51 protein-coding genes are annotated in these 48,398 nt (G+C 71.4%); 20 read left to right on the top strand and 31 right to left on the bottom strand.

The genetic code is table 11. From position 1 onward, the window contains the following. Positions 1–120: 120 nt before the first annotated feature. The 4 genes from IO20_RS0126250 to IO20_RS0126235 are packed head-to-tail and all read right to left on the bottom strand — an operon-like array spanning position 121 to position 3,743. Complete coding sequence (locus tag IO20_RS0126250; protein ID WP_030554384.1) at positions 121–789, bottom strand: response regulator; 669 nt, start codon at positions 787–789, stop codon at positions 121–123. Continuing rightward, positions 786–2,060 (bottom strand): sensor histidine kinase, encoded by a 1,275-nt coding sequence (locus IO20_RS0126245; RefSeq protein ID WP_030554383.1) that lies wholly within the window; start codon positions 2,058–2,060, stop codon positions 786–788. The genes IO20_RS0126250 and IO20_RS0126245 overlap by 4 nt, the downstream gene beginning before the upstream one ends. Positions 2,061–2,073: 13 nt before the next feature. After that, positions 2,074–2,844: an ABC transporter permease subunit gene (locus IO20_RS0126240; protein WP_030554382.1), complete on the bottom strand. Its 771-nt coding sequence runs from the start codon at positions 2,842–2,844 to the stop codon at positions 2,074–2,076. Beyond that, entirely contained in the window at positions 2,841–3,743 is a 903-nt protein-coding gene (locus IO20_RS0126235) for an ATP-binding cassette domain-containing protein (RefSeq protein WP_030554380.1), read from the bottom strand. The genes IO20_RS0126240 and IO20_RS0126235 overlap by 4 nt, the downstream gene beginning before the upstream one ends. 136 nt (positions 3,744–3,879) lie before the next feature. Here IO20_RS0126235 and IO20_RS0126230 point away from each other — a divergent pair, with 136 nt between their 5' ends. Beyond that, positions 3,880–4,440, top strand: coding sequence for a GNAT family N-acetyltransferase (locus IO20_RS0126230; protein ID WP_030554379.1), 561 nt, complete (start codon positions 3,880–3,882; stop codon positions 4,438–4,440). Positions 4,441–4,451: 11 nt separating this feature from the next. Here the strand turns inward: IO20_RS0126230 and IO20_RS0126225 are convergent, their stop codons facing one another. From IO20_RS0126225 to IO20_RS0126200, 6 genes are all read right to left on the bottom strand, one after another. Then, positions 4,452–6,017: a type IV secretory system conjugative DNA transfer family protein gene (locus IO20_RS0126225; RefSeq protein WP_030554377.1), complete on the bottom strand. Its 1,566-nt coding sequence runs from the start codon at positions 6,015–6,017 to the stop codon at positions 4,452–4,454. Positions 6,018–6,021: 4 nt separating this feature from the next. Continuing rightward, positions 6,022–7,419, bottom strand: a complete 1,398-nt coding sequence (locus IO20_RS0126220; RefSeq protein WP_030219055.1) for an ATP-binding protein — start codon at positions 7,417–7,419, stop codon at positions 6,022–6,024. A 20-nt stretch (positions 7,420–7,439) separates the two neighbouring features. Beyond that, positions 7,440–8,993 (bottom strand): SCO6880 family protein, encoded by a 1,554-nt coding sequence (locus IO20_RS0126215; protein WP_030554375.1) that lies wholly within the window; start codon positions 8,991–8,993, stop codon positions 7,440–7,442. Then, on the bottom strand, positions 8,990–10,324 hold the full coding sequence (locus IO20_RS0126210) for a membrane protein (protein WP_030554373.1): 1,335 nt from the start codon (positions 10,322–10,324) through the stop codon (positions 8,990–8,992). The genes IO20_RS0126215 and IO20_RS0126210 overlap by 4 nt, the downstream gene beginning before the upstream one ends. Beyond that, the gene (locus tag IO20_RS0126205; protein WP_030554371.1) at positions 10,314–11,150 is read right to left on the bottom strand and encodes a hypothetical protein; all 837 of its coding nucleotides are present in this window, start codon (positions 11,148–11,150) and stop codon (positions 10,314–10,316) included. The genes IO20_RS0126210 and IO20_RS0126205 overlap by 11 nt, the downstream gene beginning before the upstream one ends. Positions 11,151–11,249: 99 nt before the next feature. Beyond that, entirely contained in the window at positions 11,250–11,558 is a 309-nt protein-coding gene (locus IO20_RS0126200) for a hypothetical protein (RefSeq protein ID WP_017242359.1), read from the bottom strand. Positions 11,559–11,874: 316 nt separating this feature from the next. On the opposite strand from IO20_RS0126200, the gene IO20_RS0126195 reads away from it, so the two are divergent. Both IO20_RS0126195 and IO20_RS0126190 read left to right on the top strand, forming a co-directional pair. Next, positions 11,875–12,903: a C40 family peptidase gene (locus IO20_RS0126195; RefSeq protein WP_078946172.1), complete on the top strand. Its 1,029-nt coding sequence runs from the start codon at positions 11,875–11,877 to the stop codon at positions 12,901–12,903. 234 nt (positions 12,904–13,137) lie between these two features. Further along, complete coding sequence (locus IO20_RS0126190; RefSeq protein WP_030554367.1) at positions 13,138–13,866, top strand: phosphatase PAP2 family protein; 729 nt, start codon at positions 13,138–13,140, stop codon at positions 13,864–13,866. Positions 13,867–13,896: 30 nt separating this feature from the next. Here the strand turns inward: IO20_RS0126190 and IO20_RS42050 are convergent, their stop codons facing one another. Then, positions 13,897–14,028: a hypothetical protein gene (locus IO20_RS42050; protein WP_281181677.1), complete on the bottom strand. Its 132-nt coding sequence runs from the start codon at positions 14,026–14,028 to the stop codon at positions 13,897–13,899. 165 nt (positions 14,029–14,193) lie between these two features. On the opposite strand from IO20_RS42050, the gene IO20_RS0126185 reads away from it, so the two are divergent. Both IO20_RS0126185 and IO20_RS40840 read left to right on the top strand, forming a co-directional pair. Beyond that, positions 14,194–15,036, top strand: coding sequence for an SCO4651 family lipoprotein (locus IO20_RS0126185; RefSeq protein WP_030554366.1), 843 nt, complete (start codon positions 14,194–14,196; stop codon positions 15,034–15,036). Positions 15,037–15,195: 159 nt separating this feature from the next. Continuing rightward, positions 15,196–15,342: a hypothetical protein gene (locus IO20_RS40840; protein WP_169749646.1), complete on the top strand. Its 147-nt coding sequence runs from the start codon at positions 15,196–15,198 to the stop codon at positions 15,340–15,342. A 125-nt stretch (positions 15,343–15,467) separates the two neighbouring features. On the opposite strand, the gene IO20_RS0126175 is transcribed toward IO20_RS40840, so the two are convergent. Continuing rightward, positions 15,468–15,818: a metal-sensitive transcriptional regulator gene (locus IO20_RS0126175; RefSeq protein WP_030219033.1), complete on the bottom strand. Its 351-nt coding sequence runs from the start codon at positions 15,816–15,818 to the stop codon at positions 15,468–15,470. A 193-nt stretch (positions 15,819–16,011) separates the two neighbouring features. Here IO20_RS0126175 and IO20_RS0126170 point away from each other — a divergent pair, with 193 nt between their 5' ends. Together IO20_RS0126170 and IO20_RS0126165 are read left to right on the top strand one after the other, a co-directional pair. Next, on the top strand, positions 16,012–16,632 hold the full coding sequence (locus tag IO20_RS0126170; RefSeq protein ID WP_030219030.1) for a DUF47 domain-containing protein: 621 nt from the start codon (positions 16,012–16,014) through the stop codon (positions 16,630–16,632). Between the two features lie 5 nt (positions 16,633–16,637). Then, complete coding sequence (locus IO20_RS0126165; RefSeq protein ID WP_030554364.1) at positions 16,638–17,636, top strand: inorganic phosphate transporter; 999 nt, start codon at positions 16,638–16,640, stop codon at positions 17,634–17,636. Positions 17,637–17,986: 350 nt separating this feature from the next. Here IO20_RS0126165 and pstB read toward each other — a convergent pair whose 3' ends face one another. From pstB to mshD, 11 genes are all read right to left on the bottom strand, one after another. Next, positions 17,987–18,763 carry a phosphate ABC transporter ATP-binding protein PstB gene (gene pstB / locus IO20_RS0126160; RefSeq protein ID WP_030554362.1) on the bottom strand — a complete coding sequence of 259 codons (777 nt, stop codon included), beginning with the start codon at positions 18,761–18,763 and terminating at the stop codon, positions 17,987–17,989. Between the two features lie 25 nt (positions 18,764–18,788). Continuing rightward, a complete protein-coding gene (gene pstA, locus IO20_RS0126155; RefSeq protein WP_030554360.1) occupies positions 18,789–19,862 on the bottom strand; it encodes a phosphate ABC transporter permease PstA in 1,074 nt (357 codons plus the stop codon). After that, positions 19,859–20,833 carry a phosphate ABC transporter permease subunit PstC gene (gene pstC, locus IO20_RS0126150; RefSeq protein WP_030554358.1) on the bottom strand — a complete coding sequence of 325 codons (975 nt, stop codon included), beginning with the start codon at positions 20,831–20,833 and terminating at the stop codon, positions 19,859–19,861. The genes pstA and pstC overlap by 4 nt, the downstream gene beginning before the upstream one ends. 104 nt (positions 20,834–20,937) lie before the next feature. Then, positions 20,938–22,080 carry a phosphate ABC transporter substrate-binding protein PstS gene (gene pstS / locus IO20_RS0126145; RefSeq protein ID WP_030554356.1) on the bottom strand — a complete coding sequence of 381 codons (1,143 nt, stop codon included), beginning with the start codon at positions 22,078–22,080 and terminating at the stop codon, positions 20,938–20,940. Positions 22,081–22,276: 196 nt separating this feature from the next. After that, the gene (locus tag IO20_RS0126140) at positions 22,277–22,693 is read right to left on the bottom strand and encodes an NUDIX hydrolase (protein WP_030554355.1); all 417 of its coding nucleotides are present in this window, start codon (positions 22,691–22,693) and stop codon (positions 22,277–22,279) included. Beyond that, entirely contained in the window at positions 22,690–23,697 is a 1,008-nt protein-coding gene (locus IO20_RS0126135; protein ID WP_030554353.1) for a CHAD domain-containing protein, read from the bottom strand. Before IO20_RS0126135 ends, IO20_RS0126140 begins: the two co-directional genes overlap by 4 nt. Continuing rightward, a complete protein-coding gene (locus IO20_RS0126130) occupies positions 23,684–25,939 on the bottom strand; it encodes an RNA degradosome polyphosphate kinase (RefSeq protein ID WP_030554352.1) in 2,256 nt (751 codons plus the stop codon). Before IO20_RS0126130 ends, IO20_RS0126135 begins: the two co-directional genes overlap by 14 nt. A gap of 273 nt (positions 25,940–26,212) precedes the next feature. Next, positions 26,213–27,193, bottom strand: a complete 981-nt coding sequence (locus tag IO20_RS0126120) for an ABC transporter permease (protein ID WP_030554350.1) — start codon at positions 27,191–27,193, stop codon at positions 26,213–26,215. Then, positions 27,190–28,032, bottom strand: a complete 843-nt coding sequence (locus tag IO20_RS0126115; RefSeq protein ID WP_030554349.1) for an ATP-binding cassette domain-containing protein — start codon at positions 28,030–28,032, stop codon at positions 27,190–27,192. The genes IO20_RS0126120 and IO20_RS0126115 overlap by 4 nt, the downstream gene beginning before the upstream one ends. Further along, a complete protein-coding gene (locus IO20_RS0126110) occupies positions 28,029–28,415 on the bottom strand; it encodes a GntR family transcriptional regulator (protein ID WP_030554347.1) in 387 nt (128 codons plus the stop codon). Before IO20_RS0126110 ends, IO20_RS0126115 begins: the two co-directional genes overlap by 4 nt. Positions 28,416–28,532: 117 nt before the next feature. Then, entirely contained in the window at positions 28,533–29,459 is a 927-nt protein-coding gene (gene mshD / locus IO20_RS0126105; RefSeq protein WP_030554346.1) for a mycothiol synthase, read from the bottom strand. A gap of 153 nt (positions 29,460–29,612) precedes the next feature. On the opposite strand from mshD, the gene IO20_RS0126100 reads away from it, so the two are divergent. Together IO20_RS0126100 and IO20_RS0126095 are read left to right on the top strand one after the other, a co-directional pair. After that, positions 29,613–31,442 carry a bifunctional metallophosphatase/5'-nucleotidase gene (locus tag IO20_RS0126100; RefSeq protein WP_030554344.1) on the top strand — a complete coding sequence of 610 codons (1,830 nt, stop codon included), beginning with the start codon at positions 29,613–29,615 and terminating at the stop codon, positions 31,440–31,442. Between the two features lie 136 nt (positions 31,443–31,578). After that, positions 31,579–32,433 carry a phosphatidylinositol-specific phospholipase C gene (locus IO20_RS0126095; RefSeq protein ID WP_030554342.1) on the top strand — a complete coding sequence of 285 codons (855 nt, stop codon included), beginning with the start codon at positions 31,579–31,581 and terminating at the stop codon, positions 32,431–32,433. A 59-nt stretch (positions 32,434–32,492) separates the two neighbouring features. Here the strand turns inward: IO20_RS0126095 and IO20_RS0126090 are convergent, their stop codons facing one another. From IO20_RS0126090 to IO20_RS0126065, 6 genes are all read right to left on the bottom strand, one after another. Beyond that, entirely contained in the window at positions 32,493–33,296 is an 804-nt protein-coding gene (locus IO20_RS0126090) for a nucleotidyltransferase domain-containing protein (protein ID WP_030554341.1), read from the bottom strand. 67 nt (positions 33,297–33,363) lie between these two features. After that, positions 33,364–34,755, bottom strand: a complete 1,392-nt coding sequence (locus tag IO20_RS0126085) for a sensor histidine kinase (RefSeq protein ID WP_030554340.1) — start codon at positions 34,753–34,755, stop codon at positions 33,364–33,366. Continuing rightward, positions 34,752–35,480, bottom strand: a complete 729-nt coding sequence (locus IO20_RS0126080; protein ID WP_030554339.1) for a response regulator transcription factor — start codon at positions 35,478–35,480, stop codon at positions 34,752–34,754. Before IO20_RS0126080 ends, IO20_RS0126085 begins: the two co-directional genes overlap by 4 nt. Positions 35,481–35,512: 32 nt before the next feature. Then, entirely contained in the window at positions 35,513–36,613 is a 1,101-nt protein-coding gene (locus IO20_RS0126075; RefSeq protein WP_030554338.1) for a S1C family serine protease, read from the bottom strand. A 122-nt stretch (positions 36,614–36,735) separates the two neighbouring features. Next, positions 36,736–37,761, bottom strand: coding sequence for a LacI family DNA-binding transcriptional regulator (locus IO20_RS0126070; protein ID WP_030554336.1), 1,026 nt, complete (start codon positions 37,759–37,761; stop codon positions 36,736–36,738). 24 nt (positions 37,762–37,785) lie between these two features. Then, positions 37,786–38,595, bottom strand: a complete 810-nt coding sequence (locus IO20_RS0126065) for a response regulator transcription factor (RefSeq protein ID WP_030554335.1) — start codon at positions 38,593–38,595, stop codon at positions 37,786–37,788. A gap of 223 nt (positions 38,596–38,818) precedes the next feature. Between IO20_RS0126065 and IO20_RS0126060 the strand changes: the two genes are divergently transcribed. The 8 genes from IO20_RS0126060 (at position 38,819) to IO20_RS0126030 (ending at position 44,114) form a co-directional block, all read left to right on the top strand. Further along, positions 38,819–39,625 (top strand): alpha/beta hydrolase family protein, encoded by an 807-nt coding sequence (locus IO20_RS0126060; protein ID WP_030554333.1) that lies wholly within the window; start codon positions 38,819–38,821, stop codon positions 39,623–39,625. A gap of 45 nt (positions 39,626–39,670) precedes the next feature. Continuing rightward, entirely contained in the window at positions 39,671–39,925 is a 255-nt protein-coding gene (locus IO20_RS0126055) for a MoaD/ThiS family protein (protein WP_030554331.1), read from the top strand. Positions 39,926–39,936: 11 nt separating this feature from the next. Beyond that, positions 39,937–41,157, top strand: a complete 1,221-nt coding sequence (locus IO20_RS0126050; protein ID WP_030554330.1) for a polyadenylate binding domain-containing protein — start codon at positions 39,937–39,939, stop codon at positions 41,155–41,157. Positions 41,158–41,312: 155 nt separating this feature from the next. Further along, the gene (locus IO20_RS0126045; protein WP_030554329.1) at positions 41,313–41,999 is read left to right on the top strand and encodes an LmeA family phospholipid-binding protein; all 687 of its coding nucleotides are present in this window, start codon (positions 41,313–41,315) and stop codon (positions 41,997–41,999) included. Between the two features lie 270 nt (positions 42,000–42,269). Further along, positions 42,270–42,350: a putative leader peptide gene (locus tag IO20_RS42400; RefSeq protein ID WP_350497993.1), complete on the top strand. Its 81-nt coding sequence runs from the start codon at positions 42,270–42,272 to the stop codon at positions 42,348–42,350. A 159-nt stretch (positions 42,351–42,509) separates the two neighbouring features. Then, a complete protein-coding gene (locus IO20_RS0126040) occupies positions 42,510–43,355 on the top strand; it encodes a sulfurtransferase (RefSeq protein ID WP_030554327.1) in 846 nt (281 codons plus the stop codon). A gap of 52 nt (positions 43,356–43,407) precedes the next feature. Continuing rightward, positions 43,408–43,695, top strand: coding sequence for a DUF1416 domain-containing protein (locus IO20_RS0126035; protein WP_015035121.1), 288 nt, complete (start codon positions 43,408–43,410; stop codon positions 43,693–43,695). A gap of 53 nt (positions 43,696–43,748) precedes the next feature. After that, entirely contained in the window at positions 43,749–44,114 is a 366-nt protein-coding gene (locus IO20_RS0126030) for a DUF3099 domain-containing protein (RefSeq protein WP_078946174.1), read from the top strand. On the opposite strand, the gene IO20_RS37740 is transcribed toward IO20_RS0126030, so the two are convergent. Together IO20_RS37740 and IO20_RS0126020 are read right to left on the bottom strand one after the other, a co-directional pair. Beyond that, the gene (locus IO20_RS37740; RefSeq protein WP_157850804.1) at positions 44,111–45,235 is read right to left on the bottom strand and encodes a serine/threonine-protein kinase; all 1,125 of its coding nucleotides are present in this window, start codon (positions 45,233–45,235) and stop codon (positions 44,111–44,113) included. The genes IO20_RS0126030 and IO20_RS37740 overlap by 4 nt on opposite strands. A 5-nt stretch (positions 45,236–45,240) precedes the next feature. Beyond that, positions 45,241–45,606: a DsrE family protein gene (locus tag IO20_RS0126020; protein ID WP_030554322.1), complete on the bottom strand. Its 366-nt coding sequence runs from the start codon at positions 45,604–45,606 to the stop codon at positions 45,241–45,243. A 211-nt stretch (positions 45,607–45,817) separates the two neighbouring features. Here IO20_RS0126020 and IO20_RS0126015 point away from each other — a divergent pair, with 211 nt between their 5' ends. Genes IO20_RS0126015 through IO20_RS0126005 form a run of 3 tightly spaced genes read left to right on the top strand, consistent with a single transcriptional unit; the run spans position 45,818 to position 48,218 of the window. Further along, positions 45,818–46,594, top strand: a complete 777-nt coding sequence (locus tag IO20_RS0126015; protein WP_030554321.1) for a hypothetical protein — start codon at positions 45,818–45,820, stop codon at positions 46,592–46,594. Further along, complete coding sequence (locus IO20_RS0126010; RefSeq protein ID WP_030554319.1) at positions 46,591–47,385, top strand: hypothetical protein; 795 nt, start codon at positions 46,591–46,593, stop codon at positions 47,383–47,385. Before IO20_RS0126015 ends, IO20_RS0126010 begins: the two co-directional genes overlap by 4 nt. Beyond that, positions 47,382–48,218: a hypothetical protein gene (locus IO20_RS0126005; RefSeq protein ID WP_030554317.1), complete on the top strand. Its 837-nt coding sequence runs from the start codon at positions 47,382–47,384 to the stop codon at positions 48,216–48,218. Before IO20_RS0126010 ends, IO20_RS0126005 begins: the two co-directional genes overlap by 4 nt. Positions 48,219–48,398 lie beyond the last annotated feature (180 nt).

Raw genomic sequence — 48,398 nt, 5'->3', positions numbered from 1 at the left:
GTACTGCAGGGGGGACCCTGTGGGAGAGTAGGACGCCGCCGAACAATCATTGTGGGAAAGCCCCGCACCTCATGGTGCGGGGCTTTTCTGCGTTCACCATCAGATAGTCGGCACGGTCTTTCAGGCCGGCATCACCAGCTGGGTGTCGTACGCCAGGATGACCGCCTGTACGCGGTCGCGGGTGCCCGTCTTCGACAGGATGCGTCCGACGTGGGTCTTCACCGTCGACTCCGCGAGATGCAGACGTTCGGCGATCTCCGTGTTCGTCCAGCCCTGACCGATGACCGTGAGGATCTCTCGTTCTCGCTCCGTGAGAGTGGCGAGGCGGGGATCTTCGGGGCGCGGTGCCGCCGTGGGGGACGCGGGCAGGTGATGGATGTAGGCGTCGAGGAGCCGGCGGGTGAGGCTCGGGGCGACGACGGCGTCCCCGCTCGCGACCGCACGGATGCCCGCGAGGAGTTCCTCCGGCTGGGCGTCCTTCACCAGGAAGCCGCTGGCGCCCGCGCGCAGGCCGTCGTACGCGTACTCGTCCAGGTCGAAGGTCGTGACGATCAGGATCCGGGTGCGGGCGCCGGTGGCGATGATGCGGCGGGTCGCCTCGATGCCGTCCAGGCCGGGCATCCGGATGTCCATCAGGACCACGTCGGGGCGGTGGCGGTCGACCAGGCGGGTCGCCTCGGTGCCGTTCGTCGCCTCTCCGACGACCGTCATGTCGTCCTGGCTTTCGAGCAGCATGCGGAAGCCGAAGCGCTGCATCGGCTGATCGTCCGCGATGAGAACGGTCGTCACGAGGGGGAGTCCTCCCGGGGGAGTCGGAGCATGACGCGCCAGCCGCCGGTCGGCAGCGGGCCGGTTTCGAGTGTGCCGTCGTAGAGGGCGGCGCGTTCGCGCATTCCCGAGAGTCCCTGGCCATGGCCAGGGACAGGGCCCTGTCCCCCGCCGGTGGCGGCCTTGCCCGTGTCGGTGATCTCCACCCGTGTGTCCTTCGGCGTGTACGTGAGGAGTATGCGCGCCTGCGCGCCCGCGCCCGCGTGCTTCAGGGTGTTCGTCAGGGCTTCCTGGACGACCCGGTAGACCGTCAGCTGGGCTCCCGGCGGCAGGGGTTGGGCGGTCGGGTCATCGTGGACGTCGATCCGGACCGGCAGGCCTGCCTTCCGTACGCCGGTGATGAGGGTGTTCAGGTCGGCCAGCGTCGGCTGGGGCGTGCGGGCCGCCTCCGGTCCGTCGTCGCGGAGGACGCCGAGGAGGCGGCGGAGCTCGCCCAGGGCCTCGCGGCTCGTCGTGCCGATGGCGTCGAGGGCCTGGGCGGCGCGTTCGGGGTTCTTGGCCGCCGCGTAACGGCCGCCGTCCGCGAGGCCGGTGATGACCGACAGGTTGTGGCCGATGATGTCGTGCATCTCGCGGGCGATACGCGTGCGTTCCGCCGCCGCGGCGAGCCGGACCTCCTGGTCGCGCTCGATCTCCAGGCGGCGGGCCCGGTCGACGAGGCCCGCCGTGTAGTCCTTCCGGGAGCGGACCGCGATGCCGAGGAGGGCGACGAGCGCGTACGCCCACAGGGTGGGGACGACGCGCTGGTCCCAGCTGTCCTGGGGGTACCGGACCGCGCCCGTCACGAGCGGCGGAAGGATCAGGGCGAGGGCCCACAGGAGCGCGCGGGGCGGGCGGGTGAGTGCGAGGTGGAAGACCGGGATCATCTGGAGGTAGCCGGCCTGGAGGAAGGCTCCGGAGACGTCGCTGACGAGCGCCGCGCAGGCCATCACGGCCAGGACGGCCAGGGGATGGCGGCGGCGCCAGTAGAGGGGCAGGGCGAAGGCCACGCTGAGGACGACCACGAGCCAGACCGGCACGGTCGGGACGCGGGCGATGGTGCGCCAGCCTCCGGACGCGTCCACGAGCGCCGCCGTCGTCCACAGGAGGGTCACCGTGGTGTCCCACGCCCAGGGGCGCCGGGTGTCGAAGGCCCGGAGCCGGGCGAGGAGGCGCTGGACGTGCCTGCTGAGGCCGGTCGGAGCCGTCGGCCCCGCCGGCTCGGTCGTGTGCGGTGTCTCCTCCGTGGTCACCCCGTCATCATCCTCATACGTCCCGGCGCCTGAGCAGCCAGGCCGGGACGACCAGTGCCGCGGCCGCCCAGAGGAACAGGGCGAGCAGGGCGGCGCCTGGGGCGGCCGCGCCCGCCAGGGGCGTCGCGGAGCCGAGGGCGCCGGCCGCCTGGGTGGGGAAGTACCGGAGGGCCGTGTCCATCGCCTCGTACGGGAGCATCCCGAGGATCTCGGGCACGATCAGGACTCCGCCGACGAAGGCGCCGATCGCGCCCGGCACCGAGCGGAGGGTGGCGCCGAGGCCGAGGGCGAGCACGCCGAGGAGGGTGACGCCGGCGGCGTTGCCCGCGATGGCGGCGAGGACCCCGTCGTCGGTGAGGGAGGCGGCCTGGTCGGTGTCGGAGAGGAAGACCTGGGCGGTGAGGAAGGTCAGCAGGGCGGTGAGGAACGAGACCGCGAAGACGGTGGCCGTGTAGACGGCCGCCTTGGCCCACAGGACGGGGGCGCGGCGCGGGACGGCGGTCAGGGAGGCGCGGATCATGCCCGTCGCGTACTCGCCCGCAGTGACGAGGATGCCGAGGACGGCGAGGGCGATCCCGCCGAGCTGGGAACCGTAGAGGCTGAGGACGACGGTGTCGACGTCGGAGTCGCCGCCGTCCGACGTGTATGTGGCGCCCATGAGGATGCCGACGCCGAGGAGGAGGGCCGCCGCGGTGAGGACGGTGGTCCAGGTGGAGCGGACGGTCCACAGTTTGTGCCACTCGGAGCGGAGTACGCGCGCGTGGGTGAGGGCCGGAGTGGTCATGCTGGGGCTCCCTGGTATTCGACGGAGTCGTGGGTGAGGGCCATGAACGCCTGCTCCAGGGAGGGTGCCTGGGGGGTGAGTTCGTGGAGGGGGACGCCGTGGGCGGCGGCCGTGCGGCCGATCTCCGGTGCGTCCGGGCCGGTGACGACGAGGGTGTCGGGGGCCTCCACGGTGAACCCGGCGCCCGGCAGCAGGGAACGCAGCCGGCTCGCCTCCGGGCTGACGACCTTGACGGAGGCGCCGCCGGAGGTGCGTACGAGCTCGTCGACCGTGGTGTCGGCGAGGAGCCGTCCCTTCCCGATGACGATCAGGTGGTCGGCGGTGAGGGCCATCTCGCTCATGAGGTGGGAGGAGACGAGGACGGTACGGCCTTCGGCGGCCAGGGACTTGAGGAGGGTGCGGATCCAGAGCACGCCCTCCGGGTCGAGTCCGTTGACCGGCTCGTCGAGGATGACGGTGGCCGGGTCGCCGAGGAGGGCGGCGGCGATGCCGAGGCGCTGGCCCATGCCGAGGGAGAACCCTTTGACGCGCTTGCGGGCGACGCCGGTGAGGCCGGCGAGGGCCAGAACCCGCTCCACGCGCGCGTGGGGGATGCCGTGGGTGTGGGCGAGGGCCATCAGGTGGTGGTAGGCCGAGCGGCCCGGGTGCACGGAGCGGGCTTCGAGGAGGGCGCCGACGCGGGTCAGCGGGGCGGTGTGGGCGGCGTAGGGGATCCCGTCGATCGTGGCGTGGCCGCGGGTGGGGGCGTCGAGGCCGAGGATCATTCGGAGGGTGGTGGACTTTCCGGCTCCGTTGGGGCCGAGGAAGCCGGTGACGGCGCCGGGGCGGACGGTGAAACCGAGGTCCTGGACGACGGTGGTGTCGCCGTACCGCTTGGTGAGGTTCTCTGCTCGGATCATGCTTCCGACGGTACGGAGCGGGCGGCGGCCGGACGTCCGACCGGGGGAGGGAGCGTCGCCGGCCGTGTAGTACCGGGGTACGACGAGGCATAAAAGGCCTTGTCAGCGGGGCGGGGCCGTCGGGAGGATCTGCCTCATGGACTATTCAGTACGTGCCGCCCGCGCCGACGAGTGGCAGCGGATCCGTGAGCTCCGGCTCGCAGCCCTCCAGGACCCGGTCGCGCACCTCGCCTTCCTCGAGACGTACGAGGTCGCGGCCGAGCGCCCGGACTCCTTCTGGCAGGAGCGGGCGGCGCGGGGCGCCGAGGACGGGCCGGGCGGCGTGCGTCAGTTCGTCGCGGAGGCGCCGGACGGGCGATGGGTGGGCACGGTGTCGGTGCTGGTGGAGCGGGCCGGGACCGAGACGTTCTTCGACGATGTTCCCGAGGTCGAGCAGACGCATGTCGTCGGGGTGTTCGTACGGGACGAGGCGCGCGGCACCGGGGTGATCGACGCGCTGTTCGAGGCGGCGGCGGAGTGGTCCTGGTCGCTGACCGAGCCGCGGATCGAGCGGGCGCGGCTGTACGTGCACGCCGAGAACGTCCGGGCCCAGGCGGTGTACCGGCGACTCGGGTACGTGCCGACCGGGGTGCGGGTCGCCCTGCACGGGAGCGAGGTGGCGAACGAGCTGGAGCACGAGCTGCTGCGGCCGGTCTGACCGGCGGGTCCTCAGCGGCTGAGGGAGTCCTCCGGCCAGCGTGATCGGGCCTGTTCGGCGGAGCGCATCAGGGCCAGGGTCGGGAGGCCCTGGCCGTGGCCGGTGGCGAGGAGCTGCGGGAGCTGCGGGAGCGGGGCCACGGCGGCGACGTCGTCGAGGACGAGCGTCAGTGGTGGGTCGAGCCGACCGTCGGATGACCGTGCGGCCATGCGGCGGCCGTGCTCGACCACGCTTGCGGCGAGGGCCGTCAGGAGCGGCATCGCGCCGGGGTCGGTGCGGGGATCCTCGATCGGTTCCCCCACCACGTACAGCGTGCCCCCTTCGGGGACGAAAGATGCCAGCGCGAGCGAATCCGTTCGGTTCGGGGTGCAGGCCTCCCGGATGTGGATCGAGGAGAGTGCCGCCAGCGCACGTGCCGTCAGTTCCTGTGCCAGGCGGCGGCTTTCGGGGTGTGCCGTCAGGGCCGATTCCAGGAGGCCTGCGTAACCCGACGCCGCCTTGGGGTGGCTGCGGAGGATCCGTACCGGCTCGTGGGCACCGGCGCCCTGTGCCCAGCGGTGGACTTGGCGGAAGGGGCGGCCGTCGACGGCGGCGGCGTGCAGCCAGCAGCGCAGGAGCGTTTCCGCGGTGTCGGCGGTGGCCGCGTCCAGGCGGGAGTGCGGGCGGACGGGGGCGAGCAGGGCCACGGCTCGCTGCGCGGCCACGTCCGGGTCCTCGCAGTGCTCGGACGGGGACCAGTGGAGCCGGGCGGGGGTGTCGCACAGGTGGCCGGGGTCGTGGACCAGGACCGGGCCGAGCTTGCCGCGCGCGTCCTTCGTCGTCGACCAGACGGTGGGGTCGGAGGTGACGACGAGGACGGGGCCCTCGGCGTCCCGGATCGCCTGCACGGCGGCGGGGTGACGGGTTTCCCGGGGGCCGTAGACGGTACGGGGTGACGCTGCCGGGGCGGGTGTGACGACTGGGGCGGGTGCGGCGGGCGGTGCGGGAATGACGGGTGTCGGTGTCGGATCTGCCGGTGCCGGTGCCGGTGCCGGTGCCGGTGCGGGTGCGGGTGTGGGTGCCGGTGCGGGTGTGGGTGTCGGGGTGGGGGTCAGGGGCGGTGCGGGTGCAGGGGGTGTCTCCGTGCGGGGTGGGGTGACCCGTACGGGCTCGGTCGGGGCGGGCGCGGTCAGGCCGTCCCGTACGGGAGCCGGGTGGGCGTGACCGTACGCTCCCGCCTTCCTGTTCGTCCTGACCGCTCGCCAGCGGGCCAGCGTGCCCAGCGCGAAGACGGCGAGGACCAGCAGGATCATCGCCTCGCCGATCAGCAGGCCCCAGAAGAGCCCGTACCCGGAGAGCTGTCCCGGCGGGGTGGCCGGCCAGGCGGCCGGGAGGTCCGTCGGGGCGGTCACGAGGGAGCGGAGGGCCGACGGCGTGCCCGTGAGGGTGATGCCCTCCGGCCAGGCGCCGTGGGAGAGGAGACCGGCCAGGCCGGTCGCCGTCCACACCAGGACCGTGAGGCAGAGGAGGAGCCCGAAGAGGCTGAGCAGCAGCCCGTCGGAGATGCCTCCGCCGCCTCCCTTCCGTGCCGTGTCCATGCGTCTATGCCACCGTCGACTGCGAAGTGCCGTTCAGTTGCTGCTGCTCGATGAGGATCGCCCGCTGTTCCGTCTCCCACTCCAGTTCGGGATCGGTGACCGAGGACTCGGTCATGGCGCGGTCCGTGTAGACGAGCGGGCGTTCCTTCTCGGTGATGAGGTGCTTGACCACCTGGACGTTGCCGTTGACGTCCCAGACCGCGATGCCGGGGGTGAGGGTCGGGATGATCTCCACCGCCCAGCGGGGCAGGCCGAGGACCCGGCCCGTGTTGCGTGCCTCGTCGGCCTTCTGGGCGTAGATGGTCCGGGTGGAGGCCATCTTGAGGATCGCCGCCGCTTCCTTGGCGGCCGCTCCGTCGACCACGTCGGAGAGGTGGTGGACGACGGCGACGAACGACAGGCCGAGGCGGCGGCCGAACTTGAGCAGCCGCTGGAAGAGCTGCGCCACGAACGGGCTGTTGATGATGTGCCAGGCCTCCTCGACGAGGAAGATGCGCTTCTTCCGGTCGGGGCGGATCCAGGTGTGTTCCAGCCAGACGCCGACGATGGCCATGAGGATGGGCATGGCGATGGAGTTGCGGTCGATGTGGGAGAGGTCGAAGACGATCAGGGGCGCGTCGAGGTCGATGCCGACGGTCGTCGGGCCGTCGAACATGCCGCGCAGGTCGCCGTCGACGAGCCGGTCGAGGACGAGGGCGACGTCCAGGCCCCAGGCGCGGACGTCGTCTATGTCGACGTTCATCGCCTCGGCCGATTCGGCCTTGGGGTGGCGGAGCTGCTCGACGATGTCGGTGAGGATCGGCTGGCGGTCCGTCTTGTGCTCGGTGACGTAGGCGTGGGCGACCTTGAGCGCGAAGCCGGCGCGCTCGTCGAGGCCGTGGCCCATCGCCACCTCGATGATCGTGCGGAGCAGGGCGAGCTGCCCGGTCGTGGTGATCGACGGGTCGAGCGGGTTGAGGCGGATCCCGGAGTCGTTGGCGACCATCGGGTCCAGGCGGATGGGGGTTATCCCCAGCTCCTGGGCGATGAGGTTCCACTCGCCGACGCCGTCCTCGCCCTGGGCGTCGAGGACGACGACCTGCCGGTCGCGGAAGCGGAGCTGGCGGAGCACGTACGTCTTCTCCAGGGCCGACTTGCCGTTGCCGGACTCGCCGAGGACCAGCCAGTGCGGGGCGGGGAGCTGCTGCCCGTACAGCTGGAAGGGGTCGTAGATGTACCCCTTTCCGCTGTAGACCTCGCGGCCGATGATGACGCCGGAGTCGCCGAGGCCGGGGGCGGCGGTCGGCAGGTAGACGGCCTGGGCCTGTCCGGTGGAGGTGCGGACGGGCAGGCGGGTCGTCTCCACCTTTCCGAAGACGAAGGAGGTGAAGGCGTCGGTGAGGACGGACAGCGGATCTCGCATCGGTCGGTGCCCCTTCGGCCTTAGCGGCGGATGCCGGTCGCGAACGGCAAGGTGTTCACAAAGGCCCGGTGGTGCTCGCGGTCGCACCACTCCAGCTTCAGATACGACTTGCCGGCGGAGGCCCTGATCGTGCGCTTGTCCCGGGCCAGGGCCTCGGGGGAACGCGACGACACCGTGATGTACCCGACCAGGTTCACTCCGGCAGCCCCGCTGGCGAGATCTTCACCCCGCTGGTCGAGCCGGCCGTGGGCGGCGATGTCGCGGGGGTCGACCGTGCGGTTCATCTTGGCGGCGCGGCTGGCGTCGGCCTCGTCGTTGGTCTTCTCCGTGAGCATGCGCTCGATGGCGACCTCGGTCGGTTCCAGGTCCATGGTGACGGCGACCGTGCGGATGACGTCGGGGGTGTGGACGAGGAGGGGGGCGAGGAAGTTGACGCCGACCGGGGTCATCGGCCACTCCTTCACCCAGGCCGTGGCGTGGCACCAGGGGGCCCGGGTCGAGGACTCGCGGGTCTTGGCCTGGAGGTACGTCGGTTCCATGGCGTCGAGTTCGGCTGGCCAAGCGTTTCGTTTCGTCATGGCCTGGATGTGGTCGATGGGGTGGTCCGGGTCGTACATGGAGTGCACGAGGGAGGCGAGCCGGGACTGCCCGAGGGGCTGGCGGACACGGATGTCGGCCTCGGCGAGGCGGGCGCAGATGTCGGTGAGCTCGCGGGCCATGACGACGGCGAGGCCGGCGTCGCGGTCGAGGCGGCGGGCGCCGGAGGCGTGCCGGGCGGCGCGGGCCATGGCGTTGGCCTCGGCGGCGAGTTCGCGCGTGTAGTGCATGCAGGCGACGAGGTAGGCGCGGTGCTGCTCGCTGGAGGTGGAGACCATCGACTGGAGCTGGTCGTACGACTCCATGAGCCACGCGGGCGCGTGCGGGTCGCCTCGCTGGCCGACGTCCTTGGCGTGGGCGTCGGGGTCGGCGGGGAGGGTGCGGGCGAGCATCTGGAGGCGGGTGACGAAGCCGTCGCCGTTGGCGACGTGCTTGAGGAGGGTGCCGAAGCGGTCGACCAGGGCCTCCTGGTCCTCGCTGTCGCGCAGGCCGACGCCGGGGCCCTCGATCTCGATGGCGGCGGTGACGGTGCGGCGGTCGGCGTGCAGGAGGACGGCGATCTCGTCGGGGCCGAAGGGGGCGGCGAGCCAGCCGACGCGGCCGATGCCGGGCGGCGGGCCGACCTCGACCTCGCGGCCGTCGAGACGGGTGCCGGCCTCGGAGACGACGGAGCGGTAGGCCGTGCCGCGCTTGAGCATCCGCTTGTAGCTGCGGTTGATCTCGAACCACTTGTAGAAGGTGCGGTGCTTGTACGGGAGGTACACGGCGGCGATCGCGAGCATGGGCAGGCCGGCGAGGAGCGCGATCCGCAGGGGGAGGAGGGGGACGAGGAGTCCGCTCATCATGCCGAGGAAGGCGCCGACGATGATCAGGGCGATCTCGCCGGTCTCGCGGTTCTTGCCGACGATCGCGTTGGGCCGGGCGCGGCCCACGAGATACGTGCGGCGGGGCGCGACCGGCTGGGACTGGGTCGTCAACGCCCTCCACCTCCAGAGTTCTTGCGGTTGCTGTGCGGGGTGCCCGCGGTGGGGCTGCTGCTACGGGGTGCGGGTGGGGGAGTGGCGCCGCCGCCGCTCCCGCCGCCGCTTCCGCCGCGGCTGCTGTGGGCGGCCATGCCGCCGGACATGGGGTTGGCGGGGCGGGGGCCGGAGCCCTGGGAGGACTGGCCGCCGTCGCCGCGGGAGCTGTGGGTCTTGATTCCCTGGGAGACGAGGGAGGCGGGGGAGGTCATGACGGCGGCGGCGGTGTTCTCGCCCGCGCGGTGGAGGCGGTTGTTCCGGGAGGCGGCGATCTCGTCGCCGAAGCCGGGGACGAAGCGGTAGATCATCGCGGAGGCGAAGATCGCGAGCAGGATGATCGCGAGGCCGGAGACGACGGCGGAGAACGAGTCGGGGCCGGTGCCGGAGGAGAGCGCGCCCGCCAGGCCGAGGACGATGACGATGACCGGCTTGACGAGGATGATCGCGATCATGATGCCGGCCCAGCGGCGGACGTGGCCCCACATGTTCTTGTCGACGAGGCCGGAGTAGACGACGACGCCGAGGAGCGCGCCGACGTAGAGCATCACGGCGCGGAGGAACAGCTCCAGGTAGAGCACGCCCGCGGCGACGACGGTCACCAGGGACACGATGATCAGCATGATGGGGCCGCCACCGATGCTGTCGCCCTTCTGGAGGGCCTGCTTGAAGCTGCCGAAGAAGACGTCGGTCTGCTGGCCGGTGCCGGAGGCGATGACCTCGGTGACGGCGTCGGTGGCGTTGACGACGGTGTAGAGGATCAGGGGCGTGAAGGCGGAGGCCAGGACGGTCAGCCAGAGGAAGCCGATGGCTTCGGAGAGCGCGGTGGTGAGGGGGACGCCGCGGACGGCCCGCTTGGCGACGGCGAGGAGCCAGAGGAGGAGGGTGAGGAAGGTGGAGGCGGCGAAGACGATCGCGTACCGGCCGAGGAACTCCGTGTTGGTGAAGTCGACGTCGGCGGTCTCTTTGACGGCCTTGGAGAGGTAGTCGATGGTGGCGATGGCGGCGTCGGCGCAGCCGCGGGCGAGGGACGACAGCGGGTCGAGCGCGGCCGTGGGTTCGGTGACGGAGGCGCCACCGCCTCCACCGGGCTGGCCTTTCTCGCACAGGTCCCGGGCCTGCCCCACGATGAGGCCGCAGTCGTTGTTGGAGGCGCTCGGGGACGGGGTGGGCGCCGTCGGGGTCGGCGTGGGCGCGGCCTGGGCGGCCGAGAGCGACAGGAACGGTACGGAGAGGAGGGCGACGGCTGCGGTGGCCGCCGCGCGCCCCGCGATGCTGCGGTCAGCGGGCATAGGTGAAGCCTCCGTATCCCTCGACCGCCGCGGCGATCTCGTCGGCCATGGAGGCGCGGTTGTCGCCGTTGACCGGTGTGGGGCCTTCGGTCTGGGTCGACGACGTGACGCGCCAGTCGTCCCCGACCCAGGTGAGCTTCTCGGTGAGGGTGAACCACGCGGAGGTGACGGGCTTGGTCGAGCCCGCTCCGGCCAGGCCGAGGAGGCCGGTGCACCAGACCTCCACGGTCGCGGAGGTCTCCGTGTACTCCACGACCTTGGCGCCGACCGGGACCGTGCGGGACACGAAGGTCAGGCCGGTGGGGGCGGCGCCGTTCGCGTCGAGTCCGATGCTGGTCAGGAAGCCTTCCGAGTAGGAGGTGTCCAGCCGCTTCAGCAGGTCGTCCGCGACGGCGGGGTCGTGGGTCGCGCGCACGATGTCCTCGCGGGGGCCGTCCTGGAACATGCCCGTCGAGCCCAGCGCCACCGCGTAGTTCGTCGCCGCGCTCTGGGCGCCCTGTTCGTCGTGGGCGTGGCCCGTGGGGATCGCGCCGTTCTTGCCCGTGACGGGGCGGACGCCCGTCGCCGCCGTGGGGGCCGTCTTGCCCGGGGTGCCGGAGGTGGGGTCCGACGCGTCCGCCGGGTCGGCGCCGCCGCGGTTGGCGAAGGCGATGGCCGCGATGAGGAGGACCACCACGCCCACGACCGTGATGAGGGAGCGGGGGCTGCGGACGGGGCGGCGGGCGCCGCCGTAGACGTCGCCGCTGTTGCCCTCGGGCAGGCGGGTCCGGGTCTGGCCCGAGCCGCCCACGCCGCCGAAGCTGTCGTGCTCGTCACCGGGACTCATGCCGGGTACGCCCCCTCACTGGTTCGCGGTACGGGCAGTGCTGCAACATGACTGGACATCAGGGAACGCAATCTCAGGAGGGCCGGTTCCGACGGGGAATCAGACGGCCATCCCGTACACGATGGTGAAGAGCGTCCCCAGGGAGCCGATGATGAAGACGCCGGTCAGGCCGGCCACGATCAGGCCCTTGCCCTGTTCCGCGCTGAACGTGTCGCGGAGGGCGGTCGCGCCGATGCGCTGTTTGGCCGCTCCCCAGATGGCGATGCCGAGGCAGAGCAGGATGGCCACGGCCATCACGACCTCGATCATGATCTTCGCTTCGGCGCCCAGACTCCCGAAAGGGCCCCAGTTCGGGGCGATTCCACCGATGATGGTGGTGATGTCGCCTTTTTCAGCCGCCAGGTACATGTAACTCACCGCCCGTATGGGGTAGTTGTCGCCCCTGCCGGATGGCATGGGTCATCGCCCTATCTTCGCTGATGAAACCGCCCGCGTGTGACGGCTTGGCGGCACTCTTTACCCGATCCCCGCACACTTGACCGATGTGACCGTCTTGACCTGCGGTGGTGTGGCCGGTTTCTATGCGAAGAAGCGTATGGTCACTCTGTGTATCACGGAGAGTGACTCCGGGCAATGATTGTCGTTGTTGCACTCTTGGGGCGGCGTCGGCGTCCGCCTAGACTGGGCCCGGGGCGTACTGCCATGAGCCAAGGGGTGGTTGACGGTGCGTAGGGCCGGCAAGGCATGGCTGGTGGCCGGCGGGGCCTTCGGGGTCTGTATCGGCTTCGTCGCACTGCTCGTCATCGGTACGTACTCGGCGGCGGCCGGTCTCGTCGGCGGTGCGGGCAGCTCCAAGAACGGCACCGTGGCCTTGGCCAAGGGTTCTGTGCCCGCTCTCTACCAGGGGCTCGTGCAGAAGTGGGGAAACCTCTGTCCCGCCATCAACCCGGCGCTGCTCGCCGCCCAGCTCTACCAGGAGAGCGGCTGGAACCCGCGGGCCGTCTCCCATGCCGACGCCCGCGGCATCGCCCAGTTCATCCCCGGCACCTGGGCCGGTCACGGAGTGGACGGCGACGGGGACGGAGACCGGGACATCTGGGACCCCAAGGACGCGATCCCGTCCGCCGCCTCGTACGACTGCGAGCTCGCCGGCTACGTGAAGAACGTGCCAGGCGACCTGACGAACAACATGCTGGCGGCGTACAACGCGGGCGCGTACCGGGTGATCAAGCACGCCGGCGTGCCCCCCATCAGCGAGACCCGGAACTACGTGCGCATCATCCGGTCACTCGAGAAGAGCTTCGCCCGGCCCGCGGGCCGCGTCGACCCCTCCCGGCAGGCGGCCGGCGCGATCCACTACGCGCAGCAGAAGCTCGGCACCCCGTATCTGTGGGGCGGTACGGGAACGGCCGCGCAGAACGGCCGGTTCGACTGCTCCGGGCTCACCCAGGCCGCGTACCTGAGCGTCGGGATCGAGCTGCCGCGCGTCGCCAACGACCAGTACAACGCCGGGCCGCACCCGAGCAGGAACGAGCTGCTCCCGGGCGACCTCGTGTTCTTCTCGGACGACCTGACCAACTCGCGGGCGATCCGGCACGTCGGCATCTACGTGGGCGGCGGGTACATGATCGACGCGCCGCGCACCGGGGCGGTGATCCGCTTCAGCCGGATCGACACCCCGGACTACTTCGGTGCGACCCGGGTCACCGAGGCGGGCGCGGCGGCGCTGCCGACCCATCTCCCGCAGACCTGAGCGGAGCAGACGGACCGTCGGCCCCGGCGGGTCGGTCCTCAGGTCGTATCGGACATGGCCGGAACTCTCCGTCATGCACAGGCCCTGAGCTGCGCCGAACCGTCACTCTTCGATAACGTCATCATGATCCACGGGAGAGAGCGGAACGTGCGCCTCAGGCGGTTCGTTCCCTGATCCGACCACTCTGACCACGGGGGTTGGAAAACCAGACACGAGAGCAAGGGGCCGCAGCAGATGCCTGGACTCGCATCGGACGGCTCGAACCCCGATGTCAGCCTGCTCTACGACATCAACGGGCTGGCCAAGGCCGCCCCGCCGTGGTTCGACCGCGTCATGGAGTTCGTCGGCGAGTACGGGATCATGCTCGCGATGGCTCTCGTCGTGCTGTGGTGCTGGTGGAGCGTCCGCCGCCGCGGCACCCTCGCCGACTCCGTCTCGGGCGTCGCCGGCCTCGTCTGGGCCCCCCTGGCCGCCGGTGTCGCCCTCCTGGTGAACATCCCCATCCGCGGCTTCGTCGAGAGACCCCGGCCGTTCAAGGACCACCAGGGCCTCGAAGTCCTCATCGCGGGGAAGACCGACTTCTCCTTCGTCAGTGACCACGCCACCCTGGCGATGGCCCTCGGCGTCGGACTCTTCGTCGCCCACCGCGGATTCGGCCTCGCCGCCATCGGCCTCGCCCTCGCCGAGGGCTTCGCCCGCGTCTACATGGGCGTCCACTACCCGACCGACGTGATCGGCGGCTTCGCCCTCGGCACCGCGATCGCCCTGCTCCTCGCCCCGCCGGCCCTCGCGCTGCTCACCCCGCTGATCTCCGCCGTCGCCCGTTCGGGGCTCGGTGTCCGGCTCGTCCGCTCCCGCCGGGCGGCGGGGCCGCGACGCCCCGAGGCGGTCGACATCCCCGAGCCCCGCATCGGCGGCCCGGCCACCGGCTCGGACTCCGGCCGGAACGACCTCGCGGCCTGACCCGTCGGGGACTGATCCGGAAGACGGGCCTCAGGGGGCGGAGACGCCCGCCGAGCGCAGGTGGTCCGCCGCGTCCGTACGGGCGCGGTCGCGGGACCTGCGGGCAGGACCCGTCCAGCCGCAGCTGCAGCGTGCCAGCGCGAACGAGCCGCGCTCCGTCATCGTGGTGGCGTGTGAAGAGGACTGCGCGTGCACCCCACCACCGTACTGCGCGTGACGGCACGCCCCGGCCGTCGTTATGCGGATCGGGCGTCCCCGGGCCCGCGGGCCCCGGGAAAGGCCGGGGTCCCGGGCAAACAGCGGTGAGGCGTTGGGGGTTGGCAGGCGATGGTGGTGCAGCGGCGCGGGCGTCCGCACGGTCGCGGGAGCGGGACGTTCGCCGTCACCGCCGTCCTGGTCGGCTCCCTCGTCGGGACCGCGGCGGTCACGGGGTGCGGCGCCCCCGAGGACCCGAAGCCCACGTCCGACCCCACGCTCACCGTACGGAACGCCGCCGACGTCCTGACCAGGGCCGGCACGGCCAAGGCGAGCACCTCCATGGAGATGGCCGCGGGCGGCACCCGGGTCACCATCCGGGGCGAGGGCGGCTACGACTTCCGGCGGCGCACCGGCCGGCTCCAGGTGCTGCTGCCGAAGGACCCGGCCGGGTCCAGCGCGCACCGGCCCATCACCGAGCTCCTCACTCCCGGCGCCCTCTACATGAAGAACCGGGGGGCCGGGGTGCCCGCCGACAAGTGGGTCCGTGTCGACACCACCACCCTCGACGACGGCAACCTCGTCACGGGCGGCGCCACGGATCCTGCCGCCGCGGCGGAGCTGCTGCGGGGCGCCCGGAAGGTCACGTACCTCGGTGAGGTCGAGCTGGCAGGGGTGAAAGTCAGCCACTACCGGGGGGTCACCGACATCGCCGTGGCCGCGCGGGCCGCCTCCCCGCAGCTGCGGGGGGCGCTCGCCGCGGCGGCGAAAGGGTTCGCCGACGACGCGGTGCCCTTCGACGCGTACCTCGACGGCGAGGGGCGGCTACGGAAGGTGCGCCACCAGTTCAGCTTCAGCAACCAGGGCCGTACGGTCGCGGTCGCGTCCACGACGCTGCTGTACGGCTTCGGGGTCCCCGTCGAGGTCACGCTCCCGGACCGCCGGGATCTGTACGCCGGGAAGATCGAGGCCTGAGCCGGGCCGGTGCGGGCAGGGGCCATCGGCAAATGGTCCGGACGTGTCATGCGCGGTGCGTGTCGCCGTCCCTACGCTGGGAGACCGCTGGCAGACCGCTGGGAGACCCCCGCCGGCAGGAAGAGGTGGATGCGCGTGGCCCCGCCCGGTACAGCAACCGTGCCCGCAGATCCCGACTGCGTCGCCCTCGCCGAGATCGAACTCTGCGGCGAACTGATCATCGCGGCCTCGGCCGCGGACGGGGAGCGGCTCAGCGCCGACCGGATCGACGAGGTGCTGAGGGTGGCGGGGGCGAAGGATCGCTGACGATGCCGGTCTAAGGGCCGCTGTGACGCCGGTCGAAGGGCCGCTGGCGACGCCGGCGGTGGGGCGGGGCCTCGTACGGGCGGGAACGCCTCGGGTGGGCGTCCCGCACCGGGTGAGGTCGGGACTCAGGTGCGCAGCATGCGGGCGATGGCCTTCGTGGCCTCCTCGACCTTGGCGTCGATGCCCTCGCCGGTCGCCGCCGCGTCCGCGACGCAGTGGCGCAGGTGCTCCTCCAGGAGCTGCAGCGCGAAGGACTGGAGTGCCTTCGTCGAGGCGGAGACCTGGGTGAGTATGTCGATGCAGTAGACGTCCTCGTCGACCATCCGCTGCAGACCGCGGATCTGGCCCTCGATGCGGCGGAGCCGCTTGAGGTGCTCGTCCTTCTGCTTGTGGTAGCCGTGCACGCCGTGGTCGTGGTCGGCCGGCACGACGGCCCCGACGGCCTCGGGAACCTGGTCCGCCTCGGTGGTCGTCATCGCGTCCTCCCGTTGTCCATTAAGGGGGTGTATACCCCTCGTGGGTATATGGTACCGATCCCCGCCGATCCGGGCGGGGGTCCGTGCTGTTCACTGTGCCTGATGGGCGACACTGAGAGGACGCCGGTTAGCCGTGGCCGGATGATGCGCCTAGCATCAGCCTGACCGAAACCCAGCACCCCGAGGACCCCACGTGCGATTTCGTCTGACCCCCAGGGAGACGAGCTTCTACGACATGTTCGCCGCTTCCGCGGACAACATCGTCACGGGCTCCAAGCTCCTGATGGAACTGCTCGGAGCGGAGCCTTCCGCCCGGGCCGAGATCGCGGAGCGGATGCGGGCAGCGGAGCACGCCGGCGACGACGCGACCCACGCGATCTTCCACCAGCTGAACTCCTCCTTCATCACCCCCTTCGACCGCGAGGACATCTACAACCTCGCGTCGTCCCTCGACGACATCATGGACTTCATGGAAGAGGCCGTCGACCTCGTCGTCCTCTACAACATCGAAGAGCTCCCCAAGGGCGTCGAGCAGCAGATCGAGGTCCTGGCGCGGGCGGCCGAGCTGACCGCCGAGGCCATGCCGAACCTGCGGACGATGAAGGACCTCACCGAGTACTGGATCGAGGTCAACCGGCTGGAGAACCAGGCGGACCAGATCCACCGCAAGCTGCTCGCCCAGCTCTTCAACGGCAAGTACGACGCCATCGAGGTGCTGAAGCTCAAGCAGGTCGTCGATGTGCTGGAAGAGGCGGCCGACGCCTTCGAGCACGTGGCCAACACGGTGGAGACCATCGCGGTCAAGGAGTCCTGAGCTTCGTGGACACCTTCGCTCTGATCGTGACCATCGGTGTCGCGCTCGGCTTCACGTATACGAACGGCTTCCACGACTCCGCCAACGCCATCGCGACCTCGGTGTCGACCCGGGCGCTGACGCCCCGGGCGGCGCTCGCGATGGCGGCCGTCATGAACCTCGCCGGTGCCTTCATGGGCAGCGGGGTCGCCAAGACGGTCAGTGAGGGGCTCATCGAGACCCCGACCGGCGACAAGGGGATGGGCATCCTCTTCGCGGCGCTCGTCGGCGCGATCATCTGGAACCTGATCACCTGGTACTTCGGCCTGCCGTCCTCCTCCTCGCACGCCCTGTTCGGCGGCATGGTGGGTGCGGCGCTCGCCGGGGGCACCGAGGTGCTCTGGGGCGGCGTCCTCGACAAGGTCGTCATCCCGATGTTCATCTCGCCGGTGGTCGGTCTCCTCGCCGGGTACCTGGTCATGTGCGCGATCATGTGGATGTTCCGCAAGGCCAACCCGCACAAGGCCAAGCGCGGCTTCCGTATCGCGCAGACGGTGTCCGCGGCCGGCATGGCGCTCGGTCACGGTCTGCAGGACGCGCAGAAGACCATGGGCATCGTGGTGATGGCCCTGGTCATCGCCGACGTGCAGCAGGCCGGCGACGACATCCCGGTGTGGGTGAAGATCGCCTGTGCCGTGATGCTCTCGCTCGGTACGTACGCGGGCGGCTGGCGCATCATGCGGACCCTCGGCCGGAAGATCATCGAGCTGGACCCGCCGCAGGGCTTCGCGGCGGAGACCACGGGCGCGTCGATCATGTTCGGCTCCGCGTTCCTCTTCCACGCGCCGATCTCGACGACCCATGTCATCACCTCCGCGATCATGGGCGTGGGTGCGACGAAGCGGGTCAACGCGGTGCGGTGGGGTGTCGCCAAGAACATCATCCTCGGCTGGTTCATCACGATGCCGGCGGCGGCCCTTGTCGCTGCGACGAGCTTCTATGTGGTGCAGCTGTTCTTCGGCTGACAGCCGGTGCCGCCGGGTGTTGCTGGGGGTCCGGGGTTATCCCCCGGGGGATGCAGTGTGGTGCAGCTGTTCTTCGGCTGACCGTTCAGGCTCGGGTCCCTGTGGTGGACGGGCTTGAGGGGGCGCCGTCCTGGTGGCGTCGTGCCCACCCGTTCCGCCCCGGCGGAACGCATGCCCACCACGTGTCCTACAAATGGTCGGGCCCGGCTCCCCTGTGGGGGAGCCGGGCCCTTCGTCATGCGGTGGCACCGCCATGCAGCACCGCAGACGTGCGTGCCCCGCACGTGGTGGCCCTGGGCCGGGGGCGTGGTCACTGACCCCGGTGGTGGGCACACACGTGCTGGACGTCTCTATCCGAAGCGGCCGGAGATGTAGTCCTCGGTCGCCTGGACGCTCGGGTTGGAGAAGATGCGCTCGGTGTCGTCCAGCTCGATCAGCTTGCCGGGCTGGCCGACGGCCGCCAGGTTGAAGAACGCCGTACGGTCCGAGACGCGGGCGGCCTGCTGCATGTTGTGCGTCACGATGACGATCGTGAAGCGCTCCTTCAGCTCGCCGATGAGGTCCTCGATCGCCAGGGTCGAGATCGGGTCCAGGGCCGAGCAGGGCTCGTCCATGAGCAGGACGTCGGGCTCGACGGCGATGGCGCGGGCGATGCACAGGCGCTGCTGCTGGCCGCCGGAGAGGCCGGAGCCGGGCTTGTTGAGGCGGTCCTTGACCTCGTTCCAGAGGTTGGCGCCCTTGAGGGACCGCTCGACGATGTCGTTGAGCTCGGCCTTCTTGTACTTGCCGTTGAGGCGCAGGCCCGCCGCCACGTTGTCGAAGATCGACATGGTGGGGAAGGGGTTGGGGCGCTGGAAGACCATGCCGACCGTGCGGCGCACGGCGACGGGGTCGACGTTCGACCCGTACAGGTTCTCGTCGTCCAGCATCACCTTGCCCTCGACGCGGCCACCGGGGGTGACCTCGTGCATGCGGTTCAGGGTGCGCAGGAAGGTGGACTTGCCGCAGCCGGACGGGCCGATGAAGGCCGTCACGGAGCGGGGCTCGACGGTCATGGAGATGTCGTCGATCGCCTTGTGGGCGCCGTAGTAGGCGGAGAGGCCGCTGACGTCGATGCGCTTGGCCATGTGAATCACTTCCAATTGCCGCTGGTCAGCGGGCGGTCTTCGGGGCCTTCCAGCGGGCGATGCCGCGGGCCACCAGGTTGAGGATCATGACGAAGGCGATCAGGACGAGCGCGGCGCCCCAGGCACGGGCCATCGCGGCGTCGGTGCCGACCGCGAACTGCTCGTACACGTAGAGCGGCAGGGAGGACTGCGCGCCTTCGAAGGGGTTCGGGTTGATGAGCTTCGTACCGAACACGAGGAGCAGGACCGGGGCCGTCTCACCGGTGATACGGGCGACCGCGAGCATGACGCCCGTGGTGATGCCGCCGATCGCGGTGGGCAGGACCACCTTCAGGATGGTGCGCCACTTGGGGATGCCGAGGGCGAGGGAGGCCTCGCGGAGCTCGTTCGGGACGAGCTTGAGCATCTCCTCGGTGGAGCGGACCACGACCGGCATCATCAGGATGGACAGGGCCATCGCGCCGGCGAAACCGGAGGGCCCGAAGCCCAGCATCAGGTTCCAGGTGGCGAGGACGAAGAGGCCGGCGACGATCGACGGGATGCCCGTCATGACGTCGACGAAGAAGGTGACGGCCTGGGCGAGCTTCCCGCCGCCGTACTCGACGAGGTAGACGGCGGTGAGGAGGCCGATCGGGGCCGCGATCAGGGTCGCGATGGCGACCTGCTCGATGGTGCCGAGGAGGGCGTGGTAGACGCCGCCGCCGGCTTCGGCGTCGAGGACGCCGTTCATCGAGTGGGTCAGGAAGTAGCCGTCGAGGACGCTCATGCCCTTGCTGACGGTGACCCAGGCGAGGGAGAGCAGCGGGACGACGGCGAGGACGAAGCAGACCCAGACGAGGCTGGTGGCGACGCGGTCCTTGGCCTGGCGGCTGCCCTCGACCTTGGTCGTCACGGCGTACGTGACGAGGACGAAGAGCAGCGCGGCGATCATGCCCCACTGGATCTTGCTGTGCCATCCGGCGGCGAGGCCGATGCCGATGCCCGCGGCGATCGAGCCGGCGGCGATGGCGGCCGGCGTCCAGCGCGGGAGGCGGGCGTGGGAGAGCGAGCCGGGGCGGGAGGCCACGGTGACCGGACGATCCTGAATGGCGTGGCTCATGCCGCTGCCCCCGAGTACTCCTTGCGGCGGCCGATGATCCAGCGGGCGGCGCCGTTGACCAGCAGGGTGATGGCGAAGAGGACGAGACCGGAGGCGATGAGCGCGTCCCGGCCGTACTCGTTGGCCTCGTTGAACTTGGCGGCGATGTTCTGCGCGAAGGTGCCGCCGCCCGGGTCGAGCAGGTGGCCCGAGATCAGGAAGCTGGGGGAGAGGACCACGGCGACGGCCATGGTCTCGCCGAGTGCGCGGCCGAGGCCCAGCATGGAGGCGGAGATGATGCCGGAGCGGCCGAAGGGCAGCACCGACATGCGGATGACCTCCCAGCGCGTGGCGCCGAGGGCGAGGGCGGCTTCCTCGTGCATCTTCGGGGCCTGGAGGAAGACCTCGCGGGTGACGTTGGTGATGATCGGCAGGATCATGATCGCCAGCAGGATGCCCACGGTGAAGAGCGAGCGGGCGGGGCCCTCGTTGGCCTTGTCGAAGATGTACGTCCAGCCCATGTACTCGTCGAGCCAGAGGTTCAGGCCGTCCAGGTACGGCACGAGGAAGATCGCGCCCCAGAGGCCGTAGATGATGCTGGGCACGGCGGCGAGCAGGTCGACCACGTACGCGAGCGGCTTGGCCAGCTTGCGCGGCGCGTAGTGCGAGATGAAGAGCGCGATGCCGATCGCGACGGGCACGGCGATGGCCATCGCGATGATCGACGAGACGACCGTGCCGAAGGCGAGGACGGCGATGCCGAAGACCGGCGGGTTGCCCGCCGGGTTCCACTCGAAGGTGGTGAAGAAGTTCGTGCTGTCCTTCGAGATCGCGAGAACGGCGCGGTAGGTGAGGAAGCCGGCGATCGCGGCCATGATCACGAGGAGGGTGATGCCGGAGCCGCGGGAGAGGCCGCTGAAGATGCGGTCCCCGGGGCGGGCCGCGCTCTTGGCGCGCCGGCTCCTCTGTATGTCTGGTGTGGTGGTAGCCATCTGCTTCTCCGGTCTGCGGGGCCCCTACGGGTGTACGGGCTCCTGGCGGCGGTGCACCGGATGCCGGGCCGGCCCCCTGGGTGGGGGCCGGACCCGGCCGGGGGTCAGGACAGGGTGGGGACGATCGCGCGGACCTTGGCCGCGATCTCGGCCGGGAGCGGGGCGTAGCCGGCGTCGGCGAGGACCTTCTGGCCCTCCTCGCTCACGGTGTAGTTGAGGAACGCCTTCAGGGTCGGCAGGGTCTCCGCCTTGTTGCCCTTGTCGCAGGCGATCTCGTAGGTGACGAGGACGATCGGGTAGGCGCCCTCGGCCTTCGTCGCGTAGTCCAGGGAGAGGGCGACGTCGTTGCCGGTGCCCTTGACCTTGGCGGCGGCGATGGCCTTGGAGGCGTTCTCCGAGGTGGCGGCGACCGGGGCGGCCGCGCCGGTCGCGATGCTGACGGTGGAGATCTTGTTCGAGGTGGCGTACGAGAGCTCGAAGTAGCCGATGGAGCCCTCGGCGTCCTTGACGGCGGTGGCGACACCGGAGGAGCCGTTCGCGGCCTGGCCGCCCTGGGCGGGCCACGACTTCGACTTCGGGTCGTGCTTCCAGTCTGCCGCGGCGGCGGTGGAGAGGTACTTGCCGAGGTTCTGGGTGGTGCCCGACTCGTCCGAGCGGTGGAAGGCCTGGATCGTGCTGTCGGGGAGCTTGGCGCCCGGGTTCAGCTTGGCGATCGCCGGGTCGTTCCACTTGGTGATCTTGTTGTCGAAGATCTTGGCGATGGTGGAGGCGTCCAGGACCAGGTTGTCCACGCCCTCCAGCTTGTAGCCGATGGCGATGGGGCCGCCGACCATGGGCAGGTTGACGCCCTTGCCGCCCTTGCAGATCTTCTGGGACTCGGCGACCTCTTCGTCCTTCAGGGCGGAGTCGGAGCCCGCGAAGGCGACCTGGCCCTGGTTGAACTTGGTGATGCCGCCACCGGAGCCGATGCCCTGGTAGTTGATCTCGACGCCTTCACACGCGGCCTGGAAGTTCTTGACCCACAGGTCCATCGCGTTCTTCTGCGCGCTGGAGCCGGCGGCGAGGAGCTGGCCCTTCGCTCCGGCACAGTCGATGTCCGACGCGGCGGCGGAGGTCTTGGTGCCGCCGTCCTTGGTCGGCGTCTCCGTGTTGTTGTCCGAGCCACACGCCGAGAGGACGAGCGCACCGGAGACGACGAGGGCACCGATCGCGGAGGCGCGAAGCCCGTTCTTGCGCGAAAGCTTCACTTTCGGGTGTTCCTTCCAGAAGCCGCCAGTCGTGGACCGAGTGTCCTGAACGTTCTACGGCGGCGTGTGTCGGTTGGAGGTGCATCGCTGTGCTCTCTGCACCGTGTACGTCCGAAATTAGGCAGAACAGGTGAAGCGGTCGGCCGAAGAGAGTGAACGGGAAGTGAACCGTGCCGTAAGCCCGGGTGTGGCCGGCTCAGAGGCGGGTGGCCACGGCGGCGTCCAGGAGCTCCCGGTCCCGGGGCTGGGTGAGGCGGGATCTCGCCGCTGCGGGGGCCAGCCAGAGCAGCGCGTCGATCTCTCTCGTCGGGGTGAAGGCGCCGTCCAGGGCGCGGGCCGCCCAGTAGACGACCTCCTTGGGGCGCCCCGCCACCGTGTAGCGGACCGTGGGGAGGCGGGGGCCGAGCTCGCAGTGCCGGCCCGTCTCCTCCAGGACCTCGCGCAGCGCGCACGCCTCCGCCGTCTCGCCGCGTTTGCGCTTGCCCTTCGGGTGCGACCAGTCGTTCCACTTCGGCCGGTGGACGAGCGCGACCTCGATGCCGTGGCCGGAAAGCGCCGGGCGCCACAGGACGCAGCCCGCCGCCAGGATCGGGCCCCGGTCGTCGGCGGTCATGGGACCGGTGCCGTCGTTCTGTGCCAGGCGCGCTGGAAGGCGAAGCGGGCCGCCTCCACCTCGTGGCGCTGGTCGGCGTGGAGCACCCCCAGGGCGTACGCGGTCGCCGGGGCGATGCGGGGGGTGCGGGCGGCGGTGGCGGCGGCCGTCGCGGCTTCGGCGGCGTCCCGGTGCCGGTCCAGGGCGCGGGCCGCCTCGTACAGGACGGAGTGCGGTTCGCCGCCGGTGTGCAGGGCCTCGCAGGCGTAGCGGTGCAGGCGCAGCAGGAGCCGGGTCTGGTGCCAGGGCGCGTCCTGTCCTTCCCCGGCGGCGAGCGCGAGGGCGTCCGCGTTGTACGGGTGGGCGGCCCTGGTCAGGGGCAGGGCCGCCACCGCCTCCAGGAGGCGCCGTTCGGCGACCTCGGCGGGGCCGTCGAGGACCTCGATGGCGGGGGCCGCGCCGACGGGGCCGAGCGGCACTTCGGAGGCGAGGAGGGCGACGGCGTCGGCGACGGCGTGGAAGCGGGCCGAGCCGAGTGCCTGCAGGGACGCCGAGTGGGCTCGTGTACGGGCCAGGGTCAGCTGGCGTTCGAGGAGGGCGCCGGCCCGGGCGGCTCCCACGGTGAGGCCGGCCGCCTCACTGCCCCGGGCGGCGGGTACGGCGCCGCCGTGCCCCGTACCCGTACCGCTCGACAGGCGGGACAGCGCGTCCACCAGGCGGACGAGCCGGGACGTGCAGGCCTGCTCCAGGGCCAGGGTGCCGGAGAGCCAGGCCAGCTCGGTGCGCAGCTGGTCCGCCCAGGCCGTGTCGAGCAGCGGCCGGAAGGTGTGGAGCGTGGCGCCGATCCGGCGGGCGGCGCCGCGCAGGGTGCGGGTCGCCTCCTCGGATCCGGCCGTGTCCGAGCCGCTCTCGGCGTGCAGCCGGAGGCCGCGGAGGAAGTCCGCGGCCCGGGCGTGCAGGTAGGGGGCCAGGACCTCGCCGGCCGAGACGTCCCGTCCGTGGTCAGAGTGGTCAGGGTTGTGCACGCCGGCGCCTCCGCGCGTCGATGAGCATCTCCTGGACGTGCCGCAGGGGGCGGCCGTCGGGGTCGGTCGCGTGCCGCGTCCAGTTCCCGTCGGGTCCGAGGTGCCAGGAGGAGGTGGTGTCGGACATCCCGGTCTCCAGGAGCCGGGTGAGCGCGGCCCGGTGGGCCGGGTCGGAGACCCGTACGAGGGCCTCGATCCGGCGGTCCAGGTTGCGGTGCATCATGTCGGCGCTGCCGAACCAGACCTCGGGTTCGCCGCCGTTGCCGAAGGCGAAGACCCGGGAGTGCTCCAGGAAGCGGCCGAGGATCGAACGGACCCGGATGTTCTCCGAGAGGCCGGTGACCCCGGGGCGCACGGCGCAGATGCCGCGGACCCAGATGTCGACGGGGACGCCGGCGCGCGAGGCCTGGTAGCAGGCGTCGATGATCGCCTCGTCGACCAGGGAGTTGACCTTGATCCGTACGTAGGCGGGCCGTCCGGCGCGGTGGTGGACGATCTCCTTGGTGATCCGGGAGACCAGTCCGTCCCGCAGCGACTTCGGGGCGGTGAGCAGACGGCGGTACGTCTCGCGGCGGGAGTAGCCGGAGAGCCGGTTGAACAGGTCGGAGAGGTCCGCGCCGACCTGCGGGTCGGCGGTGAGCAGGCCGAGGTCCTCGTACAGCCGGGCCGTCTTCGGGTGGTAGTTGCCGGTGCCGACGTGCGAGTAGCGGCGGAGCAGCTCGCCCTCCTGCCGTACGACGAGCGACAGCTTGCAGTGGGTCTTCAGGCCGACGAGGCCGTACACGACGTGGCAGCCGGACTCCTCCAGCTTGCGCGCCCACTTGATGTTGGCCTGCTCGTCGAAGCGGGCCTTGATCTCGACGAGGACGAGGACCTGCTTGCCGGACTCGGCGGCGTCGATGAGGGCGTCGACTATCGGGGAGTCGCCCGAGGTCCGGTACAGCGTCTGCTTGATCGCGAGGACGTCGGGGTCGGCCGCCGCCTGCTCCAGGAAGGCCTGCACGGACGTCGAGAACGAGTCGTACGGGTGGTGCAGGAGCACGTCCCGCTCGCGCAGCGCCGCGAAGACGTCCGGCGCGGACGCCGACTCCACCTCGGCGAGGTCCCGGTGGGTGCCGGCGATGAACTTCGGGTACTTCAGCTCGGGCCGGTCCTGCCCGGCGATCCCGAAGAGCCCGGTCAGGTCCAGCGGGCCGGGCAGCGGGTACACCTCGGCGTCGGACACCTTCAGCTCGCGTACGAGCAGGTCGAGGACGTACGGGTCGATGGACTCCTCGACCTCCAGGCGCACCGGCGGCCCGAAGCGGCGCCGCATGAGCTCCTTCTCCAGGGCCTGGAGCAGGTTCTCGGCGTCGTCCTCCTCGACCTCCAGGTCCTCGTTCCTGGTCACCCGGAACATGTGGTGCGCCAGCACCTCCATGCCGGGGAACAGCTCCTCCAGGTGCGCCGCGATCACGTCCTCCAGGGGGACGTAGCGCTGCGGGGAGGCCTCCAGGAAGCGGGTGAGCAGCGGCGGCACCTTCACGCGCGCGAAGTGGCGGTGGCCGCTCACCGGATTGCGCACGACCACGGCGAGGTTGAGGCTCAGGCCGGAGATGTACGGGAAGGGGTGCGCCGGGTCCACGGCCAGCGGCGTGAGGACCGGGAAGATCTGCTGCCGGAACAGGGTGAAGAGGCGCGCCTGCTCCTTCTCCGTGAGCTCGGGCCAGCGGATGAGGTGGATGCCCTCGTCGGCCAGCGCCGGGGCGACGTCCTGCTGGAAGCAGGCGGCGTGCCGGGCCATCAGCTCGCGCGAGCGCGTCCAGATCAGGTCCAGGACCTCGCGGGGCTGGAGCCCGGAGGCGGAGCGGGTGGCGACGCCGGTCGCGATGCGGCGCTTGAGGCCGGCGACCCGGACCATGAAGAACTCGTCGAGGTTCGAGGCGAAGATCGCGAGGAAGTTCGCTCGTTCGAGGAGGGGTGTGGTCGGGTCCTCGGCGAGTTCGAGGACGCGCTCGTTGAACGCGAGCCAGCTGCGTTCCCGGTCGAGGAAGCGGCCCTGCGGCAGGTCGTCGCCGAGCCCGCTGTCGCCCTCGTAGGTGTCGGGATCGGTGTCCAGATCGGGGGCGAGATCGGTCACGACGGTGCCGTTCACGATCTGCGCGCGGTGCGCGGCTATGGAACCGAGGGACGACGCGGCGGACGACGGGGCGGACGGCGTGGCGGAGGTCTGGACCGGGACCTCGGCGGGCTGCTGGCTCATGGCCCCATTCTTCCGCGCGAAGGGGTCGTCGGGCGCGTCGGAGCGGGCCGTGGGGGAGGGAAGTCTCCCTTTGGGGAGGGCCCGGGCGGGCACGGACACGGAGCGCTTCATTGCGTGAGCGTCGCAAGCGCGTCTGAATGGCCGGTAACGACGACATGTCGTGCGGGAATCGGGGGCGGGGCCCTTGTCAGGACCCCGCCCCCGATTCCTCCTTACGGGTGACGGACGCCGGGCTTCTCACGGGCGCCGCGCCCCCTACGGGTGACGGGCTTCCTACGGGTGACGGGCGCGCAGCACGCGGAAGGCGGCGAAGGCCGCGAGGACGGCGAGGGCGAGGAGGACGCCGGTCTCGATGAGCTGCGTGGACCAGAAATGGGACTCGGGGTGGTAGTCGACGTACTGGCCGGTGACGTCGTTCCGGGCCAGGCACTGGGCCTCGATCTTGCTCCAGAGGTCCCCGCCGCCGTCCGTGCCCGGGGTCCGCGACGCCTCCTCCCAGCAGATCATGCGGTCGAAGCGGGTTCCGGAGGAGGTGAGGAGGCCCGTCTCCATGACCAAGCCGTGCCCGGGTGCCCAGAGGGAGGGGCCTGCCGGGGCGGTGACCGTCTTCACCGGCAGGATGGACCAGCGGTAGGCGCCCATGACGAGCAGGGCCACGCCCATGACCAGGCCGGTGGCCGACATGGCGACGAGGGTGCGGCGGATCAGCTGGCCGAGGAGGGCGCCGACGGCGACGGCCGCGAGGACGTACGCGAAGTGGACGATGCCGGTGGCCGCGTACGGGTGCGGGTCCCAGCTCGGGTACCCGGAGGGAGCCATGCGGCTCCAGCCGATCCGGAAGGCGCCCATGAGGGCGACCGTGGCGAGCAGGGCGACGGCGGTCGCGGTGAGGAGCTTCGCGCGGAGCCAGGTCGCAGGGCTCAGCGACTGGGTGAGGGACACCTTGTACGTGCCCGACTCGAACTCGCGGGCGACGAGCGGACCTGCGACGAAGGCGCCGGCCAGGAGCGGGACGAAGAGGATGCCCAGGCCGAGGTAGTCCATGGCCAGCGTGAGCGTCCTGAACCCCCTGTTCTCGTCCGAGGGGGCCGAGTACCCGTCCTGCAGGTACACGTCGGGTGTCTGCAGGTCCCAGATCCGCAGCCCCCCGATCACCGCGAGCGTCAGGAGCACCAGCGCCCCCGTCAGCCACAGCGTCCGGCGGTACTGGCGGACCGTCACCCAGTAGGGGCCCTTCAGGGCGAGGGCGCTCATGCCGGGGCTCCTTCGGTGGTGCGGAGGTGGGCGAGGAGGAGGTCCTCCAGGGAGGGTTCCGACGTCTCCCAGGGGCCTTCGACCGGTCCCTCGTGGCGTATCAGCGCCGTGAGCTGACGGCCTGTCGCCCGGGACTCGACGACCGTGTGCGGGGCGAGGTCGGCCACGGGTCCGGTGAGCAGGGTGTGGGCGGCGAGGAGTTCGTCGACGGCACCGTCGAGGCGGACCCGGCCGCCGTGCAGCAGGAGGAGGTGGTCGCAGGCGCCCTCCAGTTCGGTGAGGATGTGCGACGACATGACGACGGTGGTTCCGTGCTCGGCGGCGTCGGCCATGAGCACGCCCATCAGCTGATGGCGGGCGAGCGGGTCGAGGTCGGCCATCGGCTCGTCGAGGAGCAGCAGTCCGGGCCGCTTGCCGAGGGCGAGCGCGAGCGCGACGCGGGTGCGCTGGCCGCCGGAGAGGTGGCGCACGAGGGTGTCGGAGGAGAAGCCTCCGCCCTCGACGACCCGCTTGGCGAGAGCGGAGTCCCACCGACCGGGGTTGAGTTCGCGGCCCATGCGGAGGGTGTCGGCGACGCTGAGCCGGGGGTGGAGCGGCTTGTCCTGGGCGACGTACGCGAGGTGTTCGCGGGCCGGGGCGCCGATGGTGCCCTCGGTGGGGCGCAGGAGCCCGGCGGCGAGGGCGAGGAGGGTGGACTTGCCGGCACCGTTGGGGCCGACGAGGGCGCAGATCCGCCCGGCGGGGAGGGCGAAGTCGCACCCCCGGAGGGCCCAGCCGCGGCCTCTTCCCCCGTATTTCTTGCCCAGGCCTTCGGCCGTCAGGGCCGGGTCCTCGGTCATGTGTCGTCCCCCTCGAAGTGTTCCTTCAGTACGGAAGTGAAGAGCGCGGCCACGTCCTCGCGCTCCAGGCCGGCGGCGCGCGCGCGGCGGGCCCAGTCGGTGAGTTCGCCACGCAGGGGCGAGTCGGCGGGGCCGGTGCCGAGGGTGGCGCGGACGAAGGTGCCGAGGCCGCGGCGGGCCTCGACGAGGCCTTCGCGTTCGAGTTCGCGGTAGGCCTTGAGGACCGTGTTGGGGTTGATGGCCGTCGCTTCGACGACCTCGCGCGCGGTGGGCAGCCGGTCGCCCGGTTCCAGGAGGCCCATCCGGAGGGCCTGTTTCGTCTGCTGGACGATCTGGAGGTAGGTGGCGACGCCGCTGCGCCGGTCGATGCGGTACTCGAGCACGATCCCTTTCACCACCCTTTCACTAATCAAGTAGTGAAAGGGTGGTGCAAAGAAGGGGGCGGTGTCAACCGCCCCCTTCCGGCCGGGCGGTCTCAACCGCCCTCTGTCCTCCGGGTCTTACGACTCCGTGCGGTACATCAGGTCCACCTCGTGGGTGGCGAAGCCCAGGCCCTCGTAGACCCGTACCGCCGAGGTGTTGTCCGCGTCCACGTACAGCATCGCCGTCGGCAGGCCCTGCGCCGCCAGGTGCCGCAGGCCGGTCGCGGTGAGCGCCTTGCCGAGGCCGCCGCCCTGCGCGTCGGGCAGGATGCCGACCACGTACACCTCGCCGAGCTGCTCCTCGGCATGGGTCTTCGTCCAGTGGAAGCCGATCAGCCGGCCGTCCTTCTCGGCGAGGAAGAAGCCCTTCGGGTCGAACCACGGCTCGGCCATCCGGTCGTCCAGGTCCCGCTGGGTGAGCGAGCCCTGCTCCGGGTGGTGGGCGAAGGCGGCGGCGTTGACCGCGAGCCAGGCCTCGTCGTCCTGGCCGGGTACGAAGGTGCGGACGGTCACGCCCTCGGGGTACACCGGCTCCGGGATGTCCAGCGGGGTCAGCGCGCGCCGGAGCTGGCGCAGTTCGCGGAAGAGCGTCAGGCCGAGGACCTGGGCGAGGTGCCGGGCGGCGGACTTGCCGCCGTGCGCCCAGACGCGCAGCCGCTTGCCGGAGGCGGCGAGCAGGGCGGTGCCGAGCGCCCGGCCGTGGCCGCGGCCCCGGTGCGACGGGTGGACGACGAGTTCGGCGGCCGGTGCCTCGATCGGGTCGGTCTCCTCCAGCTGGGCGTAGCCGTACAGGCGGGGGCCGACGGTGAGGAGGAAGTGGCGCACGCCCTCGCGGCGGCCGTGGCGCAGGTACAGCCGGCCCTGCTCGGATACCGCGTGCACGCCGTCGGCGTGGTCGGCGGCCTCCAGCAGCTCCAGTACGTCCTGGACCTGCTCGGGGGCGAGCTCGTCGTAGGTGTGGATCTGCCGTCCGGGTTCGAGGGCCGGTGCCGCGTCGGAAGTCATGGCACGAGCCTACGGCGACACTTCGTCAGCCAGCGGCAACTGTCTTGTAACCAGCCACCCCCTGTTGCGCTACGCGCGTTGACTCTAGGCTGCACGCGCAACGGGGAGCAGACCAAGGCCCGACGAAACGGGGCAAGGGGACGAGTGGGAGACATGGCAGTGGCATCGAGGAAGAACAAGACCGTGCGGCGGATTCTCGCCACCGGGGCGGGGCTTGCGACGGTCGGGGCGCTCGTCGCCACGATGCCGTCGGCCGGGGCGTCCGGGGACGAGTTCGCCGCCGGGTACGGGAACGGCAAGGGATGGGGCCGGATGGTCGACGTCCAGCTGCTGTCCTTCAACGACCTGCACGGCAACCTGGAGCCGCCGACCGGCTCTTCGGGCCGGCTCACCCGCCTCAAGGAGGACGGCACTCCCGAGACGATCAATGACGTCGGCGGCGTCGAGTACCTCGCCACGCACCTGCGGCAGGCCCGCGAGGGCAACCGCTACTCCGTCACCGCGGCCGCGGGCGACATGATCGGCGCCTCGCCGCTGGTCTCCGGGCTGTTCCACGACGAGCCGACCATCGAGGCGCTGAACAAGCTGAAGCTCGACGTGAGCTCGGTCGGCAACCACGAGTTCGACGAGGGCGCGCGCGAGCTGGCCCGGATACAGAACGGCGGCTGTCACCCGACCGAGGGCTGCTTCGAGGAGGGCAAGACCTTCGAGGGGGCGGACTTCCCCTACCTCGCGGCCAACGTGACGGACGAGAAGAGCGGCAAGCCGCTGCTCGACCCGTACTTCGTCTGGGAGAAGGACGGCGTCAAGATCGGCTTCATCGGCGTCACCCTCGAGGGCACCGCCAACATCGTGTCGGCCGAGGGCATCAAGGGCCTGGAGTTCGGCGACGAGGTCGAGACGATCAACAAGTACGCCAAGGTGCTCGAGCGCAAGGGCGTGAAGTCGATCGTCGCCCTGCTCCACGAGGGCGGCCTGCCGGCCTCGGGCGCGTACAACTACGACTGTGACAGCCCGGGTCCCGGCAACGGCATCTCCGGCCCGATCGTCGACATCGCCAAGAACGTCAGCCCGCAGGTCGACGCCCTCGTCACCGGCCACACCCACCAGGCGTACGCGTGCACCATCGCGGACCCGGCGGGCAAGCCGCGCACGGTCACCTCGGCGGCTTCCTTCGGCAGGCTCTACACCGACACGACGCTCACCTACGACCGTCGTACGAAGGACATCGTCCGCACCGCCGTCGCCTCCGCGAACCACGTCGTCACCCGTACCGTGGCCCCGGCCGACGACATGAGCAAGCTGATCAAGCGCTGGAAGGACCTGGCCGCGCCGATCGCCGGCCGTCCTGTCGGCCACATCTCCGCCGACATCGAGAACCCCCTCGACGCGGGGGTGTACGAGAAGCCGATGGGCAACCTGATCGCGGACGCGCAGCTGGAGGGCATGGCCCCGGCCGACAAGGGCGGCGCGCAGCTCGCCCTGATGAACCCGGGCGGCGTCCGCGCGCCGCTGACCCGCAAGGCGTCCGGCGCCGAGGGCGACGGGGTCGTGACCTACGGCGAGGCGTACACCGTCCAGCCGTTCACCAACATGATGACGGCGGTCGACCTGACCGGCGCCCAGCTCATCACCACGCTCCAGCAGCAGGTCAGCGGCGCCAACCTGGGCGCCCCGAAGATCCTCCAGGTGTCGAAGAACTTCACCTACACCCTGGACATGACGAAGACCGGTGCCGACCGGATCGTGGTCGGCTCGGTGCGGCTCAACGGTGAGGCGATCGACCCGGCCAAGACCTACCGGGTCGCGATGAACGAGTTCCTGGCCGGTGGCGGCGACGGCTTCGCCGTCCTGAAGGAGCACAAGAACAAGCTTGTCGGCGCGTCCGACCTGGACATGTTCACCGCCTACCTGACGGCCCACTCCTCGGCCGCCGCGCCGCTGGCCCCGCCGGCGACGGACCGCATCACGGTCATCAAGTAGCCGTACGCAGAACTGAGCAGCCCTTCCGGGGCCCCTGAGCGAGGGGGCGGCGGACCGTTCCGACGGGCCGCCGCCCCTTTCGCGTACGTCCGGAAGACCTCTGGCGTCTTTGTCGTGACCCTGACATCATCCGGGCATGGAGCGACGACGCTTTCTCGTGGGGGCCCTCGCCGCCGGGGCCGGAGTGATGCTCGGGGCGCCCAGCGCCTCCGCCGTGGACGTACGCGCCTGGATGGCCGCGCACGGCGACGGGACGGCCCTGCGGCAGCTCACCATCCCCGGCACCCACGACTCGGGCGCCCGGTTCGGCGGCCTCTGGTCCGAGTGCCAGAACACCACCATCGCCCAGCAGTTGGACAGCGGCATCCGCTTCCTGGACATCCGGTGCCGGGTGACCGGCGGGTCCTTCGCCATCCACCACGGCCCCTCGTACCAGAACATGATGTTCGGGGACGTCCTCGTCGCCTGCCGCGACTTCCTCGCCGCGCACCCCTCCGAGACCGTCCTCATGCGGGTCCGGCAGGAGTACTCCGAGGAGTCCGACGCCACCTTCCGCGCGGTGTTCGACGACTACCTCGACGGGCGGGGCTGGCGCTCCCTCTTCCGCATCGGCTCCGGGCTGCCGCTCCTCGGCGAGGCCCGCGGCCGGGTCGTCCTCCTCGCCGACAACGGCGGACTGCCGGGCGTGAGATGGGGGGACGGCTCCCTCTTCGCCGTCCAGGACGACTGGAACGCGCTGCCCGACGCCAAGTACCCGAAGATCGAGGCCCACTTCCGCGCCGCCGTCGAACAGCCCGGCCGCCTCTACGTGAACTTCACCAGCACCTCCGCCTACCTGCCGCCCCGCTGGAACTCCGACCGGCTGAACCCGCGCGTCCACGGCTTCCTCGACGGCGCCGAGATGTCCGGCCGTACGGGGCTCGGGATCGTCCCCATGGACTACCCGAACACCCGCGCCGGACTCGTGGAAGCCCTGCTCCGGCACAACTAGGGTCTTTCGTTTGGATCAGGCCGGACCCCGCGAGCCCGGCATGATCCAAACGAAAGGCCCTAGAGGGCGCGCGGACTCTTTTCGCCGTGTACGCGCGCGTACTCGGCCGCCAGCCAGGGCGCCAGGTCGTCGATGAGCATCCCGAGGACCGCCGGGTCGGGCGCGACCGAGCGGCCCGTCGTCACGGCGAGCCGCATCTGTTCGGCGCGATCCGGGTAGAAGCCGCCGAAGACGGCGGCCTGCCGGTCGAGGTCGCTGGTCCAGCCGCCCCACCGGGGCATGACGAGGGTGAAGCCGGTACGGACGAGCCTTCGGCCGACCCGCCGCCGGAGGACGTGCGGGTCCGTGCCTTCGGCGGCCCGGGTGCGCCAGCCGGGGATGAGCCGGCCGAGGTCGCCGTTCGTCTCGCGGGCCAGGAGCGAGGTGGGGCGGTACCGGGGCAACTCGTCGGCGAGGTCGGGGCCGATGAGCGGCGTGCAGAGGCAGGCGATGAAGAAGCCCCCGTCGTGGCGCTCGGCTTCGCTGAGCACCGTCCGGGTGTGGGAGAGCACGATGCCGACGCCGTCGATCACGGGGAAGTCCCGGTCGAGCGCGGCTTCCAGGGCGCGGGCGTCCGCCTGGTCGGCCGCCGTGGGTTCGTCGTGCAGGGCCAGTTCGAGGTCGAGGTCTGAGACGCCCGGGACCGCGGTGCCGCGGGGAAGGCTGCCGTACAGGTAGGCGCTGTGCAGACGGTCCGGCCCGAACGTGCCGGAGATCCCGGCCCGCGCCGCCTCGACGACCGGCGCGAACGCCGGGGGCACGCGCTCCAGGGCGCCTTCGCGCAGGATCGTTCCGTCGGGGGCCAGTCCGCGTCCGTCGTCCATGGCGTCACTCTGCCCCGGACGGCGGCCGATCGCCGAAGGGTTTTCTCCCACCCCGGTCAGGGGCGCGTCACCCCTCCGGCGGCGGCGTCGGCGCCCCCGGCAGCCGTACCGTCGCCACCGTCCCGCCGCCCTCCGCCGGCGTGAGGGCGACCGTGCCGCCCGCGTGGTGGACCGTACGGGCCACGATCGACAGGCCCAGGCCCGAGCCCGGGAGGCTGCGGGCCGAGGGGGAGCGCCAGAAGCGGTCGAAGACGTGCGGGAGCTCGTCCGGGGCGATGCCGGGACCCTGGTCGCGGACGGTCAGTTCGCCGCGCATCAGGGTCACCTCGACCGTGCCCCGGGGCGGCGAGAACTTCACCGCGTTGTCCAGGACGTTCATCAGGGCCCGCTCCAGGGCCGCCGGTTCCGCCCGTACGTACCAGGGCGCCAGGTCCGTGACGAAGGCCAGCTCCGGGCCGCGCAGCCGCGCCCGGTCCAGGGCCGTCCGCAGGATCGTGTGCAGCGGGACCACTTCGAGGGGGCCCGGTGCCGCCGCGTCCGGGCGGGCCAGTTCCTGGAGATCGCCGATCAGCGCGGCCAGCTCCGTCATCTGCGCCTTCACCGAGGCCATCAGGGCCCGCCGGTCCTCCGGCGGGATCGCCCGGCCCGTCTCCTCGCTGCGCGCGAGGAGTTCGACGTTCGTACGGAGGGAGGTGAGCGGCGTGCGGAGCTCGTGGCCCGCGTCCGCGATGAGCTGCGCCTGCCGGTCACGGGAGGTCGCGAGCGCCGCGGTCATCGCGTTGAAGGAGCGGGAGAGGCGGGCGATCTCGTCCTCGCCCTCCACCGGGATGCGGACGGTCAGGTCCTCGGTCGCGGCGACGTGTTCGACGGCCCCGGTCAGCCGGTTCACCGGTTCGAGGCCGGTCCGCGCGACCCACAGGCCGGCCGCGCCCGCGCCGACGACCCCGATCCCGGAGACCAGGAGGAGCACCCAGCGCAGGGTGGACATCGAGTTGTCGATCTCGTCGAGCGGCCGGGCGACGGAGACGGCGAGCCCGATCGGGCCGTCCTGCGGGTAGGTGTAGACCCGCATCTCCCGTCCGCTGTCGTCCTTCACGGTGTGCAGGGCGTACTCCAGCTGTCCCCGCGCCACCGCGAGGTCGCCCGCGCCCGCCGGGATGGCGGCCTTGCCCGAGGTGCAGACGCTGCCGTTGGCGAGGATCACCTGCACGGTGTACGAGCCCGCCACCGGAGGCGGGGTGCCCCCCTGCCGGCAGAGGGCGAGCAGGCTCTGCACCCCGTTCGCGTCGAGCCGGGTACTGCGCAGCGAAGAGTCCATCTCGGTCTCCAGCTGTGCGCGGGTCACGAACCAGCAGGCGAGCGAAGCGGCGGCGACGGCGACGGCCACCGCGAAGGCGGTGAGCAGCGCGAGCCGTGACCGCAGGGGCCGTGAGCGGAACCAGGCCAGCGGACTGCTCACTCCCCGCCTCCTCCGCGCAGCGCGTAGCCCACGCCCCGCACCGTGTGCACGAGGCGCGGCTCGCCGCCGGCCTCCGTCTTGCGCCGCAGATACATCACGTACACGTCCAGGGAGTTCGAACTGGGCTCGAAGTCGAAGCCCCACACGGCCTTGAGGATCTGCTCCCGGGTGAGGACCTGCCGCGGGTGCGCCAGGAACATCTCCAGGAGGGTGAACTCCGTCCGCGTCAGCTCCACCGTCCGCCCGCCGCGGGTCACCTCGCGGGTGGCCAGGTCCATCCGCAGGTCCTCGAAGGCGAGCACGTCGGTCTCGGCCGGGGCGGCCGCCGTGGCGGAGGCGTACGAGCTGCGCCGGAGCAGGGCCCTGATGCGGGCGAACAGCTCGTCCAGCTCGAAGGGCTTCACCAGGTAGTCGTCGGCGCCCGCGTCGAGCCCGGTGACCCGGTCGCCGACGGTGTCGCGGGCGGTGAGCATCAGGATCGGCACGGTGGATCCGGAGGCCCTGATCCGGCGGGCGGCCGTCAGCCCGTCCATGCGGGGCATCTGGACGTCGAGGACGACGAGATCGGGGGCGTACGACTCCATGCGGGAGAGCGCGTCGAGGCCGTCGACGGCGTCCTGCGTGCCGTACCCCTCGAAGGCGAGGCTGCGGCGCAGGGCCTCACGGACGGCGGGCTCGTCGTCGACGATGAGGATGCGCTCGGCTTCGTTCTGCTGTCCCGTCATGGCCTCAGCGTCGCATGCCGCCCCGGTGCCGGTCAGTTGTCGCCGCCCGCGCGGAGGCTGTCCAGGTCGGCCTTCAGGGTGTCGACCGGGATCGCGAATCCGAGGCCCACGCTTCCGGCCGTGGAGCCGTTCGAAGAACTGGGCGAATACATGGCCGAATTGATTCCGATGATCTCGCCGTTCATATTGATCAGCGCGCCGCCGGAATTCCCCGGATTGAGCGAGGCGTCGGTCTGGATCGCCTTGTACGTGGTCTTCGACGAGCCGGTGTCGCCGTTGAACTGCTGTCCGCCGAACTCGAACGGCCAGCCCTGCCGGGGGTCGTACTGCTGCTGTTCCCGCTGCCCGCTGCCGCTGCCGTCGTCGTCCTTCGCGACGGTCACGTCCCGGTCGAGCGCGGAGACGATGCCGCTGGTGACGGTGCCGGTCAGGCCCTCGGGGGAGCCGATCGCCACGACCTGGTCGCCGACCCGGACCTTGGAGGAGTCGCCGAGCGTGGCCGTCTTGAGCCCTGAGGCGCCCTTCAGCTTGATGAGGGCCAGGTCCTTGTCCGGGTCGGTGCCGACGACGTCGGCCTGGTAGCTCTTGCCGTCGCTGAGCCGCACGGTGATCTCGGAGGCGCCGGAGATCACGTGGTTGTTGGTGACGATCTCGCCGTCGGCGGTGATGATGACGCCCGAGCCGGTGGACTTGCCCGCGTTCGAGCCGGCGGAGATCTCGACGATGGAGGGGGAGACGGCCTCGGCGACGCCGGCGACCGTGCCCGTGCTGCTCGCGGAGACGTTGGTGCCGCTCACGGAGGAGGAGGCGACGGCGGGGGTGTCGGAGGTGAGCTCCTGGACCAGCGTCGCCGCGCCGCCGCCGACCGCCGCGGCCGCGATGGCCACGGCCGCCATGAGGCCGACACCGCGCCTGGTGCGGCGCCGGGGGGTGGGCGCGGGTGCGGGGACGGTGGCGACGAGGGGCGGGTCCACGGGCGGCGGCACGTGCCCGCCGGACGGCCAGACCGTCGTACCCGGCTCGGTGACGATCGGCTGCGCGGGGTCGTACGAGGGGTTCGGGTCGTACGGCGGCCTCGGCGGCTGCGGCGGGTAGTAGGGCTGCTGCGGCTGCTGCTCCTGGAAGTCCGTCATGGCTACGACTCTCGGAGCCGTACATGAGAGCCGTCTGAGGACCGGCTGAGAAGCCCGACAGAACCCCGTATGCCCTATATAAAGGCCGGGGTCCTGCCCTGTGGGCGCCTACGCGTAGGCGTCTACTCGCCGCAGCCGCAGGAGCGGCGGACGACCAGGGCCGAGGGGAAGAGCTTCACGCGCTCGCGGCGCGAGCCCGCCACCCGGAGCGAGTCGTCAAGGACGAGGTCCACCGCCGCTCGGGCCATCGCCGGACGGTCCGAGGAGATCGTGGTCAGCGGCGGGTCGGTGAGCGCCGCCTCCTTCACGTCGTCGAAGCCGGCGACCGCCAGCTCCGTGGGCACCTCGATGCGCAGCTCGCGGGCCGCCCGGAGCACGCCGAAGGCCTGGTCGTCGGTGGAGCAGAAGATGGCCGGCGGCCTGTCCGGGCCGGCGAGCAGCTTCAGGGCCACCTGGTAGGCGTCGTAGCGGTTGTACGGAGCCTGGAAGAGCCGGCCCTCGATCGAGAGGCCCGCCTCCAGCATGGCCCGCCGCCAGCCCTCCTCGTGGTCGGCGACGGGGTCGCCGACGGCCGGGGTGTTCGGGACGCCGCCGAGGCACGCCACGTACGGGTGACCGTGCTCCAGGAGGTGACGGGTGGCGAGCTGGGCGCCGCCGATGTCGTCGGTCACGACGGCCACGTCGTCGATCGCCTCGGGCCGCTCGTGCAGCAGCACCACGCGCGCGTCCCAGGCCTCGATCTCGCTCGCGGCCTGCTCGCTCATGCCCTGGCTGACCAGGATCAGTCCGGAGACCCGCATGCCGAGGAAGGCGCGCAGGTAGTGGACCTCGCGCTCGGTCCGGTAGTCGGAGTTGCCGACGAGGACCATCTTCCCGCGCTCGGCGGCGGCCTGCTCGACGGCGTGGGCCATCTCCGCGAAGAACGGCTGCCGCGCGTCCGGGACGATCATGCCTATGAGGTCCGTGCGCCGGGACGCCATGGCCTGGGCCACCCGGTCGGGGCGGTAGCCCAGCTCCTTGATGGCGGCGAGGACACGCTCGCGCGTGGCCGGGGCGACCGGCCTGGGTCCGTTGTTGATGACGTAGCTCACGACCGCGGTCGAAGTACCTGCCAGTCGAGCTACGTCATCCCGCGTCACCTTGGCCACGCGCGGCAGTCTACGCGGGGTGACCTACCTACCGGCAGGTCGCACTGTGGCGTCCGCCACGTTCCTGTCCTCCGCGGGGGTGACATCCCCCGTGGCGTCCTTGACGCGGGCACCGGTCCGGGCCTCTTCCTTGGCGCGGGCCTCCTCCGCGGCCCGCTCGACCTTCTCCGGGGTGACGAAGCGGTAGCCGACGTTGCGGACGGTGCCGATGAGCGACTCGTGCTCGGGGCCCAGCTTGGCCCGCAGCCGCCGCACGTGGACGTCGACCGTACGGGTGCCGCCGAAGTAGTCGTACCCCCAGACCTCCTGGAGGAGCTGGGCGCGCGTGAAGACCCGGCCCGGGTGCTGCGCGAGGTACTTGAGCAGCTCGAACTCCTTGAAGGTCAGGTCCAGGACCCGGCCCTTGAGCTTCGCGCTGTACGTCGCCTCGTCGACCGACAGGTCGCCGTTGCGGATCTCCATCGGGGAGTCGTCGGCGACGATCTGCTGCCGGCCCATCGCGAGCCGGAGGCGGGCCTCGACCTCGGCCGGGCCCGCGGTGTCGAGGAGGACGTCGTCGATGCCCCAGTCGGCGGTGACGGCCGCGAGGCCGCCCTCCGTGACGACGAGGACCAGCGGACAGCCGGGCCCCGTGGACCGAAGCAGCTGACAGAGCGAGCGCACCTGCGGGAGGTCGCGCCGGCCGTCGACGAGGATGACGTCCGCGCCGGGGGTGTCCACGAGGGCGGGGCCCTCGGCCGGGGCGACCCGGACGTTGTGCAGCAGCAGGCCGAGTGCGGGAAGCACCTCGGTCGACGGCTGGAGTGCGTTGGTGAGGAGCAGCAGAGAACTCATCGCGCCGCACCTACTTCGGTCGTCGCTCGGTCGTGCTTCGTACGCTCGCTCATAACGTCGGTTCCTCCTCGGTCCCTGCGAGGACGTGCACTGCTTCGTACAGATCACTGCGCTCTCTCGCGCCCTGAGAGCTTTTGTTCATCCGTCCGTAACAACGGTCGGAAAACGCAAAAGGACCCGGGGGCTGCGTCGCCCGGATCCTCTGCCCAGCAGAATAGCCCACATGAGTTCAGAGGGAGAGGGTCGATTTCACATGGTGGATGTCTCCCTGATCACTTCCGGATCCCGTCGGGTCATGTTGCGTACGGATGACGGTGTCCGTATCGAGGCGGTTTACGAACGCTCCACCGCAAGTGTCACCGATACGGCCGTCGTCGTCGCGCACGGGTTCACCGGGTCGGCCGACCGGCCCGCCGTCCGGCGCGCCGCCCGCGCCTTCGCGGAGCGCGGCGCGGCCGTCGTCACCTTCTCCTTCCGCGGGCACGGCGGCTCCGGCGGCCGGTCCACCGTCGGGGACCGGGAGGTCCTCGACCTGTCCGCCGCCGTCCGCTGGGCCCGTGAGCTCGGCCACGCGCGCGTGGCGACGGTCGGCTTCTCCATGGGCGGCTCCGTGGTCCTGCGCCACGCGGCCCTCGACCGGGAGTCGGCCGGACGCGCCGACGCGGTGGCCGCCGTCTCCGCACCCGCCCGCTGGTACTACCGGGGGACGGCGCCGATGCGCCGCCTCCACTGGGTGGTCACCCGTCCGGCGGGCCGCCTCGTCGGGCGGTACGGGCTGCGGACCCGGATCGACCGACGCGCCTGGGACCCCGTACCCCTCTCGCCGGTGGAGGCGGTGCCGCTCATCGCGCCGACCCCGCTGCTCATCGTGCACGGCGACCGGGACCCGTACTTCCCGCTCGACCACCCGCGGATGCTGGCCGGGGCCGGAGAAGCCGAGCTGTGGGTGGAGCGGGGCATGGGGCACGCCGAGAACGCGGCGAACGGGGAACTCCTCACCCGGCTCGGGGACTGGCTCACCCGCGCATAGCCCATCATGGGGGACGGCGCGCACACGAACGAAGGGAGCGCCGCTATGGCAGCGGGAACCATCCGCTACTGGGCCGCGGCCAAGGCCGCCGCCGGTGTCGCGGAGGAGTCGTACGACGCCGAGCACCTCGCGGACGCGCTCGACGCGGCCCGCGCGAAGCACCCGGGTGAACTGGTCCAGGTCCTCCGGCGGTGCTCGTTCCTGGTCGACGGCGACCCCGTCGGGACCAGGAGCCATGAGACGGTACGGCTTGCCGAGGGCGGCACGGTCGAGGTGCTCCCCCCGTTCGCAGGAGGGTGAACCCCAGGAACATGAGCAACGACCAGCAACACGGCGGGCAGCAGTACGACCCGTACGCGAACGGGCAGGGCCACGACGTCACGCAGACGTGGGAGGGCCAGACCTGGGACACCCAGTACCAGCCGGCGGTCTCCTACGACCAGGTCCAGGCGGCGCGGGCGCAGTCCCATGGTGCGCAGGAGACGTACGGGACGCAGGAGACGTACGGGACGCAGGGGGCGTACGAGCAGCCCTACCAGCAGCAGCCGTACGAGCAGCCGCACCAGCAGCAGCCGTACGAGCAGGGGTACGGGCAGCAGTCGTACGAGCAGGGGTACGGGCAGCAGTCGTACGAGCCGTACCCGTCGTACGGGGGGCAGGCGGAGGCCCCAGCCTCGGCGCCCGTCCAGGCACCCGTCCAGGCTTCCGTCCAGGCACCCGTCGCCGAGGCGGCGGGCCCCGCGTTCTCCTCGCCCACCACCTCGGGGAACACCCGGATCACCGACGCCCAGCGCGCCCGCGCCGAGGGTCGCTCGCCCGTGATCGAGCCCGGGATGCAGCCCGCCGCGCTGACGGCCGTCCTCGGACTGCTCCTCGCCGGCGGCGCCGCCCTCGGCACCTACGGCCTGCTCGTCCCGCTCGTGCTGCTCCAGGGCCTCACCGCCGCCGGCTGGTTCCGGCTCAACGGCATGTGGCCGGCCCGGCAGGGCATCGCCCTCGCCTTCGCCGGCGGCCTCGCCGCCGACGCCGCCCTGCTCGCCACCGGCCGGGAGCACGCGGCCGCCGCGATCCTCGGCACGCTCGGCGTCTGGGTGCTGCTCTGTCTCGTCCTCCAGCTGCGCAGTCACGCCGACCCGGACGAGCGCATGTACGGCCTGATGGCCACCATCGCCTCGGCGGCGCTCACCGTCATCGCCACCGGGCACCTGGGCGCGGCCCCGGACGCGGTGGTCGTCGGCGGGATCGCGGTCGCGGCCGCCGTCGTGGCCCGCGCGCTGCCGCTGCCCGGCCCGGTGTCCCTGGTCGTCGCGCTGCTCGCCTCGGCGGGCGCGGGGATCGCGGCCGGCGGGTTCACCGACCTGGGGACCTCGGGGGCGCTGCTCGGCCTCGGGGCGGGCGTCTGCGCCCTCGTCGGCCTGCGGGTGGCCAGCTACGACTACCCGTCGCGCTTCGTGCACATGACGGCCGGGGTGGCGCTGCCGCTGACGGCCGCCGCGCCCGCCGTCTACCTGCTCGGCCGGGCCCTGGCCTGACCCCGCTCCGGCCCTGACCGGGCCCTGATCCAGCCCTGACCGGACCCGGATCCGGGGAGGGCTTGGGAACCAACCGGCCCCTCGACACGTCGATCTTCGTGTCGGGGGGCCGGAACTTTTATCCATTTCCATTCCAATCGGGGGACGCACAGCCCATGCGAGCACTGCGGATTCTGTTGATCGTGGCCGTCGTGCTGGGCGGGGTCCTCGTCGGGATCGACCGGCTGGCCGTGGCCTACGCCGAGTCGGAGGCGTCGGGCCGGGTGAAGCTCTCGGCCGCCCGGACCGAGTCGATCGAGGTCGACATCAAGGGCTTCCCGTTCCTCACCCAGGTCGCGGACCAGCGGTTCGACGAGATCGACGTGAAGGCGACCGGCGTCTCGGCGACGGCGGGCAGCAAGCGCATCCGGGTCGACGAGCTGACCATGGCGCTGCGGGACGTCACCGTGACCGGCGACTGGGCGGGCGCGAAGGCGGGTTCGGCGAGCGGCACCGCCCTCATCTCGTACGCGGACCTCACCGCCGCTTCGGACCGGGAGGCCACCGTCGCCTACGGCGGCAACGGCAAGGTGAAGGTGACCGGCGGAGTGACGGTCATGGGCCGCACCCTGACCCGTACGGTGCTCTCGACGGTGACCGTGGTGAACGGCGACACCATCAAGGTCCGCGCCGACGAGGTGCCCGGCGAGGGCATCCCGGGCATCGAGGAGATGGTCCGCGAGCGGACCGACTTCGAGCGCCCGATCGGCGTCATCGCCGGCATGAAGGTGGAGAAGGTCGAGCCGCGCCCGGAGGGTCTCGCCGTCACGGTGAGCGGCAGAGACATCGTCCTCGCTGGCTGAGGCGGCTGCGGGGGCGACCCGCGAGGCGCTCTCGCACGTCCCCGGCGGGCGCTCGGCCGACCCGGAAGGTGCTCGGACGGCCCGGCACCTACCCGTTGGTCACATGCTGAGACGCCGCTGTCCGAACAGTAGAAACACGCCCTGACGCCCGGTGCCACGGGCGTCCCGGGCCCCTTCGTGCCGTGATCGCGTCTCGCATCTCGGACGATCGCGTCTCAAAATACGACACACCGGTGACACGGCCGCCTGTCCGTCCCTACGATCGAGGGCATGAAGCGACAGGCGGATCTCACGAAGCGGCGGGCAGTAGACCTGTGCCGCGTCGCCGCCATGCTCTGTCGTTCCGTCTGAGCGGGACCCACCAGCTCCCGTATTCCTCAGGCCCTCCCACCGCGAGGTCAGGGCCGCCCTGTGTAGCCGTACGCACGTCCGCTGTCCGTACGCACGCGATGACGCGTACCGCACCACACCCGCACCACACCGCCGCACACTGCCCCGGAGGAGAACAGCATGGCTCGCAGCGACGTCCTGGTCGACGCGGACTGGGTCGAGGCCAACCTCGACAACCCGCAGGTCGCCCTCGTCGAGGTCGACGAAGACACCTCGGCCTACGAGAAGAACCACATCCGCAACGCCATCCGGATCGACTGGACCCAGGACCTGCAGGACCCGGTCCGCCGCGACTTCATCGACCAGGAGGGCTTCGAGAAGCTCCTCTCGGCCAAGGGCATCGCGAACGACACCACGGTCGTCCTCTACGGCGGCAACAACAACTGGTTCGCCTCGTACGCCTACTGGTACTTCAAGCTCTACGGCCACCAGGACGTGAAGCTCCTCGACGGCGGCCGCAAGAAGTGGGAGCTCGACTCCCGCGACCTGGTCGACGGCTCCGAGATCCCGTCCCGCCCGGCCACCGAGTACAAGGCCAAGGCCCAGGACTCCTCGATCCGTGCCTTCCGCGACGACGTCGTGGCCGCGATCGGCGCCCAGAACCTGGTCGACGTCCGCTCGCCCGACGAGTTCTCCGGCAAGCTGCTCGCGCCGGCGCACCTCCCGCAGGAGCAGTCGCAGCGCCCCGGCCACGTGCCGAGCGCCCGCAACATCCCGTGGTCGAAGAACGCCAACGACGACGGCACCTTCAAGTCGGACGACGAGCTCAAGGCCCTCTACGAGGCCGAGCAGGTCGATCTGGCGAAGGACACCATCGCCTACTGCCGCATCGGTGAGCGCTCCGCGCTCACCTGGTTCGTCCTGCACGAGCTGCTCGAGGTCACGAACGTCAAGAACTACGACGGCTCGTGGACCGAGTACGGCTCCCTCGTCGGCGTGCCGATCGAGCTCGGCGCCAACAAGTAACTCCCCGGATCCTCCCCTCCTCCGGACCCCTCGACCGTAAGGACAGAACGACATGTGTGGAGCGCAGCCCGGCGGCCCCGACGCCTCGACGATCAAGCCCGGTGAGACCACCATCCAGGGCTTCGTGACCAAGGACGGCCAGCCCGTCACCGGTTACGTCCGCCTCCTGGACTCGACCGGCGAGTTCACGGCCGAGGTCCCGACCTCCGCCACCGGCCAGTTCCGCTTCTACGCGGCCGAGGGCACGTGGACCGTCCGCGCCCTGGTCCCGGGCGGCACCGCCGACCGCCAGGTCGTGGCCCAGCACGGTGGCCTCGCCGAGGTCGCCATCGCGGTGTGATCCCGCACCGTTGAACCGGCCGAAGGGCCGTGCCTCCTGGGGGGTTGGACGCCATTTCCAGGACTAGAGGCACGGCCCTTCGGTCTTCCTTCTGTCGGCGGCCTCCGGCCGCCGACAGCGGCGCCCGGTCGTACGCTGAAGGTGTGTACGCACGCCGTCGCCACGTCTACTTCTGGATGATGGGCGCCTGCCTGGTCCTCTTCGTGGGCGCCTGGGCCGTCGTGCGGCTCTTCTCGATGCCGGTCGCCATCGGCATGTGCGTGGTCGCCATGCTGATCCCGCCGGTCGCCGCGATGGTCGCGAACCGCAGGGGCCCCGAGGACCGCTGGTGGGACGACCCTTCGGGGGACCCGACGTCGGACGAGTGGTGGGACGAGCTGGACGGCAAGAAGCGTCGGGATCCGAAAGACGGGCCCTAGGACGCTGAAAGCGTCACGTGCCAGTCGGCGCTGGAACTGACGTGGATCAGGGCGGGGCCCTTCAGGCGGCCTTCACCGGCGCACGTTCCCTTACCGGCGATCAGCCGCTCACCCCGGTCGAATCCGTCGGTGAGTTCTCCGACCCACAGGGTTCCGCCGCCGCGCTGGCCGACCCGGATCGTGGCCGGGCCGCCGGAGTGGCGGAAGACGTACGAGCCCTTCGAGGTCAGCTGCGGCCCGATCTCCGGTACCAGGTCGGGTGCGTGCAGCCACGCACGCCATGAGCCGCGCGTCCCGACGCCGAGCCGCACCGTCTCGTGGCCGTCCGGAGGAAGCGGTACGACGGCCCGCCGCCCGGAGGCGCCGCGCTTGAGGAGGTTCCGCCTCCCCTCGTGACCGGCGAGGCTCTCGTGGCCGAAGCGCTCGGCCGACCCGCTCGCGTCGAGCAGCCGGACCACCAGGATCACCGGCGTCGAGGCGTCCGGCCTGACGAGCTCGAACCGGCTGTCCCCCCGCCCCTCCGCGCGCTGCGCGGCCGGCGTGTCCGAGGGCCAGATCCTGTACGGCCGCCGGTGCGACCCCTGCCCCGGCACGGGGGCCAGGGCGCCCTGCGCGGGGTGGTCGGTGCGGCGGGCACGGGGCGAGGGCACCGCGCGTGCGACGACCGGTGGCCGGCCCGTGGCGATGGGCGGGTTGCCTTCCCGGAGCCGTACCCCGTCCGCCGCGCACACGTCGACGAGCCGCGCCGCCCCCTCGGGTGGCGACCAGCGGACCGCGGTGGTCGCCGGGCCGTGCCGGGGGTCGAAGAAGCAGAGGGTCCGCCGTGCGGGCAGCGGCCGACCGGACGCCCGTGCGTCCGCGCGGGCGAGCGCGTGCCGCCCTTCCTCCAGCGCGCTCAGGACGTCCTCGGCGTCGTCCCGGTCGCGGTCGCCGACGAAGGCGCGCTTGGCCAGCTCGTAGGCGTTCAGGGCCCGTTCGAAGTCCGCCAGGGCGAGCGCGTCGGAGTCCTGCCCGGTCGGGACGAACACGTGGCGGGCGAGTTCCTCGCCGAACGCCGTGATGTCCGCGTCGATCAGAGCCAGTTCATCCGTACGTCGCGGCCGGAAGAACCTGCGCCACACGGGCATCAGTAGACGAGGGCCTGGGTCTCGTCGGCCATGGCCTCCTGGACGAAGACCTGGGCCCCTGCGATGCGGAAGCCCTCCAGGAGGTCCGTCTCCACCATGTCGCGGCGGGCCGCGCACTGGGTGCAGACCGTGATGCGGCCGCCGGCCGCGAGGATCGAGTCGATCAGGTCCGGCAGCGGTGCCGCGTGGGGGAGTTCGAATTCGGCGGCCCGGCCGGGGAGGGCGAACCAGGCGGACTCGCCGGTCAGCCAGAGCGAGACCTCGACGCCGCTCGCGGCGGCGACGGCGGCCACCGTGAAGGCCTGCGAGCAGCGTTCGGGGGCGTCGGCCCCTGCGGTCACCTTGATCACGAGCTTCTTCGCCATATACCGAACTGTAATGCGCGCCACTGCAACCTCATGCGCCACTCACGTGTCAGGTAGGTGCGCGGGTGACGGAATCCGCGCTTCAGGTCTCGTGGGGGGACTCTTGAGCATTGAAGAAAGTATCCAAAATCCGGATTCGACACCGCCGCCGGAGGCCGGGACCGGGGCGGAAACCGTCCCTCCGGTCGCCACGGAGGCCGGCGCGCCGGGTGTGGTTCCGGACACACGGCCTGACACGCCGGAGGGCACTCCGGACACACCGTCGGCCGTACGGCCGCGCCGCCGTGTCCTCAGGACCGCCGGCCTGATCGCCGTCGCCGCCGTCATCGGCCTCGTCGGCGGCACCGCCACCGGCTACGGCATCCAGGCCGAACGCGCCCCGACCCCGCTGCCCGCGCTCAACCAGCCGGGCCTCGCCTACCCGAAGCCGCTCCCGAAGGGCGAGGAGCCCGAGCCGCTCTCCGCGGCGGAGGACCGGCAGGTGAAGGCGAACGGCGACCTCCGGAAGCTGCTCGTGCCGCGGCCGAAGGGCGCGAGGGCGGACGGCGAGGACGGCTGGGAGTCACTGGCCGTGCACGCCTCCGGCTACAAGGGTCCCAGCAACATGCTGGCGAATCAGCTCGACCTCGGGATCCGGCGGGTCGCGACGCGGTCCTGGATGTCGGGTGAGCTCCGGTCCGTCACCATCCAACTGGTCCAGTACCGGTCCGGCTCCCGGGCCGGTGCCGCCGAGCACGTGGAGAACCAGCAGCGCATCGCGAGCCGCGAGGACAGGTCCGGCTCCTCCGGCGAGGAGGTGAAGGGGTCGGGCAACGGCCGCTACTACGTCTTCCCGGTGAAGCGGAAGCCGGGATACCTGGACCTCTACATGGCCCGGGCCTACATCCAGCATGGCGACATCGCCATCATGATCATCATGTCCGACACCCGGAAGATCGCCGAGAAGGACATCCGTTCTCTGGCCGAGCAGCAGCTGGAGCGCATGTGACCGACAAGAGCACGGGCCGCAAGCGCCGGCTCCTGGCGAACGTACTGACCGCCGTGCTGGTGCTCGGGGCCGTCGGCGGCGGAGTCGCGTACACCGCCGTCACCGTCGACGGCGCCGACCGGACGGCGCCCACCGTGGCGTGGGAGGAGCCAGCCGCGACCCCGGCCCCCGACCCGGTCACCGGTCTGGCCAAGGGGCGCGCCGCCACTCCGCTGAGCAAGCTGCTCCTGCCCGTCCCGGAGGGGTACGTGCTCGGCGCGGACATCGAGGGGTACGGCAACGACGGTGAGCTGGCGGCCAAGGAGGCCGCGGCCCTGTTCAAGCAGACGAGCAAGGGCCTCTACGGCAAGAAGCGCCGCGAGTTCGAGAAGGAGGTCGACAAGCTCGGGGTCCAGGGCATGGCGATGCGCTCGTACGCCACGGAGGCGAGCGACCTCCAGGTGGAGACGTTCGTCCTGCGGATGAAGGACAAGAAGGCGGTCCGCGAGTTCTTCGACATGCGCAAGGACCTGGCCGAGTTCATGGAGCTGCCCAAGGGGCCGAAGGTAAAGGACCACGGGAAGAACGCCGTCTGCCACATGGTGCCCGACCCCGACAAGCCGGACGACGGCAGCGAGCAGGACATCAGGCAGTGGGAGGACAGGCTGCGGGCCATGACCTGCACCGCGTACGACGGCGAGGTACTGGTCTCCGTCTTCGCGGCCGGAGCCACCGAGTTCGACAAGAAGGAGGTGGCGGACCTCCTGGAGAAGCAGCTCCGTCACATCGAGTCCCCGGGGGAGTACGTATGACCGAGCAGTCGACCATGACGGTGGAGCCCGTCCCGGTGGCGGAGGAGGCTCCGGCGCCCGCTCCCGCCGCCCCCGGCCGGACCCGCCGCGTCCTGTGGGCCGTCGCCCGCTGGACGGTCGCCGTCGCCGTGTGCGGCGGCGTGGGCGCCGGGACCGCCATGGGGATCACCGCGCTCGACCGGACCGAAGTGCCCGGTCTCGCGACCGAGAGCGACGGCCGTTGGGAGTACCCGCAGCTCCGGCTGCCCGCCCTCCCGGCTGACCGGCCGCGTCCCTTCACCGAGGGCAACGAGGGCGAGATCCACTACGCCGACCTCCGGCAGCTGCTGCTGCCCGCCCCGGCCGGCGCCACCGTCGACCCGAAGCTGAACGGCGGATGGGTCTCCGACGACGCCTACCTCGCGGGCTACGGGAAGGAGGAGCGCGCGCGGCTGAAGGCGGCCCTCGGCGACTCGCCCCTCCGCCACATCGCGGCCCGGGGCTGGACGACGCCGGACGGCACGACGACCCGCGTCCACCTGCTGAGGTTCTCCTCCGTCGCCTACGCCGACCGCTTCAGGATCGACTCCCTGAAGAGCGGGGACGCGGACGAGGAGCTGCCGCTCGGGGTCGCGGAGGCGGAGATCATCGACGGAGCCTCGGGCGACGTCAGGGTGCCGGAAGTGACCGCCTACGCGTACCAGGAGAAGAAGCCCTACGGGCCCGAGCAGACCCGCTGGGCCTACATCACGGCCGGTGACACGCTCGCGATGGTCACCCAGACCCGGAAGGGCGGGGTGCTGGCCGTGCCCTTCCAGCAGACGCTCGCCCTTCAGGCGCAGCTGCTCGGCTGACCGTGCACTGATCGTCCGCGAGACCCACCTCACCGAGTGGGCCGGACCCCAGCCCACTAAGCTGGGGTCCGGCCCGTTCCGCCTTCACCGCTCAGTCGAGGAGCACCCCGTGATCATTTTCTTCGAAATCTTGCTGGTCCTGGTCGCCGTCGGCGTGCTCGCCTTCACCGGACTGGCTGT

Source organism: Streptomyces exfoliatus (assembly GCF_000725545.1).
In the GTDB taxonomy this organism is placed as follows: domain Bacteria; phylum Actinomycetota; class Actinomycetes; order Streptomycetales; family Streptomycetaceae; genus Streptomyces; species Streptomyces exfoliatus.
Note: the sequence above shows the minus strand (reverse complement) of the source record. Positions and strands in the feature narration are given on the sequence as shown.

Bases quoted from the DNA above. Each gene is read 5' to 3' on its own strand.
- IO20_RS0126050 (WP_030554330.1), top strand. From the start codon at position 39,937: ATGAGCAACGACCAGCAACACGGCGGGCAGCAGTACGACCCGTACGCG.
- IO20_RS0126060 (WP_030554333.1), top strand. From the start codon at position 38,819: ATGAGTTCAGAGGGAGAGGGTCGATTTCACATGGTGGATGTCTCCCTG.
- IO20_RS0126045 (WP_030554329.1), top strand. From the start codon at position 41,313: ATGCGAGCACTGCGGATTCTGTTGATCGTGGCCGTCGTGCTGGGCGGG.
- IO20_RS0126005 (WP_030554317.1), top strand. From the start codon at position 47,382: ATGACCGAGCAGTCGACCATGACGGTGGAGCCCGTCCCGGTGGCGGAG.
- IO20_RS42400 (WP_350497993.1), top strand. From the start codon at position 42,270: ATGAAGCGACAGGCGGATCTCACGAAGCGGCGGGCAGTAGACCTGTGC.
- IO20_RS0126095 (WP_030554342.1), top strand. From the start codon at position 31,579: ATGGAGCGACGACGCTTTCTCGTGGGGGCCCTCGCCGCCGGGGCCGGA.
- IO20_RS0126100 (WP_030554344.1), top strand. From the start codon at position 29,613: ATGGCAGTGGCATCGAGGAAGAACAAGACCGTGCGGCGGATTCTCGCC.
- pstA (WP_030554360.1), bottom strand. From the start codon at position 19,862: ATGAGCCACGCCATTCAGGATCGTCCGGTCACCGTGGCCTCCCGCCCC.
- IO20_RS0126200 (WP_017242359.1), bottom strand. From the start codon at position 11,558: ATGTACCTGGCGGCTGAAAAAGGCGACATCACCACCATCATCGGTGGA.
- IO20_RS0126225 (WP_030554377.1), bottom strand. From the start codon at position 6,017: ATGGACACGGCACGGAAGGGAGGCGGCGGAGGCATCTCCGACGGGCTG.
- IO20_RS0126115 (WP_030554349.1), bottom strand. From the start codon at position 28,032: ATGACCGAGGACCCGGCCCTGACGGCCGAAGGCCTGGGCAAGAAATAC.
- IO20_RS0126040 (WP_030554327.1), top strand. From the start codon at position 42,510: ATGGCTCGCAGCGACGTCCTGGTCGACGCGGACTGGGTCGAGGCCAAC.
- pstB (WP_030554362.1), bottom strand. From the start codon at position 18,763: ATGGCCAAGCGCATCGACGTCAGCGGCCTCTCCGCCTACTACGGCGCC.
- IO20_RS0126120 (WP_030554350.1), bottom strand. From the start codon at position 27,193: ATGAGCGCCCTCGCCCTGAAGGGCCCCTACTGGGTGACGGTCCGCCAG.
- IO20_RS0126140 (WP_030554355.1), bottom strand. From the start codon at position 22,693: ATGACCGCCGACGACCGGGGCCCGATCCTGGCGGCGGGCTGCGTCCTG.
- IO20_RS42050 (WP_281181677.1), bottom strand. From the start codon at position 14,028: ATGACGGAGCGCGGCTCGTTCGCGCTGGCACGCTGCAGCTGCGGCTGG.
- IO20_RS0126020 (WP_030554322.1), bottom strand. From the start codon at position 45,606: ATGGCGAAGAAGCTCGTGATCAAGGTGACCGCAGGGGCCGACGCCCCC.
- IO20_RS0126080 (WP_030554339.1), bottom strand. From the start codon at position 35,480: ATGACGGGACAGCAGAACGAAGCCGAGCGCATCCTCATCGTCGACGAC.
- IO20_RS0126065 (WP_030554335.1), bottom strand. From the start codon at position 38,595: ATGAGTTCTCTGCTGCTCCTCACCAACGCACTCCAGCCGTCGACCGAG.
- IO20_RS0126055 (WP_030554331.1), top strand. From the start codon at position 39,671: ATGGCAGCGGGAACCATCCGCTACTGGGCCGCGGCCAAGGCCGCCGCC.
- IO20_RS0126205 (WP_030554371.1), bottom strand. From the start codon at position 11,150: ATGAGTCCCGGTGACGAGCACGACAGCTTCGGCGGCGTGGGCGGCTCG.
- IO20_RS0126220 (WP_030219055.1), bottom strand. From the start codon at position 7,419: ATGCGAGATCCGCTGTCCGTCCTCACCGACGCCTTCACCTCCTTCGTC.
- IO20_RS0126190 (WP_030554367.1), top strand. From the start codon at position 13,138: ATGCCTGGACTCGCATCGGACGGCTCGAACCCCGATGTCAGCCTGCTC.
- IO20_RS0126090 (WP_030554341.1), bottom strand. From the start codon at position 33,296: ATGGACGACGGACGCGGACTGGCCCCCGACGGAACGATCCTGCGCGAA.
- IO20_RS0126185 (WP_030554366.1), top strand. From the start codon at position 14,194: ATGGTGGTGCAGCGGCGCGGGCGTCCGCACGGTCGCGGGAGCGGGACG.
- IO20_RS0126210 (WP_030554373.1), bottom strand. From the start codon at position 10,324: ATGCCCGCTGACCGCAGCATCGCGGGGCGCGCGGCGGCCACCGCAGCC.
- mshD (WP_030554346.1), bottom strand. From the start codon at position 29,459: ATGACTTCCGACGCGGCACCGGCCCTCGAACCCGGACGGCAGATCCAC.
- IO20_RS0126075 (WP_030554338.1), bottom strand. From the start codon at position 36,613: ATGACGGACTTCCAGGAGCAGCAGCCGCAGCAGCCCTACTACCCGCCG.
- IO20_RS0126035 (WP_015035121.1), top strand. From the start codon at position 43,408: ATGTGTGGAGCGCAGCCCGGCGGCCCCGACGCCTCGACGATCAAGCCC.
- IO20_RS0126130 (WP_030554352.1), bottom strand. From the start codon at position 25,939: ATGAGCCAGCAGCCCGCCGAGGTCCCGGTCCAGACCTCCGCCACGCCG.
- pstC (WP_030554358.1), bottom strand. From the start codon at position 20,833: ATGGCTACCACCACACCAGACATACAGAGGAGCCGGCGCGCCAAGAGC.
- IO20_RS0126230 (WP_030554379.1), top strand. From the start codon at position 3,880: ATGGACTATTCAGTACGTGCCGCCCGCGCCGACGAGTGGCAGCGGATC.
- IO20_RS0126235 (WP_030554380.1), bottom strand. From the start codon at position 3,743: ATGATCCGAGCAGAGAACCTCACCAAGCGGTACGGCGACACCACCGTC.
- IO20_RS0126240 (WP_030554382.1), bottom strand. From the start codon at position 2,844: ATGACCACTCCGGCCCTCACCCACGCGCGCGTACTCCGCTCCGAGTGG.
- IO20_RS0126175 (WP_030219033.1), bottom strand. From the start codon at position 15,818: ATGACGACCACCGAGGCGGACCAGGTTCCCGAGGCCGTCGGGGCCGTC.